Raw genomic sequence first — 50,477 nt, 5'->3', positions numbered from 1 at the left:
ACAGGACTTAAAATCCTGCGGTAGGTGACTACCGTACCGGTTCGATTCCGGTCCTCGGCACCAAGGATTTTTACGAAAGTAAAATATCCAATGCTTTTTGCAAAGCAAAATAGCAGTCCTTACAATTAAATTATGCCGGTGTGGCGGAATTGGCAGACGCGCACGACTCAAAATCGTGTTCCTCTGGAGTGTCGGTTCGACCCCGACCACCGGTATCTAAAAAGATAAAATCCTCACAAATCTTATTTTAATCAAGATTTGTGAGGATTTTTTTGTTTAAAACATTCCGTTTTCATTAGGGGAATCCTCTGGTATAGGTTGACCTATATCCCACATTTCAACGATGCGGCTATTTTGGAAACGAAAGATATGTACAACAGCTCCTCCAAGGTCCTCTGGATTCTGCTTCACATGGGAATGAACGGCTACTGTATCGCCCTCTTGAATAGCAAGTTTGACTTCAAGTATCTTGTTGGGGTTCTGTGCTGCATTCTCTTCCATCGCGAGCTTAAATGAATCCGCATCGCCACGGAAATAGGGATTGTGGTGACGAAAGTCAGATTCTATGTACTTCTCATATGCTTCACGAACTTTCCCAGAGGCTACGAGCTGAAGAAAAGATACTGCCTTTTCCTTAAGAGAGTAGGTCGGTATAGATTGCTGTTCCTCACTCAATTTCAAACATCCTTTCCATTCAAATAATACTTTCAAGAATTAATAGAAGTTTAAGGGATATATAAACTTAAGTCAATTTTGGTAATACATATAAGAAAATTTTGCTTAAGTTTTAAGGATCTTTTTTATTTGCATAATAATTTTACTCTCTATAAAATTTTCATATATATTTTGAAAGGGACTGATAAAGTGAAAATTAAATTTGCTGAAGAATCCGATGTCCAAATTATACTTGATTTAATGCATAAGGCATTTCAAGAATATAGGAATGCTCTGCCACCATCAAGCGCACTAGATGAAACAGAAGAATCTATTTTAATAGATATGAGCTCAGGAGGAAAAAGCTTAATTTGTTATCTTAACGATCAGCCAGTTGGAATGGTACGGTATCAGGTGAAAGAAAATAGCTTATATTTCTATAGACTATCTGTTATCCCGGAAATGAGGGGGACTGGAATTGCAAAGAAATTAATATCATCATTGGAAGACATCGGAACCCAAGAACGATTAACAACTATATTTTGCAAAGTTAGAGCGACAGTTCCAAAAAATATAAGCTTATATCGTTCGATTGGATATACCATTTTCGATGAAGAAATTGTACATAGACCTAATAGTTCTCCTATTTTAACCTATTCCATGTTGAAGAAATTAAATTAGGTTACATAAAAAAGCTCTTACCATCCGGTAGGAGCTCATTTTATGTATTAGAGGTTTCATCGATAGGAAAGGAAAGGGTAATTCTTGTACCTTTCATCGGTTTGCTATCCACATGCACAGTGCCCCTCATGCTTTCGACAATACGAAATACGACCATCATTCCTAAACCAGTCCCCTTGTTACCTTTTAATGAAAAGAACGGCTCACCTAATCTGGCGACTTGTTCTGATGTCATACCAATACCAGTGTCTGTAATACTTAGATGGACACCATTCTCATTCTCTTTCGTGAACAAAAATAATATACCTCCAGATTTCATAGCATCGATACCATTTTTCGAGATATTCAGCAGTATTTGCTGGAATTTATGTGGATCACCAGTTATCGGGTGGTTATGTAAAAAAGCTGTTTCAATCGTTATTCCTTGTTTGTTGGCAAGGGGACGAATGATTTCAACACACTTTTGAATCTCTTGTTCCAAGTCGAGTGGCAATTCCACTTCAGGATGTGGTCTAGCAAAGGTGAGATATTCATTAATAATCTCCGATGCACGATCTGCTTCGGCAATGGCAAGAGAAGTATAGGTTTTACAATCCTCAGGCGTATCCGAATGTTCATGTACTAATTGTAAAAATCCTCTCACAACCGTTAATGGATTTCGTACTTCATGACTAATACTAGCAGCTAAATGGCTGACCGTTTCCATTTTTTCAAACTTAATCGATTCCATTTGCAAAAGATGAAAGGTTCGAAGTACTTCACACAAGTAACAAACAAAAAATGTAGAAGCTGTTAGGACCATTACATAGATGAAATAAGAAAAGGTCTGATCAAAATCAAATAAAATAGATGGAATTAAAAAACCTACCACTGAATATAAAAAAGATAGAAAAGTAAAAAGAAATAGTCGGCTATAAAGAGGCTTTTTTAATAAATTTGGATACATATAAATCATAACAACTGTGTAGATGACTGCAAGAATAATGGTAACCCAAATACCGTTTCCACCAAAGGGGAGTCGGATTAGGATCATGACGCTAGCCAAACCTAATATAATGGGTCTGCCACCGTAGATACATCCAAGTAGAAAAGGGATGAAGCGCAAGTCATAAACAAAGCCTTCATCAACTTTAACAGACAAAAGAATACTAACAATCATTAAGAGGGAAGACAAAAGGAAGAGGTGCAGCTTGCCAAATCGATAGGTATAAATATTGTGTTTGGCTAGGATTAATAAGTTGAGTAGCAAAATGGATAGAAGAATGAATAATAAATTAATCAGTAGACCTTGAAAAAGTTCACTCATCCATGTGCCCCTCCTAGCGCGATATATTCTATTTCTTATTTTATGAGAATGTACATCTTTTAACAAGAACAATAGGGAAAAATACGCTTTGTCCTTACATGAAAAAAAGTTCGACAAAATACTTGATTTTTTTTAGGAATCTTTGTATTATATAAAAGTACCAAATATGAATCACATATTTGCGGGTGTAGTTTAATGGTAAAACCTCAGCCTTCCAAGCTGATGTCGTGAGTTCGATTCTCATCACCCGCTCCATACATATAAGCAACGCAGTATGCCGTTTATAAAAACGTTGTACTGCGTTTTTTTAATCCCCCGTTCTTATAGTAAACGGGGATTTTGATCATCTAAAACTATTTTTGATTTAATATACTTTCCTCTAAAACCTCATTTTTATCTCCGTATACCTTTGTAATATGAGATTCTCCCCATGCACATAGCGAATCCAAAATTGATTGTAGACTTTTTCCATATTCACTGAGTTCATATTCCACTTTAGGAGGAACCTGATTATAACTAATTCGTTTGATGACTCCATCTTCCTCTAACTCACGTAATTGCTGTGTTAACATTTTTTGAGTAATATTTGGCATTAATCGCTTTAGTTCATTTGTTCGCTTTTTTCCATGTGTAAGGTGGCATAGAATGACGCATTTCCATTTCCCCCCAATCACCTCTAATGTGGCTTCGACACCTATGTTGTACTTCTTTTTCTCCACTTTTATTCTCCTTCCTATAGGCACTAAAAAGTACCTACCTTACTAAAAGGTATCTATATCACTTAAAAGTGCGTTCTTTCCTAATTGAACTCTATGAATCATAATAGCATTTGTTGATGAAATACACCAAGGAATCATATCAACGGTAAAAAATAGGAGGGAAATAATGAAGTTAGATAGAAAGAGAAGTACATTTGCTTTATTAGCATTAGCAATTAGTGCTTTTGCGATTGGGACAACCGAATTTATTAGTGTTGGGTTGCTTCCTCTCATTGCAAAGGATTTACAAATATCTGTTACAATGGCTGGCCTAACAGTCTCTTTATATGCACTAGGAGTCACGGTAGGTGCCCCAATTTTAACTTCGATTACTTCGAGTATGTCGAAAAAGAAGCTACTACTTTGGATTATGCTGGTTTTTATAATCGGGAATAGTCTAGCAGCTTCAGCAACATCAATAGGTGTTTTACTTGCAGCAAGAGTATTATCAGCATTTTCCCATGGTGTATTTATGTCAATTGGCTCTACGATTGCAGCGAGCCTAGTTCCAGAAAACCGTCGTGCTAGTGCCATTTCCATTATGTTTACAGGGCTAACGGTTGCAACAATTACCGGAGTTCCTATCGGTACCTTTATCGGTCAACAGGTCGGTTGGCGATCAGCATTTGTTGCTATTGTTATTGTCGGAATAATAGCCTTAATTGCAAATAGCATCCTCGTTCCGGCCGAACTACCCAAAGGGAACAAAACAACATTCCGTGAGCAGTTAAACTTAGTAAGAAATGGACGTTTGTTACTAATGTTCATTATTACGGCATTAGGATATGGAGGGACATTCGTAGTATTTACGTATTTAACTCCATTGCTTCAAAGTATTACAGGTATTAAAGAGGAATTAGTTGCTGTCGTTTTACTCGTATATGGTATTGCCATTGCGCTTGGAAATGTCATAGGTGGTCGACTAGCAAATCATAAACCGCTCAAGTCTTTATTTTATATGTTTCTCATTCAGGCAGTGATTCTCCTCATATTAAGCTTTACTGCACCGTTCAAAGTGGTGGGTATACTAACAATTTTATTCATGGGGCTCTTTGCCTTTATGAACGTTCCCGGCCTTCAAGTATATGTCGTAATGCTTGCAGAACGCTTCGTCCCTGGGGCAGTAGATGTTGCATCAGCTATAAACATTGCTGCTTTTAATGCAGGTATAGCCGTTGGTTCTTATGTTGGCGGAATAATAACCGAACAGATAGGATTGATTCATACCGCATGGATTGGTTCGTTAATGGTATTTGGAGCTGTCATTTTAACTGGTGTAAGCCTAATTCTTGAAAAAAAAGATCTAATGGAGGGCTAATAGATGATTAATAAACATTTACAAGAAACGACTACTTTAAATAATGGGGTAAACATGCCTTGGTTTGGACTTGGTGTTTTTAAAGTAGAAGACGGGCCAGAATTGGTTCATGCAATAAAAACAGCTATACGTCATGGGTATAGAAGTATTGATACAGCTTCGATTTATGGAAATGAAGCTGGTGTTGGAGAGGGCATCCGAGAAGGAATGAAAGAAGCAGGGATCACTAGAGAGGATTTATTTATTACCTCAAAAGTATGGAATGCGGATTTAGGCTATGAATCTACTATTTTGGCGTATGAAGAAAGTTTAAAGAAACTAGGTTTAGAATACTTGGATTTATACTTGATTCATTGGCCGGTGGAAGGAAAATATAAAGAGGCTTGGAGGGCACTTGAAACAATTTATAATGAAGGCAAAGTAAAAGCAATTGGAGTAAGTAATTTTCAAATTCACCATTTAGAAGAGTTATTGAAAGTTGCTAGTGTTATTCCTGTGATTAATCAAATCGAATACCACCCTCGATTAACGCAAGTGGAGCTAAAAGCATTTTGCCAGCAGCATCATATTCAACTTGAAGCCTGGTCTCCATTGATGCAAGGAGAGTTGCTAAACAACCCTGTTCTACAGGAAATAGGACAAGCGTATGGGAAGACTGTTGCACAAGTCATATTGAAGTGGGATCTTCAAAACGGTGTTGTGACGATTCCAAAATCAACAAAAACACATCGAATCATTGAAAATGCGTCACTATTTGATTTTGTTCTTTCAGAAGAAGATATGAAGCGGATCAATGAATTAAATCAAAATAAAAGAGTCGGTCCAGACCCTGATAATTTTGACTTCTAAAAGACAACTCCCCTGTCAATCACAGGGGAGTAAAATTACTGTTTAATTACCAATCACTCGACATTCTCCAACCCCACCATGAATTTGTGTAAACATGTTCATAACGGATTGTGTCAAAAGTTGTCCTTCATCAACTGTTATAGACGGACGTAAATAAATCAGGTGTAGTGCATCTCTAGTTGCTTCCGTGACAGCAGATCTCAGAGAATCAACATAAGGACTGCCAAACCCGCCTTTTTCATCGGAGGAAATGATTAACTGATGAAGGGAATTACTACGCCCATTAAGACCCTCGTATACTTCATCTTCCGTTCCCATTCTAATAATAATGTCCCCACTAAGCTGACTAAGGTCATAGATACCTAAAGGAATCTCATACTTCAATGAGAGGAAGTTATTTAAATCTGTGGCACTGTTAATACTTTGTATGTAATTTTGTTTTTTGACACGTCTGTATAAAGCCTCAGCTGAATGACGATAGCGATTAGGGTCCTTACCAGTTTTCTTGAAAATAGACCTCCATTCACTAATTCCCTTAAGGTCAGATAGTTGCTTCTCTTCTAAGTCGAAAAATAATGATTCTTGAAAAAGCTGTAGTCTACCTTTAAGCATTTGTGGGGAGGATCCAACCTCAATGTCTTTATATGTTATGACGCCCATTTTAAAACCTGGGACAAGTGCCAGCAGCTCAGGAGAAATCGTTATTTCCAAACTTTCCACCTCCAAAAAGTGTTTAAAATAGTTTATCATAGAATGCAGTGATTTCGTATTTGTAAGTATGGAACGAGGTGAATGACGCTTGAATTATCATCAATTAAAAATAGATATTATTGAATATAGCAAAACGATCGGAATTGATAAAATTGGATTTACATCAGCATCGACGTTCTCTGAGTTACGAAACAGACTTGTAAGGCAACAAGAGCTAGAGTATCAGTCGGGTTTTGAAGAGCCAGATATTAATAAAAGAGTCGAGCCATCTCTGCTTTTACCAGAGGCTGCTTCCATTATCTCCATTGCAATTGCCTATCCATCTAAAATGAAGACGAGAGTGGCAAGCAAAAAAGGAGAGAGAAGAGGCATATTCTGTAGAGCTTCTTGGGGAACGGATTATCATACAGTACTTCGTGAGCGCTTAAATAAACTCGAGGACTACATCCAATCGAGAGTTCCAGCAGCCCATGTTAAATCAATGGTGGATACAGGAGAGCTTTCTGATAGAGCCGTAGCAGAACGTGCAGGGATTGGCTGGAGTGGGAAGAATTGTGCTATTATTACTCCAGAGTTTGGCTCCTACGTATACTTAGGGGAAATGATCACGAATCTCCCGCTTGAACCAGATCAACCGATTGAAAATGGGTGTGGAGATTGCAATAAATGTGTAGATGCTTGTCCAACAGGAGCACTTGTCCAAGGCGGGCAACTAAACTCTCACAAATGTATTGCCTTTTTAACACAAACGAAAGGGTTTCTGCCAGACGAATTTCGAGGAAAGATTGGAAATAGATTGTACGGTTGTGACACATGTCAAACGGTCTGTCCTGAAAATAAAGGAAAGGATATTCATTTTCATGAAGAAATGGAAGCTGATCCAGAGATTGCAAAACCCCTTTTACGCCCTTTACTTTTCATGAGTAATCGGGAGTTCAAAGAAAAATTCGGACATGTATCGGGATCTTGGCGTGGGAAAAAGCCGATTCAGAGAAATGCCATTATCGCACTTGCTCATTATAAGGATGAGACAGCTGTTGAGGATTTAATCGAAGTCATGAAAAAGGATCCAAGACCAGTGTTAAGAGGAACGGCTGCTTGGGCACTAGGGAAAATTGGTGGAACTATAGCAATGGATGCACTATTGACTGCAAAGCAAAAAGAAGAGGACCAAGAGGTTCTTGACGAAATAAATAAAGGATTATCATTCATTCAGTGAGAGTACTTTGTTACTCTCATTTTTTTTTCAACTTCTTCATATGTTGTACTTGAAGGGAGTGAAAAAGGTGAGAAAACAGCTTCAAGTGTTACTCGAGAAAAGGGTTAAGCAATGTGTAACAAAAACACGAGATACAAACGAGGAATGCGAGAAAATAAAGATGAAGAAACAAGGGCTAACAGAGAGAGAAGGAGAAATTGTTAAAGCCAAAGCTAGCGGCAAAATACAGAACATAGAGTATATAGCAGACATCGCTCACGTTTATTACCAGGTTCACTTTCAATACTTGATTAACCATAAAGGAACATTATATATAGAGGAAGAAATAGAGGAAAGAAAAGCGGAGTTTTATAAAGGAACATTGGTTGATGATGAGGAACTCTCCCCAGATTTTACTGTAAAAAAAGCAGAAGCAAGTATTAATGAGGTATTTGATGAACGACTGAGCTTTGAATACGACCGTTTAAATGCTGTGAAATATGCGGAAACATGGTGGAACAGTTATAATCCGCGCTTTAGTAAGTTTACGAACGACTGTACGAACTATATATCCCAATGTCTTCGCGCTGGAGGGGCACCGATGACGGGGTATCCTAACCGATCAAAGGGCTGGTGGATGCAAAATAATAGTTGGACGTATAGCTGGACAGTTGCCCACTCTTTCCGGTGGTATTTGCCGAATGCTAGGGTAGGATTGCGGGCAGTTGAAGTGAATCGACCAGAAGAATTGAAGTTAGGTGATATTATTTGTTATGACTTCGAGGGGGATGGGAGATTTAATCATACGACGATTGTAACAGCAAAGGATGCAGACGGAATGCCGCTCGTAAACGCACATACAACGAATAGTAGAAAAAGATATTGGGCGTATAAAGATTCAACGGCATATACACCAAATATCAAATATATCTTTTTGCAAATTAATGACGATGTATGAGCTTTGGCTCTGAGTAAAGAGTAATGGTATAATATCCTCTGACAGTTAACTATAGAGGTGACACCATGCCAAACCATATCGTACTATTTCAACCACAAATCCCTTCTAATACAGGGAACATCGCTCGTACATGTGCTGCAACAGATACAACACTACATTTGATTCGACCGCTTGGTTTTTCAACTGATGATAAACAATTAAAGCGTGCGGGATTAGATTATTGGGATGCGGTAACAATCCATTACTATGATTCATTAGAAGAATTTTATGAAAAGAATGCAGGCGGGGAATTTTTCTACTTAACGAAATTTGGAAAGAAAAACTATACATCCTTTGATTATAGTGATTCAGAAAAAGAATATTATTTCATCTTCGGTCGTGAAACAACTGGATTGCCACAAGAGGTGAGAGAGAAAAACCTTGATCGAGCGTTAAGAATTCCTATGAATGATGAGCATGTACGTTCATTGAATTTATCAAACACGGCAGCTATTTTAGTGTATGAGGCATTAAGACAGCAAAACTATCTACACCTAACATAAAGGGACCGTTCTATTATAGAACGGCCTTTTTAAAAGGAGGAAAACAAGAAAAAAGCTGCCATAGAAATCGGCAGCTTTTTCTTACTTATTTACACCTGGCTTATCATCGTATCCTGCAGTAAAAATTGCAGCTAGAAATGCAACCATAACACCTAAAATAAGAAGCAATCCCATGTATGTAGCCTCCTCTGCAAAAGATTACGTTTACATATAGGCTTATTATAGCCTATTTCAAACATAGTGTGAATAATTGAAGAGATATTTTTTAGCCAAGTTCCTAAAGAGTTTCTAAAAAAGGACAATATTACTCTCCCTCATTAGGCATGTTCATTTGTACGGGTGCATAGATTATATTAATCGTCTCTGATCATTCAAACAGGGGAGGTCCATATGGATATCTTAAAAAAGATCGAAATGTTTAGACAAGAAGAGGAAAAGTTAAAGTGGGAAGGTACATTTGCAGAGTATTTAGAAATTGTGAAGGAAAGTCCATGGGTAGCACAGTCGGCACATTCTCGCGTTTATAATATGATCAAAGATGCTGGAATTGAAAAAGACGGGACGAGTAAAAAATATGAATTTTTCAGTAACCAGTTATTTGGTTTAGAGGAGTCGTTAGAGAGATTAGTCGAGGAATATTTTCACCCGTCTGCCAAACGTTTAGATGTTAGAAAGAGAATTCTTTTGCTTATGGGACCAGTTAGTGGAGGGAAATCCACTTTAGTTACAATGCTAAAGCGTGGATTAGAGGCATATTCGCATTCAGAACGAGGCGCTGTTTTTGCGATTAAAGGCTGTCCGATGCACGAAGATCCATTACATCTCATTCCGCACCATTTAAGAAAAGATTTTTACGATGAATATGGTATTCGAATTGAAGGGAATTTGTCTCCTTTAAATACGATGAGAGTGGAACAGGAGTATGGCGGAAGAATTGAGGATGTCATTGTCGAGCGTATTTTCTTCTCTGAAGATAAGCGTGTGGGGATTGGAACATTCAGTCCATCCGATCCAAAATCACAGGATATTGCAGACTTAACAGGTAGTATCGACTTTTCAACCATTGCTGAATATGGATCAGAATCTGATCCGAGAGCTTATCGATTTGATGGAGAATTAAATAAAGCCAATCGAGGTATGATGGAGTTCCAGGAGATGTTAAAATGTGATGAGAAATTCTTATGGCACTTACTTTCTCTCACACAAGAAGGGAATTTCAAAGCCGGTCGCTTTGCACTCATTTCAGCAGATGAGTTAATTGTGGCTCATACGAATGAAACGGAGTATCGCTCGTTTATTTCAAATAAGAAAAACGAAGCATTACACTCACGTATTATCGTTATGCCTGTTCCTTATAACTTAAAAGTAAGTCAGGAAGAGAAAATTTACGCAAAAATGATTGGTGAAAGTGATGTATCACATGTTCATATAGCCCCACATACTTTAAGAGTTGCTGCCATGTTCACCATCCTAACTCGATTAAAGGAACCGAAAAAAGGTGACATTGATTTAGTGAAGAAAATGCGTCTTTACGATGGAGAGAATGTCGAAGGCTTCTCAAGTGCTGATGTAGATGAGTTGAAGAAGGAATATGCGGATGAGGGAATGAGTGGAATTGACCCTCGTTACGTAATCAATCGTATTTCTTCTACAATTATTAGAAAAGAAATGTCTTCTATTAATGCACTGGATGTTCTTCGTTCTTTAAAAGAGGGCTTAGATCAACATGCATCAATTACTCCAGAGTTAAAAGAGAAGTATTTAAATTATATTTCGCTTGCTCGCAAGGAGTATGATGACATTGCGAAAAAAGAAGTCCAAAAAGCATTTGTATACTCGTATGAAGAGTCTGCAAAAACGCTTATGGACAATTACTTGGATAATGTAGAGGCATACTGTAATAAGGCGAAGCTCCGCGATATACTAACTGGTGAAGAAATCAATCCAGATGAGAAACTTATGCGTTCCATTGAAGAGCAGATTGGTATTTCTGAAAATGCGAAAAAAGCATTCCGAGAAGAAATCTTAATTCGTATCTCAGCCTATGCAAGAAAGGGCAAGCGTTTTGACTACAATTCTCACGATCGTCTACGTGAAGCGATTCAGAAGAAGCTGTTTGCTGACTTAAAGGATGTTGTGAAAATTACAACCTCCACAAAGACACCAGATGAGCAACAGCTGAAAAAGGTTAATGAAGTAGTAGCAAGATTAATTGATGAGCACGGCTATAATTCTACCTCTGCAAACGAACTGCTTCGTTATGTTGGTAGCTTGTTAAACCGATAATAAAAGGAGGGCTGGCTAGAGTGCCAGTCCTTTTTTATATAGATATGGTTGGGCAAGCTCCTAATTGCCCGTTGGAGCAGAGTAACGCTTCGAATGGTCAAATAGAAGGATCCTAATTGCCCGTTGGGGAAGGAAACAAGTTCGAATCGTCAAATAAAAGAGTTCTACTGCCCATTGGTGAAGGAAACAGGCTTGAGCGGTCAAATAGAAGGGTTCTAATTGCCACTTGGAGGAGGAAACAAGCTCGAACAGTCAAATAGAACTACATTTTTCTTTTATGTTTACCGCTTGTCCATCTCGGGTAAAGAGTATCGAGGTGATAATCATGAAAACAAATCAAAAGGCCAAAAACGTTGTTGCTCAGAACAGTTCCATGGCTGAGGATATGAAAGAAATGAAGAACCTTGGAAAAGAAATAGAACAAATGAAAACGAATGAAGAGTTTAAAAAAGAGAATAAAATTCCGGATCCACAGCAGGAAACGAAATTAGATCAAACAAACGAAACAAAAGAAAAGATAGAAAAAGTTAAAAGTAAGCATCGTTTATTAGATGCAAAGTTTTAAAGCATGCGGCTGATTCGCATGCTTTTTTTCACAATTTGTACATTGACTACTTTATTTATATTTTATAAAATTAAATTGTTCAAAATTAAAATTACACCAATAATTTATGAGGTGAAGCATGAATTTTGTATTAGAAAAGCCTTATTCAGAAGATGAAGAATTTCAACAAATCATTCATGGGAAAAAGAGTTTAGTTGTTTTTGTCCGTCATCCTGGCTGACCCGTATGCAGAGAATTCCTCACGCAGTTGCGTGAGCATTATAGTCATTTGACTTCAAATGGTGCACAAGTAATTGTTATTACACCGTCAGGCAGAGCCTTGCTCGAACCGTTTATTGATGCATTCGGTCCATTTCCATTTGATATATATGGTGACCCTGCGAGAGCACTGTATAAAAGCATGGGACATGAGTCCATGCAGAAGTGGAAGCTTCTAATGAAGGCTAGGAAAGCTTTTGTAACAGGTGGATCTAAAGCGTTTATTGCCGATGAAGAAAATCAAAAGAAAGTCGTAAAAGAGGCATTAAAAACGCAGGACATCTATATTCAGGGAGGATCTTGGATTTTTAATGAAAACGGAGAAGTAGTATGGAAGCATATAGATTCCTCGCCAGAGGACCATGCGTCAATTGATAGAATCCTTCAAGAAATATTGAGCTAGTTAAAAGACTAGCTCTTTTTCTTTTCCCATTAAAGACAAACATATTTTCTTTCCCGAAATAATATTTATAGTACTAAGTTTTACATTGGGGAGTTAGGAGAGCTACTCATATAATCCGTCAGATCATCTTACAGTGAATTTTTAGGATGATGAGAGCCTCTAATGTACTTGAATAGCAATAAATAGGCTTGTCCATCAATATGGGCAAATGTCTCATTGTCAAAATTATTTGTAAATTATTACGACCTCCTGCATATGATAGAGTAATCAACGTTTCCCACTCCATTTTACACTCGGGATATTGTATGAGCGTTTTGTGAAAATGGTGACAAAAAAATTAGGAGGGTTAAAACTATGGCAGATGTAAATAATCATCAATTTGTGATTTCGCAAGAAGACTGGTCCCTCCACCGGAAAGGCTATGACGACCAACAGAGGCATCAGGAGAAGGTTCAGGAAGCGATCCGTAACAATTTACCAGACCTAGTAACAGAGGAAAATATTGTTATGTCCAATGGTCGAGAAGTGGTGAAAATCCCGATCCGCTCACTGGATGAATACAAAATTCGTTATAATTATGATAAAAACAAACATGTGGGCCAGGGAGATGGAGAAAGCCAAGTTGGTGATGTTGTAGCTAGAGATGGATCCGCAAATCAAAAGGGACCTGGAAAAGGGCAAGGAGCAGGAGATCAGGCGGGAGAAGACTATTTTGAAGCAGAAGTGTCTTTAATGGACATTGAGGAAGCACTGTTTAAGGAGTTGGAACTGCCTAATTTAAAAAAGAAGGAAAAGTCCGAAAACGTTGTAGAGGATATTGAGTTTAATGATATCCGTAAAACAGGTTTGATGGGGAACATTGATAAGAAAAGAACGATGATGACCGCTTATAAAAGAAATGCAATGACAGGCAAGGCCAGCTTTCATCCTATTTATAGAGAAGATTTGAAATTTAAAACCTGGAATGAGATTATTAAGCCTGATTCCAAGGCAGTTGTGTTAGCAATGATGGATACAAGTGGTTCAATGGGCCTTTGGGAAAAGTATATGGCTCGAAGCTTTTTCTTCTGGATGACAAGATTTTTACGAACAAAGTACGAAACAGTAGAGATCGAGTTTATTGCTCATCATACTGAAGCAAAGGTCGTTTCTGAAGAGGACTTCTTTTCTAAAGGAGAAAGCGGAGGAACGATTTGTTCATCTGCTTACCGCAAATCATTAGAACTTATTGAAACAAAATACGATCCTGCAAAATTTAATATCTACCCATTCCATTTCTCAGATGGAGATAACTTAACCTCTGATAACGCACGTTGTGTGAAGTTGGTAGAGGAATTAATGAAAGTGTCCAATATGTTTGGATACGGAGAAGTAAATCAATACAACCGCCACTCGACCCTAATGTCCGCGTATAAAAACATCAAACACGAAGACTTCAGATACTATATCCTCAAACAGAAATCCGATGTGTTCCATGCGATGAAAAGCTTCTTCAAGAAAGAAGAAAATAAACAATTTGCATAAAACCAGCCATGTGGCTGGTTTTTTATTTAGCAAACAAATGCAAAATATGGGTACTCGTATAAGCTATTTCCATTTGAACAAAATATCAAAGGAGGTTGTGTTCATTAAATTATTTTTTAAATAGAAAGAAGGGATCCTTATTAAGTACGAGCAATTGGCCAAAGACATTATCGAAAATGTTGGCGGGAAAGAAAACGTTAATAGTGTGGTGCATTGTATTACACGATTGCGCTTTAAGCTAAAAGACGAGGGAAAAGCAAATACCGATGCGTTAAAGAATATGGAAGGCGTCATTACCGTGATGAAAAGCGGTGGGCAGTATCAAGTGGTCATTGGAAACCATGTGCCCGATGTATATAAAACGGTTGTTGAGATAGGAGGGTTCCAAAATCAATCTCCTGTGGAAGAAGATGGGGGAGGAGAAAAGGGTGGAGTATTTGCCCGTTTCATTGATATAATCGCGAGCATCTTCACACCAATCCTTGGAGTGTTAGCTGCAACTGGGATGATCAAAGGGTTTAATGCTCTTTTTGTTACTTTCGGATGGATTGACGCTACTTCAGGTACCTATCAAATATTAAATGCAATTGGAGATTCCTTGTTTTATTACTTCCCTATCTTTTTAGGATATACGGCAATTAAGAAGTTTGGTGGTAGCACATTTATTGGAATGGCTATTGGTGCCTCGTTAGTTTATCCTACTCTAACTACCCTTACAGGGGGAGAGCCATTATTTACTTTATTTACAGGATCAATGTTCCAATCACCTGTTTTTATTACCTTCCTAGGTGTTCCTGTTATATTAATGAGTTATGCTTCCTCTGTTATCCCCATTATATTAGCGGCATGGTTTGGAGCAATGGTCGAGAAAGGGTTAAGGAAAGTTATTCCTGATGTTGTAAAAGCATTCTTAGTTCCATTCTTTACATTATTAATTGTTGTGCCAATCACATTTATCGTAATTGGACCAGTCGCTACTTGGGCAGGGAATTTATTAGGACAGGCTACTTTATTTATCTACAATTTAAGTCCAATCCTTGCTGGTATTTTCGTAGGTGGCTTATGGCAAGTATTTGTTATTTTTGGACTTCACTGGGGACTTGTTCCTATCGCCATTAACAATCTGACTACACTCGGTTCAGACCCAATACTAGCAACTACCTTTGCCGCTTCCTTTGCCCAAATTGGAGCAGTTTTAGGTGTATGGTTAAAAACAAAACAGCAAAAGTTAAAATCTTTGAGTATTCCCGCCTTTATTTCAGGTATTTTCGGCGTAACTGAACCAGCTATTTATGGTATCACCTTGCCTTTGAAGAAACCTTTCATTATTAGCTGTATCGCAGCTGCCGTAGGTGGAGGAATCATAGGAGCAACCGGTGTTAAGCTTTATATGATTGGTGGTTTGGGTATCTTTGGAATTCCATCTCACATTAATCCTAAAGGGGGAGCCACTCTTGCTATTTGGGGATTAATTATCTCCATTGTTGTTGCTTTTGCGCTTGGTTTTATCTTGACTTATTTATTTGGCTTAGGAAAAGGACAAGATTCAGCAGTTGAAAAAAATGCATCTAATCAGAAAAAAGATAGTCAAACAAGTACTTCACAAACAGGAGGATCTCAAACTAAACAAGTAACTATTTTCAGTCCGCTTAGTGGAGAAGTTCTACCTCTTTCTAACATTAAAGATGTAGCCTTTGCTTCTGGAGCTCTTGGAGATGGTGTGGCAATTGAACCGTCAGAAGGAAGGTTAGTTGCCCCGGTTTCTGGAAGAGTAACTGCTTTATTCCCTACTAATCATGCTATCGGTATTACTACAGATGATGGAGTAGAAATTTTAATTCATATTGGCATGGATACTGTTGAACTTGGAGGGAAATATTTTACATCTCATGTATCGATGGATTCCCATGTAGAAAAAGGGCAACTATTAATTGAGTTTGATATTCAAAGTATTAAAGCAGAGGGCTTAAGTGTGACTACACCTATAGTAGTAACTAACCATGCTGAGTACACGTTAGTGAAAACCAAACAAACACAAATCAAATCAGGGGATCAATTAATCGAACTAAACCGTAAGTGATATGAAAATTAATTATTTGAGGTGAATGGATTGAATTCAAAGAATACAAAGTTTCCAGATGGATTTTTATGGGGTGGCGCTGTCGCGGCTAATCAACTTGAAGGTGCTTACCAAGAGGATGGAAAGGGTCTATCAACAGCTGATGTGTCTCCAAAAGGGATTATGTTTCCACCTGATTTTTCAATGAAGGATTTTAATCTTTATCATGAGGGAATAGATTTTTATCACAAGTATAAGGAAGATATCGCCTTATTTGCAGAAATGGGCTTTAAAGCGTTCCGTTTTTCGATTGCATGGACGCGCATCTTTCCGAATGGGGACGAAACAGAGCCAAATGAAAAAGGGCTTCAATTTTACGATCAGATGATCGACGAATTGTTAAAGTATAATATTGAACCCGTGATAACGATATCACATTATGAGATGCCTCTTAGCCTTGTGAAAAATTACGGTGGATGGAAAAATAGAAAATTAATTGGTTTTTATGAGAACTTTGCTCGAACCTTATTTACCCGCTTTAAAGGTAGAGTAAGGTATTACATGACTTTTAATGAAATCAATGTTCTTTTTCATGCCCCTTTTACTGGTGGAGGATTATTATTTGAAAATGGTGAGAGGAATGAGCAGGATCTTTATCAAGCTGCACATCATCAATTTGTGGCAAGTGCATTAGCTGTGAAAATTGGTCACGATATTGATCCGACTGCTCAAATTGGCTGTATGATCGCTTCTATGCTTACGTACCCTTATAGTCCAAAGCCGGAGGATATGTTTGCAGCTTTATCTCAGGATAGAAAAACATTGGTTTTCTCTGACGTACAATCAAGAGGGTATTACCCTACCTATATGATGAATGATTTAGAGGAAAAGAGGATTACTATTCAAATGGAGCAAGGTGACCTTGAACTTCTCCAAGAGAATACGGTGGATTATATTGGTTTTAGCTATTACATGTCTTTCGTAGCAAGTACCGCTCCTGAACATCAAAATGAGAAAACTGCAGGTAACTTAATGGCAGGCGTGAAAAATCCATATTTACAATCTTCCGAGTGGGGATGGCAAATTGATCCTGTTGGACTTCGAACCGTTTGTAACCAATTATATGATCGCTATCAAAAGCCTCTGTTTATTGTTGAGAATGGTCTTGGTGCTGTAGACAAGCTTGAGGAGGATGGGAAGGTTAACGATGATTATCGAATTGACTATCTGAAGGCACATATTCAAGAAATGAAAAAAGCAATTGGTGATGGCGTCGAAATTATGGGCTATACCTCTTGGGGGCCAATTGATTTAGTTAGTGCGTCAACAGCAGAGTTGAAAAAACGTTACGGATTTATTTATGTCGACCGAGACAGTGAAGGAAAAGGCTCAAACAAACGATATAAAAAGAAAAGCTTTGATTGGTATAAAAAAGTTATTGCTAGCAATGGAGAAGACTTATAGAAGAAAAAGAAAGGAAAGCTCGTTAGCAGGAGCTTTCCTTTTGACATTTCTTTGAAATCCTAGATGTACAATCACAGCATTGAGCATCTAAACTTAATAATTCATCATTATCGACAAAAATCATCAAAAACCAACAAAATCATCCGATATAAATAGTAAGTCTCGTTTGACTTTTAGGAGGAACAGCTTATGCCTTATCACTTAATTCTCGATGGAGTAATTGTAGTAGCGTATTTTTTTATTTCAGCCCAATTAAGTAAAAACATTCTTACACTAAATTCTCCAATTCCTCATAAAATGATTGCTGGTGGGTTGGCAGGTGTATTTTCTCTACTCCTATGGATGTTTGTACCTGGTGGAGCGCGGGAAGTGGATTTATCTTTCTATCATCTACCTTTTCTTATCATTGGATTATTCGGTGGAGGAGCATCACTAATCGGAGCGATGATCATTGTTTTTGGGGGATTGTCTATAAAATTAGGATGGGCAATTATCGCTGAGCCCTCAGTATATTTTTTAGTAGGAATGTGGTTCTTACTTTCTATTCTTAATAGAAAGATTGATAATATATGGAACAGATGGATTTATTCCATTACATTAGTAACCATTTTAAGCTACTTCTTCGATTATTATAGATATGCAAAGCAGGATTCAACACCCTTTTGGATTTTTGCCATGCTAAGTGCATTAACAGGTACTTTTACCATGTACTTAATCTTACATGTGCATCGATCAAGAGTTGCATATACTGAGCTTGAAAGGAAGAATCAAAAACTTTCCGAACAGCATGATGAAATCCTTCTTAAACAGAGTGAACTTTCACTAACAAAACAAAAATTTCAAACCGTAGTAGAAAGTGTAAGAGAGGTGATTTTCCAAACGAATCGGGAGGGAAAGATTGTTTTCCTAAATGCTGCCTGGGAAGAGATAACCTTATATAAGGTGGAGGATAGTTTAAACAAACACTATCTTTATTATGTTGTTCCCGAAGAAAGAACAAGGAACATCAAAAAAATCAGTAAGTTGATAGATGAAAAACAAGCGCGGACCCGTTTAGAAATTAAATTTTACACCAAAAAGCATGACGTACTTTGGATGGAGTTGAATATTTCATTTTCCTATGACAGTGATGGGAACTTATTAGGTACATTTGGAACAATGACAGATATTACAGAACGCCATAAGTCAGAACAAGTACTGAGCAAAACTCTAAAGGAATTAGAAGATATTAAATTTGCTATGGATGAATCTGTTGTTGTAATGGTTACCGATCCGACGGGAGTTATCTTAAAGGTTAATGATTTATTTTGTAGCATTTCAGGTTATACAAAAGAGGAGCTTATAGGAAAACCACAGCAGCTTCTAAACTCTGGTTATCATCCACAGAGTTTTTATCAAATGATGTGGGAAACGTTAAATAGAAAAGAAGTTTGGCGTGGAGAGTTACGCAATAAATCAAAAAATGGAAATTATTATTGGGTTGATTCCGTGATTGTTCCTCTATTGAGTGAGGAAGGAGAAGTCCATCAATTTGTCACGATACAAAGTAATATAACGAAACGTAAGCTAGCTGAACAGAAACTGGTTGAGGCCAATGACTTATTGCTAAAGCTATCTTCTGTTGATGGATTGACAGGGATAAATAATCGTCGTTCATTTGATGAGCGCCTTGCTTTTGAGTGGGATAAAGGATGTAGGGCACAAACATCATCTCCGTTGTCCGCCATTTTATTAGATGTTGACCACTTTAAGCTTTTTAATGATCATTATGGTCATCAACAAGGGGATGACTGCTTGAAAAAGGTTGCCAGGTTGATGGTTCGTGAATTGCCGCGGACAACGGACTTTGGTGCAAGATATGGCGGAGAAGAATTTGTTATACTACTTCCCGAGACTGGATTATTAGAGGCAACCACTATTGCTAAAGAGATTAGAAAAGGAATTCTCTCTTTACAAATCGAGCATGAAAAATCTAAGGTGTCTCCAATGATTACTGCTAGTCTTGGGGTTGCATCCATCATACCTTCAGAAGAGGCTTCGGCAAAACAACTGTTAGAGTATGCCGATAAAGCACTTTATATTGCCAAGAGAAATGGTAGGAACCGAGTAGAATCTTATAAAGAAGAAGAAACACGCACGGTTGATGTGAGTGAAAAAATAATGGAAGCGGTCATAGTAAAAGACCCAGTCCAGGAATATATCAATTTATTGCATTCAAAGGATACTCACACTTGGGAGCATTCTAATCGTGTGGCTCATTATGCTATTTTACTTGCTAAAGAGCTAGGTGTCAGTGAGAAGGAACGGGAAAAGCTCTATTTAACAGCCTTGCTCCATGATATAGGTAAATTAGATATTCCGCAGAGTATTCTTAGGAAGGCTAGTCGATTAACAGAAGAGGAATATACTATTATTAAACAGCATCCAATCTTAGGTGTAGAAAAATTGCAAAGACATGGAGATTTCCCATTAAAAAAAGAAATATTAGAGGGAGTCCTTTATCATCATGAAAGATGGAATGGCTCTGGTTATCCCCATAGACTAAAAGAAAAGGAAATTCCATTGAACGCTCGTTTATTAGGAATCGTTGACTCTTTCTCGGCTATGACAGAAGAACGAGTGTATAAAAAAGGTATTCCAACTGAAAAAGCACTGTTTGAAATTCATAGCCAAATGAATTCACTGTATGACCCAGAGCTTGTTCATGCGTTTTTAAGAGCAATGAAAACAAGTATCCCAGAACAACAAGTAAGGAAATTGTCCGGTTAAATCAAAGCCCTCGTACCATTACGAGGGCTTTTCTACAGCTTAAAAGTTGATAATAGCTTTCTTTTCCTACGATAATAGAGAGGTACGATAGAAAGGAGCGGTATCATGAAAGCGAAAAAAGCATTAATCGCTGGTGCTACAGGACTTGTTGGGAATGAACTTTTACATATATTGCTTGAGGCGAAGGAATATGAAACGGTGACTGCTATTGTAAGAAGACCTCTTTCCATAAAACATCCAAAACTTAATGAAGTGATTATTGATTTTGACCATCTTGAAGAATATTCCGAACAGATGGTAGTAGATGATGTTTTTTGTTGTTTAGGAACAACAATTAAAAAAGCGAAAACAAAAGAAGTGATGAAAAAGATCGATGCTGATTATCCTCTTGCCCTTGCTAGATTAACACAGAAATTGGGTGCCAAACATTTTCTTTTAATCAGTAGCATGAATGCTAATCCTCACTCGAACATATGGTATTCGCAAATGAAAGGGAAATTAGAGGAAGAGCTGTCAACCGTACTATTTCAAACAATTTCAATTCTTCGACCATCTCTATTGCTTGGTAATAGACAGGAGTTTCGCTTGGGAGAGAAAATCGGTGCAACAATTTTTCAAGCGATGTCATTTTTATTTGTAGGTCCTTTATTAAAGGTAAAAGCAATCGAAGGAAGACAGGTAGCACAATCGATGTATTCTATTGCACAAACTAATCGACAAGGTGTAAATATCTATCCTTCTGATATGCTTCAAAGAAAGATAACTACATGAGAAAGGATTTATAGAATATGCTTTTAATGATTGGTGCCATTGTATTGGCTGTTCTCTTGTATAGTGCCATTTGTTTTTACATTGGATATAATGGTTGGGTTTGGCTAAAAGCAAGAAATCTATTTCAATGGAAGAAAATTTACATTCTCATTGTGATTTGTATATCATTGTCCGTTTTTGCTGGGCAGTTGTTACCTATCTATTTATTTAAGATTGTAAGTGGATTATGGTTAGCCGTTGTTGGATACAGTTTAATTATTCTTCCGCTCACCAATCTTCTTGTCTATTTTTTGGGGAAAAGGTCTATATTATGGGCTGGTAATGTAGTTGGACTATTTTATTTATTTGTATTAATATATGGGTCCTTTCTTGCATGGAACCCAATTATACATACTTTTGATATCGAGGTTGATAAAACCGCTGGGGATCGAAAAGAATTAAAGGTGTTAATGGCCTCAGATATCCATGCGGGTGTTCTTGTTGGAAATGACCATTTAGAAAAGCTAGTTTCAATTGCGAAAAAGGAAAATCCCGATATCATATTAATTCCTGGGGATCTAATCGATGATTATATTGAACCATATTTAAAACAAAATATGGGTGAAGTAATGGCAAAGCTTGATGCACCCCTAGGAGTATACGCTGTCCTTGGCAATCATGATTATTATGGTGAGGACTCAAAAGAAATACTTACTGAGATGGAAAAGGTAGGTATAACGGTTTTAATGGATGAATGGGTGCAGGTGGAAAACCTATATTTAATTGGTAGAAAGGATCCTACTGACGAAAGTAGACAACAGCTAAAGGAATACCTAATCGGGCTCGATAAAAGTAAGCCTCTCATCATGCTTGATCATCAACCAATTGACTTTTCAGAAGCTAGTAAACAAGGAATTGATGTTATGCTGTCAGGACATACACATAAAGGGCAACTCTTTCCTGCAAGTATTGTGACAAATCTTCTTTACGAAAATGATTATGGGTATGAAAAAATGGAACAATTACATACCTTTGTCTCATCTGGATTTGGTGTATGGGGTCCGCCACTCAGACTGGGGAGTCAATCAGAAGTGTTTGTAATTAATCTTACTTTTACACGGTAAAATGAAAAGGATAGCTAATCGCTATCCTTTTATTGTTTAATGATCGGTTTCTTTGGTGTTCGTGCTCGATTTTGAATCATGGTATGAAGAAGTTCATGGTATCCAGTTGGATTACATAAGATAATTTGGTTTCCAATTTCTTTAGGAAAGGCTTCATGCAGTTGTCTCTCGATTTTGTCCGTGAATCCACCTTTTGATAGAAAGTGTGGGACAATATAAACCTTTTGATACTCCTTTAATAAAGTCATTTCAAGCTTCTTCAAATAATGCGGATCTCTACTTAAATATCCCCATTCAACAGGTTTCTCTAATTCTTCTCTAACCACCTTTGTTAATTGTGAAAGTTCTTGAGCAGTTTCTTCATGACCACTTCCATGGGCAACGAGTAAAACAAGTTCATCCTGTGTTTGTTGATAGCCTTTTTCTTGAAGCTTATCCATGATTGCTGGTAGAAACAAACGATCGCTTCCTAGAACATTCGCATACATAATGGGTATTGTAGGGAATTGTGCTTGAGAGTCAGCAATTTCGGTTGGTATATCTATTAACGCATGATTCCCAGATAATAATAATACAGGTACGACAGTCACGGTCGTTGCTCCCTTTTGTATGCAGGATTCTATGGCTTCCCCAATAGATGGTGTAGCAAGTTCAAAAAAACCATACGCTTGTATAGGAGCAATATTTTCTTTCATCGTTTCTGTTATAAATGAAATAAATTGTTCATTCCAATCATTCGAGCGACTACCATGACTTATATAAACGATTGCTTCCATTTTTCACCTCACACCCCTAAGCTGATAATTATTTCGAAGTATATCAGTTGCTGGAGTAGTGAGCAAGCAACAGTATGTTACTTAGAATAATAGTCTGCTAAGCAAATAATTGCGCTTCCCATACGTTCTGTTTCTGGGAAAATGACACGGTTAACACCGTATTCTTTAAGTGCTTGAGCGGTGACTTTTCCAACAGCTAGAGCCACAACGTTATTTTCAAATTGATTAAGAAGTATAGTTGTCTGTCCCTTTTTTTCCGCATGAGCAAATAAGAATCGTACTTGTGGTGTGCTTGTGAAGCTTACTGCATCAATGCTCCCTTCAATAATTTCTGATAGTAATAAATCAATGACCTCTTCACTTGGCGGTGTATGAATATATGGAAGAATTTCATGGAATGTGGCTTCGCTTTCCTCAAGAAATTTTATAAGAAGTGGGGCAGGGTCGCCATGGAGTTGAAGTGCCACACTTGTACCCTTAACAAATTTCTCACATGTAGAAAGGGAACGTACCAGTCCAGCCGTACTTCCATCGTCATCTCTCACAATAGGAGTAATACCAAGCGTTTTTAATACATTTACCGTCTTATATCCTCTAGCAGCAATCTTACTTTCTTTAAGCTTAGAAATAAATTCATCCTTTTTTTGCATTTTATCAGCTGTTTCTAAAAGAATGGTTAGCCCGATACCTGTAGTGAAAATAAGCCAATCATAGCTTCCAGCAAGTAATTTCGAGATTTCACCCTCTATGTTTGAATCATCCAATCTAGTCGTACCTTGTGATGGTCGAAGAAGGGGAATTCCCCCTTGATTGATAATAATCTTACTTATTTCATCCGTTTTCCTAGTACCTGCAATAACAATTCGCTTGTTCTCTAGTTTTTTCATGTATATCCCTTCTTTCTGTTAGAATAGTTAGAATCATTTTAGCATCAATCACGAAAGTAAGCCTCCTTAAAACAAAATTTTTTGTAGATATTTGCAATAAGCACGCTTATTTCTTGTTCGAAAAAAGTTCGTTATAATATAGAAATGATTTTGACTTGGAGGTGAAGGGTGATGGAGCTTGAGAAAATTATATTAAAGTTGTCGGAAAGAAGTCCTTTTGTTTTAGGAAGTGAGAACTTCTCTACCTATTCCGTTTTGCTTCCTCTTGTATATATAAATAATGAAATACATCTTGTATTTGAGGTCCGAGCCTTTTCATTGAGAAGACAACCGGGTGAGGTTTGTTTTCCTGGGGGCAAAAATGATGAAACAGATAAGGACCATATGGAAACTGCCATGAGGGAGACATATGAGGAATTAGGCTTAAAGGAAGGAAGTATATCTCAGGTTGTACCGCTAGATTTTATCGTATCTCCGTACGGCAATATTATTTATCCATTTGTTGGAGTCATAGATACAATAAATGATATGCAAGTAAATCATAAAGAGGTAGACCATATCTTCACTGTTCCACTTACATTTTTTAAACAGACGAAACCTGATATCCATTATGTAAATGCTCGGTTAGAACCAGAACCAGGTTTTCCTTATGATTCCATTGTTGGTGGGAAAGACTATAATTGGCAAATAAAAAGAATGGAAGAGTGTTTTTACTATTTTAAAGATAAAGTGATATGGGGTTTGACTGCAAGAGTCGTAAGACATTTTATTCAAGTAATTGAAGAATAATGGTACCCCACCAGTAGTCACGTCATAAATAAAAAAACATCTCAGGAGGTGACGAAGAATTGAAAACAAGAGAGCTATTATCACATGTACAAGAAGCGTATGTCTCTCTGTCGAAGATGGGTTTGGTTATTGTAAGTGCGAAAGGAGAGTATCTTACATCCGTATCCGGGATTGATCCGGTTACAGAATACCTGTTTATCAATGAGGATATTGCTTTTCGCCAACAAATTAATCAAGTTGTTACTTCTTCTACTATTACTAAACCAATCACCTACTTACTCCTTCATAATGGGGAGGCAACAGGTCTAAAAATAGCAATTCTACCAGTCAAAGTAGACGGAACGATTTATGGTTATATATTAACCTCAGTATTTGTAGAGGGGAATATTAGTAAGGAACATCTCATGTCTATCTTTAAAGATAGAAAATGGGAAGAAGCAGTAAAGGTAATTAAAGTTCTTACTATAGATGAAACAGATGTGTTACTAGATACATTACAAAAGATGGCTACCGTTTGCAGTGCTTTTTTTGTAAAAGAACTCGAAACACAACGTTTTCATTCACTGCAACAATTACTTTTACATATGAATCGAGAAAATCTTCAAATCGCAAGTCTTTTTGAGGAGCTTTATGAAAATATAGAGGATATTGATTTGCTTTGTTATGTTACACAAAATCGGAACGAGCAATGGATACTGGAACATTCAAAAGGTAAGAATGAAGCGAGGCTTGGTAATCTAAAGCTAGATATGATAACAGATTTATTGCAAAGCGCTCTAGACAAAGGCGACTACCAAAGTATTGAAAATATACAGTTCGATCCTCGACTTTCGTTTCTATATGCTTATGAAATCAAGCCTAAGTCTGTATATTTTTTTCCTGTTAAAAACGAACTCGATTCACAAGGAGCCATTATTTTAATTAGTGAACAGAAAGACAAAATTTCTCGTAAAAATCTTCAAACAATAGATGTTATAAGAGGGATGTTTGCTGTTTATCAGGCGAAACGTCAATTAAAGATAGTAGGTTTTCACCATTTAACAAAGCTCTCTAGAGTAATTGATATGAGTAAGTTAATGAGTAGTTTGAAGAGTGTCAGAGAGTTGCTGTTCTTAATCTTAGATATGACAGATCATTTAGTAAAGGATTCATTTGCGATTGTAGTACTGAGGGACGGGACGTATGAAAGTCTTAATGGTGATCAGTTAACAAAGAATCAACTAGAAGTATATAAAAAAGATGTATCGGAAAGTTTGTTTCAGGGACAGGGTGAAACACATAACCGCATAAGAAACTTCTCATTTGGTTCAATGATTGAATGTCCCATTCTTGTTAATCAGCAAGTAGAAGCGGTTTTATGTGTGAAAGTGGAGAATGTTACAAATGAGTTAGAGGTCTATTTAGAGATACTTTCCAATTTATTAAGCATGGGAATGGCTAAATTTCATGAACCTAATAAGGAACAAACTGAAAATGGCCAATCATTGCATGTCCCAGAATCCATTAAGAACCTGCTAACTAATAGAGAAAATGAAATTCTACAATGGATGTTAAAAGGTTATAACAATCAAGAAATCGCTGATGTACTTTTTATTAGTGCACACACCGTGAAAAACCATATCTCAAATATATTCCAAAAATTAAATATCACGGATCGAAGGCAATTATTTTCAACTATTTATCAGCTTCAGTTTTACACCTAAGCTCCCGGATGGGAGTTTTTGTTAATTATAAGAAGAAGAGACTATGAAAAAATTTCTTTATAGCATTTGTTTCCTATCTAAGCAAAAAATGAGCTATTTTATTAATAGGAAATTTAGGAGAGTTCCTCTAGGAGAAGAGTTGGGTTTGAAGAAAGATAGGAGAGATAGGGAATGGAGGATTCGAGTTATTGATTTATAATAGAGGTTGAAAGCTTGAATGAAAAAGTTTTTTCAAAGGAGTTTTGACAATGGCTAGAGAAATCATCACCTATGATTGGAACCAGGATGTAACATTAAAAACAGCCGACTTCTTTCGGGAGGAGTTACAATCGTTTATTCAGACTGATAATAATAAACTAATATTAAGTTTAAAGGGTGTTGGGTATATAAACAGTTCAGGTCTTGGAGTGATTGCTGATGCAGTCATGCAAGCAAGAAAGCAGGGGAAAGAACTGGTTGTAGCAAACATACAAGAACCTATTTCTGAGATCTTTGAAATTGTTAAGTTTGGATCTTTTATCCATCTCTTTGTTACGGAAGAAGAGGCGACTCAATTTTTAAATCAATAAGTAATTTTATCAATCGCCATTTTTTTGTCAAAAACATTTGAAAAAATAGTGAATGAATGGAAATAATTCACCCTATTACCACTACATTTTCTATAATAATAGTGGACCTATAGGAGGGATTATTTATGAATATCACAACGATAATCGAACTGAATAACCAAGAAGTTGAACAGATGGCAGGAGCTAAGATGGTGTTTGTGCAAGAGGAAATAACTGAACAGATCATTCATACTTGTGTGGATTGCTTTACTGTAGAAGGGTCAGAGGAAAAGATTGAGCCAGAACTAGCAATGGAGAAGGTTTTTGAGCAATTAAAAGGGAATGGTGTCATACCTCCAGGTGTAACAGAATTCTCCTTTGAAATGCCAGCTTGTGGTACTATTAAAAAAAATAATCAAGTTATAGCAGAAATCCCGCAAAATGTTGTTCTATCATTTACTATTTAATAATAGAAGAAACCACCATCCTGACTATAATGTCAGGATGGTTTTTTGTTTCAAAACAACAGAAAAATCGACATTATTTTTAGTGGTCAAAGTGAAAGTAACGTATAATAGCAAGAGGAATCATAGATAAAAAGGTGTGAATATAGTGGGTAATAAAATTGGATTTATTGGCTGTGGAAAAATGGGACAAGCAATATTAACAGGACTACTTAGTAAAAGTAATATAGAAAAAAATCTCATTAGGGTAAGTGCGAAGACAGAAACTACATTAACTAAGGTAAAAGAGTTGTTTGGCGTTCAAACAACTACTAACAATAAAGATATTGGAAAATGGGCCGATATTATAGTAATAGCTGTGAAACCACATTTACATAAAGAGGTTATTGAGGAAATTAGAACAGTGATATCCTCTAATACGATAGTGGTTACCATTGCTGCAGGTATTACTTTACAGTTCTTAGAACAATTATTTGGAAGACCAGTAAAGGGAGTTAGAGCTATGCCCAATACTCCTTCCCTTGTTAGAGAAGGAATGTCAGCGCTGTGTTTTCATGATCTTGTATTAAACGATGAAAGAGAGCAGGTTTCCCATATATTTGAGTCTTTAGGGCAGGTTGAAGTATTTCCGGAGTCGTTAATGAACAGTGTTCCAGCGATTAGTGGTTCTTCACCTGCTTATGTGTACATGATGATTGAAGCGTTAGCAGATGGGGCTGTTAAGCAAGGGATTGCACGTGACAAGGCCTATAGGATGGCTGCTCAAGCAGTTCTTGGTGCTGCCAAGATGGTTTTAGAGACAGGATTACACCCAGGCGTATTGAAGGATCAGGTTTGTACCCCGGGTGGTGCTACCATCGAGGCAGTAGCAACACTAGAAGAAACAGGCTTTCGTGCCTCCATTCTTTCAGCCATGGAAAGTTGTACAGAAAAAGTAATCAAACTAACAGAAAACCAATAAAGAGGAGTTTGGGAATGCGTAATAGGATCGAAAATGGGGAATATAAGCATAATCTGGCTGATTATCCTTTAGGGAGGTGTTTGTAATGAATATGGACAAATATAAACTCCTTCTTTTCAAAAAAATTAAGGATCAGCTTTCCATATGGTTTGAGAAGGAATCCAATAAACCTGCCACGAAAGATGAGCTGTTTCTTTTTCTACATTCCATCAAAGGTACAGCTGGTACGATTGAGTTAGGTGGATTATTTACTCTTGTTACAAATTTAATGAACGAGATTGAACGTAATGATACAAAGCATGAATGGGAGAAACAAGAGCTACGTGATTTCCTTTACGAGTTAATGGATTTAAGTTATCAGTATGAACATTTTGAGACGGTAGATGTTTCTCAGCCGATTACTAGAGATGAGGGGACACCTCTTATTCAAGTGATTGATGATGATATCTCCATGCTCATCTTATTAAAGGATACACTTGAAGAAATGGGATGGATCGTAGTTGCGCATACAGATGCGGAAGTAGGAAAAGAATTGTTTTATGAACTGCAACCTGATTGCTTAATCATAGATGTTAATCTTCCGGGGAAAAATGGTTTTCAGCTTTTGGAAGACCTTAATCATCATCTTGAAAAAATGTTTATACCGACTGTCATGATTAGTATTGAAAACGACCGGGAGACAAGAATAAAGGCTATTGAATCTGGTGCAGATGATTTTATAGAGAAGCCGTTAGATCTTGAGGAATTTGTATTGCGTGTAAAGCGTCAACTAAATAGAAAAAAGTTATTTGACCAATCCGTCATGATTGACGAACTCACACAGGTGTATAATCGCAGATTTTTAAACGATTCTTTACGGAGAAGTCTCGTTGACATTGAGAGATCTAGCACTTATTTTACAGTAGCTGTACTTGATCTGGATTACTTTAAAAAGGTAAATGATACATTTGGACATATCGTTGGAGATAAAGTGTTACTTACGTTTGCCCAATTTTTAAAGGAACATATAAGGGGGACCGATTCTGTCTTTCGATACGGAGGAGAAGAATTTGTCATCTTATTTCCTAGAACAAACGATACGGACGTAAAGAATGTTCTTACTAGATTGTTAGAGAAATTCTTTAACACCCCTTTTATCGAAAACGGAAAAACTTTTTATATTTCGTTCTCAGCTGGGGTTTTTATGGTTTTAGATGAAAAAATGGACAGTAAAACCGTGATTCAAACAGCTGATCAAGCGTTGTATTTAGCAAAAGAAAATGGGAGAGCAAGAGTCGAAAGTGCCAACCAATTAAATCTTGGAGCAGCCAAGAAAACTCTACATGTATCCCTCATTGATGATGATGTTATTATTCGGACGATGATAACGAAAATTCTTCAAAGTATGGAATTTGAATTTGTTGATCTAGATATTTGTTCTTTTGAAAATGGGGTGGAATTTTTTGACTCGGGGAGACATGAAATTTCCGGTCAGCATTTTCTTGTTCTCGATGGAGTAATGCCTGTGATGGATGGAACTGAAGTACTTCAACGGGTGAAGTCAGGGAGGAAAAGAAAACAGTTCCATGTTCTTATGCTTACGGGACGGAAAAATGAACAGGATATTGCTCGTTCACTTAAACTCGGAGCAGATGACTATGTGACAAAACCTTTTAGTATTCAGGATCTTCAAGCGAGAATCTATAGCTTTATTCAAAGGATAACTAAATGATGATTTCAAATGAAGTAATCGTTCTCTTTTATGCAACCATTTTTATACTAATGTTACTTCTACTTATCTTGCTTTATTTAATTATTCGGAAAACGGTAGAAAACCAGGAAAACCTCAAGGTTAAAACGATAAAAAAGGAGCTAGAAATTTCTCTGTTTGAAAGCATCTCTGAAGGAAAAGTCTATGAGATGACTAATCGAGACCGTTTTTCTTTGAAAGCAATGGAGGAGTTATTAAAAAGCTACTCAGATACAGTCGTTGGAGCAATGGAGCTCAAATCTCTCACAGCTATGGCAGATAAATACTTATTGGAAGGGTATAGAAAAGTATTAAAAGGTAGAAGTTGGAGCAAAAGAATCAATGCCCTATATCATATTGAAGATTTTCATATGTATAAGCTCTCAGATGATGTGAGACAGCTTTTACAAAATCGTTCTATAACGAAAGAAGAAGTGATTGTCAGTATTCGTTTTTTAGCAGTAATGGGTCGGTTCGACGAAGTTTTTGAGTTTGTGAATAAAAGATACACTGATTTAACAGATTTTGACTATAGAAGTATTTTGTTCAAACTAGATGAAAATTCCTTCCGTTTGCTCGTTGAGAAGTTTTCTGAATGCCATTCTACCCTTCAATGGTCCATACTTGAAATCATTTCAATTAGAAAAGAGCTCTCGTATCTCTCTTTTGTGGAAACGATATTCCATACATATAAGGGAGAGACGAGAATTCGTGCACTTAAAGCCATTGCATCTATTGGATTTACCACCGATATTGAACAGTTTTACCGATTAAGGGAGAGTTCGGAGTGGCAGGAGAGAATGCTACTTGCTAAGTTAATTCATTTTTTTCCTTCGGAGTTCTCGTACGACATTTTAGAAACCTTAATTCATGATCGCAATTGGTGGGTTCGTTCCCAAGCGGCTCAATCATTTACAAAGCTACCAAAAGGAAGAGAACGATTAATTAAGATAATGGAAAGCTCGCACGATCCTTACGCTAGAGATATTGCAGCAGAGTGGCTTCAAAAAGGGGAAATTTAATATGCTACAACTGATTGGGGAGTATATCGGCATTATTTTCGGTGGTTTTATCACTATATACATGGTGTTGGTGATTAGTTTTTACTCAGTGATATTACTGCTATCACTTCTTCAGCTTAGAAGAGAATATAAACTTGATAAAGAGCAAGCGTACGATGAATATCTAAATGACTTATATACAAAGCCAATTTCTATTATCGTTCCTGCCTTTAATGAGGAGGCAGGATTGATTCAAAGTGTCCGTTCCTTGCTAGGGATCAATTATCCCACTTATGAAATTATTGTTGTTAATGACGGATCTACAGACAACAGTCTTAATAAAATGATTCGTCATTATGAGATGAAGGAAATTAAAAAAGTGATTCGAAAGCATGTTGAAACAAAAAATATTAAAGGAATATATCAGTCCAGTACTTTACCAAACCTTTATCTGATTGATAAAGAAAATGGTGGGAAAGCAGATGCATTGAATGTAGGATTGAATTTCTCTCATTATCCTTATATTTGTTCACTAGATGGCGATTCCGTTCTAGAACGAGATGCTTTCTTAAAGGTCATGAAACCAATTATGCTTTCAAATGAAGATGTCATTGCTTCTGGAGGAAGTGTAAGAATTGCCAATGGTTGTAAAATATCAAATGGTAATTTACTTGAAGTGGGGCTATCAAAACATCCCCTTGTGATTATGCAGATCATTGAGTATCTTCGTGCCTTTTTAATGGGGAGAATTGGTTTAAGTCGTCATAATCTTCTTTTGATTGTATCAGGAGCATTTGGTGTTTTTTCAAAAAGCTGGGTGGCAGAAGCGGGTGGTTATAAGACCACTACCGTAGGTGAAGATATGGAGTTAGTGGTTCGTTTGCACCGACTTATTAAAGAGAAAGGTGTAAAGAAAAAGATCGTATATGTGCCAGACCCTGTATGTTGGACCGAAGTACCGGAAGAAACCAAGTTTCTTCGTAGACAGAGAAGAAGATGGCACCGAGGTTTATTTGAAAGTCTTTGGGCACATAGGAAGTTAGCATTTAATCCAAAATACGGTTCGATCGGCATGATTTCCTTTCCTTATTTTTGGATTGTTGAGTTTTTTGGCCCTATCATTGAGCTCTCTGGATATATTTATGTCTTATGCTCCTTGTTTTTTGGCGGGATTTATTTAGAGTTTGCTATTATCATTTTTCTTCTCTCTTGTTTGTATGGTTCATTGTTCTCTATGGCCTCTGTTTTATTGGAAGAGTGGAGTCTACGCAAATATCCAAAAGTATCACATATCGTAAAGTTATTTCTTTACTCTATGACAGAGACATTATGGTATCGTCCATTAACTGTCTTTTGGCGTTGTGAGGGGATTTGGCAGATTATTGTTGGTGAAAAGGGCTGGGGAGAAATGAAAAGAAAAGGTGTATCGGAATGAAGAGTTGGTTCTCGAAACAACAAATGCTTGTTTTTGCATTTATTGCAATCATATTAGTAGGAATAACAAGTCCTTTCTGGCTATGGGCAGTCAAATCAAATAAAGAGTTAAATGTATTAATTCTCGATAAGACTGTTCCTGACCAAACGTACCGAGAACATAGCGGACTAACCTGGCTCTTGAATAATGAGAAATATGTCACTAGCGATCGTGAAAGGTACAGTATTGAAAATAGCTATAGTGGTTTTGTTCCTAAAGAGGGGGAAGAGTATGAAATTCGCACTCTCCCAAAAGAATTAGAACAGTATGATGTCTTTTACTTGGCGGATTCATATGGGGTCTATGAAAAGGAATTCTATGGAGAAAACCAACAGGGAGAACGGTCTAAGCATTTGTACGGTGGATTACAAGAGGAAGAAGTAGAGGCCATTCATCAGGAATTACTTTCAAATAAAGGTAAAACCCTTATAGCTGAGTTTAATACATTTGCTAGTCCTACTTCAGCTTTAGCTCGTGAAAAAGTTTCTAACCTGTTAAATGTCGATTGGACAGGCTGGATTGGCAGGTATTTTCCTAAGCTTGAGGGGGAAGAGGTTCCAACTTGGCTGAAAGAAAATTATGAGAAATTGAACGGAGCATGGAATTTTTCAGGTGAAGGGCTCGTATTTGTGGATAGCAATGATTATATTGTGGTCATTGATAAAAATGAGTTTAAGGGTGAGGGCCCAAGTTTCCAATATACTGAATTAGGTGAGAAGCTCTTTAATAATAAGAAAAATGATGCCGATTATTCTTATTGGTTTGATATTATTTCCGCAAGAGATACGGATGAAATCTTAGCAACATACCATTTATCTGTAACAAAGGAAGCCGAATCGAAGCTTGCAGAAAATGGGATTCCAGTTACCTTTCCTGCAGTCATCAGCCATAAAAATGCTAGTTACTCTGCCTATTATTTTGCTGGTGATTATGCCGATGAGGGGGATATCCCGTCGATTTATCAGACAAGGGGAATATCTAATTGGAGAGAAATCGCTCAGTCAGATTCTTTTTACTGGCGTGTGTATGTTCCAATGATGAAGCAAATTCTGCGTCACGGCTTAGAACCATCCGATGAGCAGGAAGTGGTGGAGCTTGTTACGGAGAATGGAACCTCCATTAATAGCAAGACAGATGAAGAGTCTATTCAAATCCAAAAGGATGGTAAGTGGGAAGATCTTCTTATTAAAGGGGTTAACATGGGGATAGCTAAACCTGGTTACTTCCCCGGTGAGACGGCCATCTCTAAAGATGAATACTTTAGATGGTTTAAAATGATTGGTGCAATGAATGCGAATGCCATTCGTATTTATACCATTCACCCTCCACAATTTTATGAAGCATTCTACGAATATAATAAACAAGCCAAGAAGCCTTTATATTTATTCCACGGTGCTTGGGTGACAGAAGAAACTTTGCTAGAGACAAAGGATGCCTATGATCCGTCTGTTGTGGAAGAGTTTCAAAGAGAAATGAGAGACATCGTTGATATCGTTCATGGCAATGCTGACATAGCAGAAAATCTAGGGCATGCATCAGGTTCTTATACTCACGATATTTCCCCTTATGTACTAGGGTATATTATCGGAATTGAGTGGGATCCAGGTATGGTATTAAATACTGACACTGTCCATAGTGGAATGGAGCAGTATAAAGGAGACTACTTCTTTACGGAGAATGCAACTCCATTTGAAGCGTGGTTAGCGGTCCGAATGAATGAGATGGCAAGTTATGAGGCAGAAACGTATAATTGGCAACATTCCATGAGCTTTACCAACTGGGTAACAACCGATCTATTATCTCATCCGGCTGAGCCAGCTGAGGAAGAGGATATGGTTAGTGTTGATCCCAATCATATTAAAAAAACAAATCAATTTCATGCTGGTTTATTTGCCTCTTATCACGTCTATCCATATTTTCCAGACTTCTTAAACTTTGAGGAAGATTATGTGAATTATGTAGATAGCAGTGGAGAGAAGAATAACTATGCAGGTTATCTTCATGATTTGAAAAATGCCCACGAAATGCCAGTCGTCATTGCTGAGTACGGAGTGCCTTCCTCAAGGGGATTAACTCATGAAAATGTCCATGGAATGGATCAAGGTAATCATAGTGAACAGGATCAAGGAGAAATTGATCAGAAGCTATTTCAAACCATAGTATCAGAAAATTTTGCTGGGGGAATCGTATTTTCCTGGCAGGATGAGTGGTTTAAACGAACATGGAATACAATGGACTTCGATAATCCAGACCGTCGACCGTATTGGTCTAATATACAGACGAATGAACAAATGTTTGGAATGCTAGGGTTTTCCCCTTCTTTATTCGGAAAAGAAATGACCTTAGACGGAAAAGACAATGACTGGAGAAAGTCGTTGGTTGAACCTTTAGCACAATCGAAGGATGAAGATAATTTATTAACAGGTATGTATGTAACTTCTGATGCAGCAAATATATATGTGCGTCTCGATTACCAACAATCTATAAATTTAGAAGAAACTCCGACATATATCACATTTGATACGATAGGAGATCAAGGGCAAAAAAAGATTCCGCTCCGTACTGGTCAATCGGTGTCAACAACATCTGGTGTTGATTTCTTAGTCACACTGGCAGGCAAAGAGGAATCGAGGATTTCAGTCGATAGCTACTATGATTCTTTTTACTATCAATATGGTGAGCGGTTAAAGCTGATACCAAAAGAAACGTATCCTTCAGAAAAGGAAAATGGTGTGTTCCATCCGATTCGCTTGGCGCTAAATAAACAATTAACGATTCCTTCGACAGGGAAAACCTATCCTTTTGAAGCATATGAAACGGGAAAACTTCTTTATGGCTCTGGGAACCCTAATGAAGAAAATTATAACTCTTTGACAGATGTAAGCATTAGTGAGGATGGAAAGATGGTCGAGCTGCGTATTCCATGGTTAATGTTAAATATTAAGGATCCGAGTGAAAAAGAAATCATTGGGGATATGTGGAAGAGTGGATTAGAGGGTACAAAAAATATTGAAGGTATCTATCTTTCAGCTTTTGTATCAACAGAAAAGGGTCTGTCAGCTTTACCTGAAATGGAAGGGAAAACTGATGCCATATCTAAAACTGTAGTTTATAAATGGAATAAATGGGAGCAGCCAGTATACAGTGAACGACTAAAGGATTCTTATTATATTCTGAAGGAAACATACGGGGGGACAAAAGAGTGAAAAGGATATTATTAGCTGAGGATGAAGAAGTATTAAGAATGCTTGTTGTAGACACTCTTGAAGAAGAAGAATATGAAGTGGAAGAAGCGGCTGATGGAACGGAGGCGGTCCAGCTATTTGAAGAAAATAGCTATGATTTACTCGTTCTAGACTATATGATGCCTGGGTTAACAGGGTTAGAAGTGATTGAACATGTAAGACAAAAAGATAAGAAAGTAAAAATCTTAATGCTCTCAGCTAAGAGTCAACAATATGAACAGGAAAAAGTGATTGAGGCAGGAGCTAACTACTTTATGGCTAAACCTTTTAGCCCGTTGGAGCTAAAAGATAAAATTGAGGATATCTTAAATGAAAGATAGCCCGAAAAAAAAGCAAAGCATATTAAAACAATTTATTCAGTTAATGATTGTTTTTCTCTCTTTAATCCTTATCGGTACGTCTTTAAATCTCTATTTTCAGTATAAGCGAAGCAATGACTATGTTGAAAATAGAGCCCTTATTGTGGAGAAAGAGAAAATTACAAGAGATTTGTATTACTCACTGAATACGGCTTTATTTGATGTTAGGGGATATTTTGCTTACGGTAATGAAGAACTGAAAAAAAGAGCACACTCGCAACAGCCTGAGATTAGAAAACTAGCGAAAAAGTTGGAGGCAAGTGCAACTAATGAGGACGATACGGAGTATGTTAGAGAGCTGAACAGCTTTGTGGATTATTATTTTGTTGAAACACTTCCTCAAGCAGTCGAGTATTATGAGGCTGGGCGACAGGATGATTTAATCAATTTGGCTCAGCTTGGTGCTACAACAAGAACCAATGAATTTTTAGATTTGACTCACGAATACATGGATGTAATTGATAAAGAATTAAATACAGCCATCAATGATATGAGGCGAACTCAAACCATTTATCAAAATGTGTTTCTTGCCTTTATCATATTTCTCCTAGTGTTCCTTTTTAGAATTATCAGGGGAATGCTAACAAATATTGGTGCACCACTTTCCCAACTAGCGAAGACAGCAACAGATATAACAGAGGGAAAGGATTCAGAGATTTTTATTGATCCACATCGTAAAGATGAAATTGGTATTCTTTCTTTCGCTTTAAAGAAGATGCTCCATTCTATACAAGAAAAAGAACAGAATCTATTAGCACAAAATGAGGAGTTATTAGCACAGCAAGATGAGCTTTATACGCAACAATCTGAGCTGGAAAATGCCCTTTACGTGGTAAATGAAAGTAAGAACAAAATTGAAAATCGTAATGAATTAACGAACAAATTAACAAATGCTCTTGAAAAGCAAACGCTTCTTGATAGCATCGTGTTACACATGACACGAATTATTAAGGCTGATCGAGGGTTAATCGTATTGCTTGAGGACCAAGCGTATAGTTCATATGGAATTTCCTCATCTGGTGTAGAACAGTTTAAAAAGAACATATACAATGGCTTGAATAGCATTTTAATTGTACATCAGCAACCTTATACGATTAAGAGGGAGATAGTGGAATCAGAGAAGGGATACCATGAGGGGAAATTGTACTCTTATGATTTATATTTGCCAGTCATCTCCTCGAATGATGTTGTAACAGCAATAATGGTTTTTAGCAGGTTTGGAAATGCGTTTCGTGAGTCTGAGATTGAAGAATTACAATCGATCACAAAGCAAATGAGCAATTCCTTAGAGAAGGTATATATTTATGAATTGTCTGAAACGGAACGATTAAGGAATCAGTCTATTTTAAATACAACTCATGAGGGGATTCAGCTTATTAATCAGGACGGAGTTGTTCTGCTAGTAAATAAGGCTCTTTGCGAGATGTTCGAATGTGTTGTGGATGGAAGAGATTTAGTAGGACTTGTCCTTCAGGATTGGACATCCTTTATGCAAAAAGATATGGAAGAGAAGGATGAATTTTTACAATTTGTCCAATCTGCAATAGAAACGAACCATATAAATAACTCTAACTCATTTATATATAAACGACTAGATAAGCATCAAGTGATAAAGGTATATAGTGAGGCACTATTTCAGGATGATATTCGAGTTGGTACGATTATTGTTCATCGAGACATTACAAAAGAATTTGAAGTCGATCAAATGAAGTCTGAGTTTGTCAGTACAGTTAGTCATGAGTTGCGAACTCCTTTAGCTAGTATTTTAGGATTTACAGAGCTTATGCTACATCGTGAGCTAAAGCCAGACCGAAGACTAAAGTATTTAACCACTGTATACAATGAAGCGAAGAGACTTACCGCATTAATAAACGATTTCCTTGATGTCCAACGCATGGAGGCGGGGAAACATACGTATGAGAAAAAATATTTTGAACTATTGCCAGTTATTGAGTCAGTGACAAATACGTTAAGAGGTACAACATCGATACATGAAATAACGGTTACCTCCCATGCTGAAAACGATTGGATTTTAGGAGACCGCGAAAAGATTGAGCAAGTACTTACCAATCTAGTGGGAAATTCGATTAAATACTCTCCGAATGGAGGGAATATTTCACTTAATCTATATGAAGCAAAGGGAATATTAAGGTTGGATATTACAGATGAAGGCTTGGGTATTCCTGAAAATGTAGGGGACTCCATCTTTACAAAGTTTTATCGTGTTGACAATTCAGACCGACGAAAAATTGGTGGGACTGGACTAGGTCTTGCCATTGTAAAGGAAATAATGAACGCACATGAAGGTGATGTAACTTTTACATCTAAGTATGGAAAGGGAAGTACCTTCACAATTTTTTTCCCAATTGTCAAAAAAGAGGCAACCAGCATCACTGATATGAGAGATGTAGAAGCTTCCAGTTACAAAGTGTTTGTGATTGAGGATGACGAGAGCTTGCTAGATCTAATATCACAAGAGTTACTTGATAACGGATTTACAGTTACTCAATTTACAAATGGTGACCATGCAATGGATGCCTTAAAGGAAGAGGTCCCAGATGCAGTAATTCTAGATATCATGTTAGATAAAGGAAACGTTGATGGCTGGGATATTATGCGGTTTATGAAAGAGAAAAAGGAATTAAAGCAAATCCCAGTCATAATCTCCAGCGCACTTGATGAGAGAGACAAAGGTTTAGCGAATGGTGCCGAGGAGTACTTTGTTAAACCATACAAAACAAGCCACTTATCTAAAATTGTGATGCAATTATTACTAAGGATTGGAAAAGAAGGACAAGTGATTGTCCCTTTTGTAGAAGAACATGATCTTGAAAAACCAAAAGAATAATCTTTATCGTGCAGGAAAGGACTAGGGCTTCGCTCTAGTCCTTTTCTACATTTTTCATTTCTAAAAATAGGCTTGCTCATTTGTTTTGGACAAAAACGTTTCGGGAAAGGAAAGATTACAAGGAAAATATCGGCGATGGAGCCGTTTATATAAAGGGAGCGTCTACCAAATGGGTAGGCGCTTCTATGATTATTTCAATCAAACATCCATATCAGGAAATATGGATGGATTATCAACAAACGGTGCCTTACATACAATGTTCTCTTCGGTAAAAGGGTGAGTAAACTCTACCTTTAAAGCATGCAGTGCTTGTCTTTTCTGCTTGATACGACTTCCATAAAGGGAATCACCAATAAGAGGGTGACCAATAGAACTTAAATGTACTCGAATTTGATGTGTTCTTCCTGTATCAAGTTGGCAGCTTATTAGAGTAGTATTATTTTTTGCATTGTAAGTATGTACTTTATAGTGTGTAACAGCGGATTGACCAGTGGAAGAAACTCTTCTCCTCGTTGGATGATGACGATCTCTTCCAATGGGTTTTGAAATTGATCCTGAGCTTGTTTTCATTTTCCCTTCTACTAAAGCGACGTATGTTCTTTTAATCTTTCTTTCCTCAAGGAGTCTATCTAAGATTGCCCCGCACATTCGATGTTTGGCAAAAATAACAGCACCCGTTGTATCTCGATCAAGACGATGGATATGCTTGATGTAATAAAGTTCTCCTTTTGATTGAAGATGAAATGCTACGCCATTTAAGAGACTGAAATGGTCTTTCTCTGAATTTGGATGAGTATCCATTCCAGCAGGTTTATTTGCAATAAGAAGGTGGTCATCTTCAAAAAGGATGTCAATCTCCATATAAGTAGGTTGGACTATTGGGGGCTCGGGTAGAAAAAATGGAATAGATAAGTTATCACCCATTTGGAAATGAGTAGTCCAGTTTGCTTCTTGCCCATTTATTAACACGTTTTTTTCCATTCTCAATTCATGGACTAGTTTTTTGGGGGCCTTCCAATAATCTTTAAATAAGCTTTCTATTGTGTATTTCTCCCAATCTTTTGGAATACAAATATTGAACTGTTTTCCAACTGTTTTTGTTTGTAACATTGTACTCTCCGTTCTTAGCTATCATTTTAATCGTGGTGATAATTACCACCATAGAGACAGGTTTTTTTATGGTATTCTTAATTTATATTTTACATTAGAACTAAAGGATATTTAAAGGTGGGTTATAAGTGAAGATTGTTTTTGCGTCGACACCAGACCAAGAAGAGAAAATAAATGAGCTTGTAAAAAGGTTTTATCGAGATATTTTTCCTTTGTATTTCTCTGATAAAGACATAAAGAAATTTGAGGATCAAAATGTACTGAATAATGAAACTGCACAGCTTGATGGGACGTTAAAGGAAGCATATCATGTGATTGCTTCACTTCAAACTTTGCTATCAATTCTAGAATCAAGCATCTTATCATACGATCACCAAGCTCTGTATGAAAAAAATGTTGAAACATTACATGAGTATGGATTTATTTTCCCATTTTCTTATGATGAATTTATCTATGCAAGAGAAAACAAGACTAGCTTTTTCAGCACATACACCCAAGCAGCTAATCAATTATTAGTATAAAAGCCGACTACAAAAATAGTCGGCTTTTTCAAAACTTATTTTGTATTTTCGTTAAACCAGCTCTCGAAATCAGGCTCTTCGTGGTATCCTACGATTCTTGCTACTTCTTTCCCATCTTTATATTGAACAATTGTAGGGGTTTCTTGAATACCGTAATCATCCCATCCCTGCTCAAATTCAAGAAGATTGTATTGAACAAGATTGATATCCATCTCTTCAGATAGAGGGGCAACTATTGGAGTTGTTCGCTGACAGTGTGGACAAGTCGGACTGTAAAAATAAACGGTTGTATCCTCACCATTATCTAACTGAGTTTGAAGATCTTCTGGAAGAATTAGGTTTTGATAGTTTGGATCCTCTAATTGAGCAACTGTCTCAGGGTGAAGAGTATCTTTGTTGTAAATATTATCTTCACTTACCTTTTCTTCATTTTGCATTTTTGTAACAATAGCTAATGCACCAAATAATACGACGATAATACCAATAAAAATTAGAACTTTTTTCATAGAATTATTTTTCCTCCTTCGTTTGCTTCCATACTAGAAAGCTACAAACAAACACAATGATAAATGCGGTGAGGGCCAGAAAAGGGATAGTAATGAATCCAAGCCAATTAATGTATTGCCCTGTACAAGGAATTCGCCCACAGGCTGGTGCTGTATCAGCTAAAAAGGAGAGCTTCTGTAATCCGAAATGATAAAGGGAAATCATCCCACCAATTACAGACAGAATCATCGTATAAAATGCGATCCCATAATCCTTTTTTACAGTTGCAATCCCTAATAACACGACAAATGGGTACATAACGATTCGTTGATACCAGCAAAGTTCACAAGGCTCGTACTGGCGTATCTCCGAAAAATATAAACTGCCAAACATTGCTATCAGTGCCGCAGCGAAAGCAAGGAAAAGCAAGTTTTCGCGCTTGTCATTTTTTTTCATACAGTATTCTCCTTAAGCGTATTGACCGTGAATTTATTATAATTACAAAGGACAAAAATGTATATTAATCTACTCACAAGTCTTCCTTTTTTCCGACAATTCCATAGAAGAAGAAATGAATGAATTCATTTATGAATTGATCCTTGTTTGAGTTAGATTGGAAGATTTCTGAATGCTTTTGAATAGCGTCTGTCATTGCTTGGAGGATAAAAAAAATCGTATTCATTGATAGACTGCTTGATATATCACCGCTTTTTCGTCCTTCTTCAATAAATGTAACAATGAGAGGCATAGATTTTTCGTTTGCAAATTCTTGAAATAACTTCGCAATTTGACTATTCTCCGAGATAATCGCTTCAATAAATTCCGGACTAAGTTCATTTGTGGATGAAAGCTTTAATTCAATTAATTTGATTAGCTTGTCTTGAAAAGAAAGCTCACTATTAATTAATTGTTGAAAAGAGTCAATTTGCCTTTCAAGATAATCCTTTAGCACATCATAGACGAGCTCGTCCTTACTTCCAAAATAATTATATATCGTTACTTGAGAAACATTCGCTTTTTTTGCTATTTCGTGAATGTTTACCTTTTGAATTCCGTACTTTGTGAATAAAGAAAAAGCTGCCTGGCGAATCTGTTCCATTTTTTGAAGCCTTCTTCGTTCAAACCCGTTCATATCTTCACCTCTTTCCAATTTTAAAAAAAATTATGAAATAATACAAATGTAACATTTTAAAATTTGGAGAGATGTGTATTTTTTACAAAAAACATATATAATGAAAATGGTTTCTTAAGTTGTCACAAAAACTAACGACTAAAAAGAGGGAAACGCACAGTCTGGCTTGAATAATAAAGTTAGAAAACACTTTCAGGAGGAGACGAAATGAGCTGGAAAGAAAAAGTACATACATGGAATCAATTTGATAAGCTCCCAGAAGAGTTAAAGGGGCAACTACAAAAGCTATCCGATTTGGAATTAGAGGATGCTTTTTATAAAAATTTAGAGTTTGGTACAGGTGGGATGCGTGGAGAAATAGGTGTTGGTACAAATCGTATGAACATCTTCACGGTTAGGAAGGCATCCGCTGGCCTTGCAACATATATAGAAGAATTTGGTCAGGAAGCAAAGGATAGAGGTGTGGTCATTGCATATGATTCTCGCCATAAATCAAGTGAATTTGCAATGGAGGCAGCCAAAACATTAGCTACGAAGGGAATTCAAGCGTATGTTTTTGATGAGCTTCGTCCAACTCCAGAGTTATCTTTTGCAGTTAGACACCTAAATGCTTTCTCTGGAATTGTGATTACAGCAAGCCATAATCCGCCTGAATATAATGGTTATAAGGTGTATGGTCCAGACGGTGGGCAGCTTCCCTTAGAAGGAGCAGATAAGGTTATTGAAAAAGTAGATGCTATTTCAAATGAGTTAACTATAGAGGTTCGTGATGAACAAGAGTTAAAAGAGCTAGGGCTAATTAAGATGATTGGTGCAGATGTCGATCAAGCTTATTTAGAGAAGCTTGTAACGATTTCTGAGAATCCTGCATTAGCTAAAGAAACGGATTTACAGGTAGTTTTTACACCGCTGCATGGGACAGCTAATAAACCGGTGCGTTCTGGACTTAAGGCGTTTGGTTACGAAAATGTGACGGTTGTAAAGGAGCAGGAATTGCCTGATCCACAGTTCTCTACTGTGAAAAGTCCAAACCCAGAAGAACATGCTGCGTTTGAATTGGCAATAGAAGCTGGAAAAAAGGTAAACGCTGATTTATTAATTGCGACGGACCCTGATGCAGACCGGCTTGGAATTGCTGTTAAAAATGAAACAGGAGAGTATGAAATCCTTACAGGAAATCAAACCGGTGCTTTACTACTCCATTACTTACTAGAAAATAAAAAGGCAAAGGGAACATTACAAGAAAATGCAGTTGTTTTAAAGACAATTGTTACATCTGAATTGGGTGCAACTATTGCTGCTTCTTATGGTGTTCCAACAATTGATGTTTTAACTGGATTTAAGTTTATTGCAGAAAAGATTAACGAGTATGATTCCACGAATGAACATAGCTTCTTGTTTGGCTATGAAGAGAGCTACGGTTATTTAATTGGAGATTTTGCCAGAGACAAGGATGCTATTCAAGCTTCTCTTTTAGCAACTGAAGTGTGTGCGTACTACAAAAAGCAAGGCAAGTCTCTATATGAGGCATTGTTAATGATTTTTGATAAGTATGGATATTACCAAGAAGGCTTACGTTCATTAACGTTAAAAGGGAAATCAGGTGCAGAAACCATTAATAAAACACTTGAATCTTTCCGTGCCGAGCCACTCGAAGAACTGATTGGTTTAAAAGTAACAAAAACGGAGGATTATCTAACAAGTACAAGATATGAGGGAGGATCGGAAGAACCAATCGATCTTCCTGCTTCTAACGTGTTAAAGTACTTCTTTGAAGATGGATCATGGGTCTGCCTTCGACCATCAGGAACGGAGCCGAAAATTAAGTTTTATTTTGGCGTAAAGGGCTCTAGTTTAACTGAAAGCAAAGAAAAATTAAAATCAATTGAAGATGCATTTATGCAAGCGGTAGAAAATAAAATGAATGCACTTTCTAAATAAATCATAAAAAACACGGTCAATTTGACCGTGTTTTTTTGGTGGAATTCTGGTAGTTACCCCATGGTTATCACTGTATCAAGCAAGCCGTCATTTGCTTCAACAAGTTCGTTTGCATGGTCGATGTAACGAAGTAAAGAATATAAATGTTTCTCAATCACTTGGTAATCTTTTTCAAAATTGTACGCGTGAAGGAAATGCTCAATTTTTTTGGCTAAAAATTGGTCCTTCGTTCGTACCATCAGTATTAATAAGTTATCCCATTCAGAGCGATGCGTATAGTACAAGGCTCGATCATAATCAACATGATTCATTTTCTCTCTCCTCCTCTTAAGGAGTTGAGTATAGTGTATGATTTTCTGTTAAAAACAATCTCAGAAAAACTTGTCACTGTTGATATATCAATGTTCTCATCTTTTTCCTGAATAGGTTTATGCCATTCAAGACACATTAAAGATGGAAATTTTAATTTTAGGAATGGATGAAATGAAAACATCGATATTTCTTATTTGCTTTTTACTGTATTGCCCATCTGCTTTTGCAAATATTGTTAATTCAGACCAAACCTACACATACGAACAAATGCAATTTGATATTCAAAAATTAAAGGAAACATACGATGGAGAACTAGAAGTAAAAGTAATTGGTCAATCTTATTATGGAAATGATATTCCAGCAATTAAAGTTGGAAAAGGAAAGAAAAACGTCGTACTCATTGGTGCTCATCATGGCAGAGAGTGGCTAACAAGCTCTCTTCTAATGGTTATGCTTGAAAATTATGTGAGAGCTTTAACTACCGGTGCTAAAATTGGATCATTTGATTCTAACATGCTAAATGATGTGTCCATCTGGTTTGTTCCGATGCTTAATCCGGATGGAGTCAAAATTCAGCAGCGGGACATCCCTTTATTCTTTGTTGATCAGCTGTTTTTAATGAATGAAGGTGAGATTAATTTTTCGCGTTGGAAGGCAAATGGGATTGGGATTGATTTAAATCGCCAATATCCAGCAGGTTGGAAAGTGTTAAGGGGGCCCGGTACACCTACTTACCAATTTTATAAAGGGAAAAGACCATTGGAGGCATGGGAGACTCAAGCTCTTGCTACTTTTATTGATAATATCCAACCCTCTATTGCCGTAGCCTATCACTCAACTGGTCAGGAGATTTATTGGAAGTATAAAAATGGGAATTATGAACAAAGGGATTATTCAATCGCTGAAGAAATTGCTCAATTAACCGGATATAAATTAGGAAAGCCCCCTAAAAAGGCAACAGGTGGAGGATTTACTGATTGGTTTATTACCAAGTACCATCGTCCAGCATTAACCATAGAAATATGTCCACCAATGGTCAATCGTGCCCCGCCTTTGTCTAGCTTCCCAGAGGTATGGAAAAGGAATCAATATGTTGGGATGAAATTAGTGAATGAGGTCATGGAATTACATAAAAGTGAGGGGCAAATGGAAAAATAAAAACCACAAACAAGGAGGGAAAAGTTTGAAAAAGATACTTGTTCCAATAATAACTCTTTTATGCATTTTTGGTTCACTTTCTTCTACTTATGCTGAGCAGCCGGGTCTAGATTATAAAAAATTTGGGAGAATTGCAACAGCAGTTGTTACTGAAGACTATCCTGGACAGCAGGTAGTGGAATATAAGTATGTGGGAAGAGAGAAATTAGCTGAAAATAAGGTAGTGGATTCCTTTCGGTTTGAAGTAATGGTGAATGGCAAGGAACAGTTTGTGACAGTCAAGATTACGCATGACAATAGTGCAGGAAAAGAATTAACGATTACATTAGAAGAAGAGAAATAAGGAAAAGCAGAGCTCTAAAAACAATAGGGTTCTGCTTTTTTCTATTCTATAGTACATCATTCTCTCTCTCGTTTCATACATTGTGATAAGAGCAAAAAGGGGGAGAAAGCTAATGCGTGAACAAGAACAGAAGGAATTACAGTATGCCATTGAAGAGATAACGGAGATAGCGGTTGGCTTTGGACTCGATTTTTATCCAATGCGTTATGAAATTTGTCCGTCTGAAATTATTTATACCTTTGGTGCATATGGCATGCCAACAAGATTTTCTCATTGGAGCTTCGGGAAACAGTTTCATAAAATGAAGCTTCACTATGATCTTGGGTTGTCTAAAATTTATGAACTTGTTATTAACTCTAACCCTTGTTATGCGTTTTTACTGGATTCCAATTCTCTTATACAAAACAAGCTAATTGTTGCCCACGTTTTAGCTCACTGTGACTTTTTTAAAAATAATGTTCGATTCCAAAATACAAAAAGAGACATGGTAGAAAGCATGGCCGCAACAGCTGAGAGAATCCGAAAGTATGAAATACAATACGGGAAACATGAGGTTGAAACGTTTCTTGATGCCGTCCTTGCTATTGAAGAACATATTGACCCCTCATTAATGAGGCCCAAACTTGCTTGGAGCATGGAGGATGTGGAATACGAAGAGGATGTTGTTGCGGTCAGTCCTTATGATGATTTGTGGAATTTGGATGAAAAGGATAAAAAGAAACTAGAACCCGTAAGAAGAAAAAAGAAATTCCCTCCACAGCCTGAGAAAGATCTTTTATTATTTATTGAGAGTTATAGTCGCGAATTATCAGACTGGCAACGTGATATTTTAACGATGATGCGCGAGGAAATGCTATATTTCTGGCCACAGTTAGAAACAAAGATTATGAACGAAGGATGGGCGTCGTTTTGGCATCAAAGAATTCTCCGTGAGATGGATTTAACGAGTGGCGAAGCATTGGAGTTTGCTAAACTAAATGCTGGTGTTGTTCAACCTTCTCGAACAGGAATAAACCCATATTACCTTGGGTTGAAGATATTTGAGGATATTGAAGAACGATACAATAATCCGACCGAGGAAATGAAGCGTCGAGGAGTCCAACCTGGATCAGGTCGAGAGAAGATGTTTGAGGTACGTGAAATAGAATCAGATATTTCCTTCCTCCGCAACTATTTAACGAAAGATCTTGTTATGCGAGAGGATATGTATTTATTCCAAAAGCAAGGGAAGGATTATAAGATTGTTGATAAAGCATGGGAAAATGTTCGAGATCAGTTAGTAAGTATGAGGGTAAACGGTGGCTTCCCATACTTAACGGTAACGGATGGCGATTATATGAAAAACGGTGAGCTTTATATCCAGCATGGATACGAAGGAATTGAACTTGATATTAAGTATTTGGAAAAAGTTATGCCGTATATTCATCAGTTATGGGGAAGAAGCATTCATATGGAAACCGTTATTGAAGGGAAAAATATGCTTTATACGTATGACGGTAAAAGTATACACAGAAAGTATTTATAGTGAAAAGTAACCCCATTCAGAAATTGAATGGGGTTTTTAAATATGAATTTATTTTCTTTTTTACAAGTTCAACTGCTATTTTGAGGTTATAAGACGACGATCGCTTGACTTCCCATTTGCTCCCAAGCTTGAATAAATGACTCTCGGTCAAGTTGCTGATTTTTCTCTCCGTAAGGATTGTTTATATAAATAGATTCATTATCATAGCCTGTTATAACAACACTATGCATTTTATAAGTAATAGTAACTTCTCCTTGTGGTGTTTCCCACGTCTCGAATTCGTCAATAGGAGAAAAGGTGGAGGTGGTAATAATCCAAACAGGATGACCTTGAGCTACTTGTTTTAATAGTTCATCAAATGATTGATTTGTTAAGTCAATAACATGATCCGAATAAATTGTTGCCAGATCATAAATGGGACCATGATATACTCCAAGTCCAGGCCCGTCTTCCATATTACCAACAAACCCAATATTAGGATTCCCATATTCACCACTATTATATTGAAGCGGTGTTCGAACTACTTCTTCTGCTAATTGATTTTTTGTTACATCAAGACCATTGTATTGTAAAATCATTGCTAAGCTTGTTACTTCGCAACCATTGTATAATCTAGGACTGTCCATCTGGTTCAATAAAGGAACATCAAGTAAAATCTCAGTAACTTCTTGCTCTTCTTCTACAACATCCTCTTCAACCATATTTGCTGCGGAGGCAGTCTCTTCAGTAAAAGAAGTGCTAGATGTAGTCTGAACAGCTGCCGTTGTTAATTCCTTGTTCGTGGTAGATTGAGCCTGTTCATCGTTAGTTAGGAACAATGCTGCTGCAAATAAAGTGGTAGATAATATGAGTGCAGGGATTTTAAAGCTCATGGAAACCTTCCTTCTTCATAAAGTAATAGATTCCATAATGATAGAATTAAATTATGAACAAACTATTAAGAGGTTAGGAAGAATTGAGGAATGTTTAAGGAACAATTATAATGTGGTAAGAGGTGAGTTATGAAGAAAACAAAGGGTTCAATCGAGGCAGAAATTAGTAAAGCCATTACTCAATGGGAAAAGGACTACTTAGGTAGAGGTTCAATATCTGTAAAGGCAGATATTCTAAGAGATATGATCATTGTATCTCTAAAAGGAATTCTAACTCCTGCTGAGTATTCGGTGTGTGAAACAAAAGACGGGATGTTATCCATAAAACGTACACGTGCTGATTTAGTTGAGTCTGGTACAGGTGAATTAAAACAGCTAATTTCTAATATAACAGGTCAAAATGTCCTTAATTTTCATACAGATATTAGTACTCGGACTGGAGAAAGAATGATGATCTTCCGGCTACAGGGTGATCTTGAAAAGGAGTTTATTTGAACAACAAGAATTTTCTCATTGACGATTATTCAAGAACATCATATGATAATAATAAGAATTTAATAAGATATTCCTTTAAAGGGGAGTAGCTTTTACAACAAAGTCGTCATTTCAGAGACACGCGCTCTCGGCTTTGTTGGCAACGTACTAGTTGTTAGCAAGACCTTTACCTATCAATGGTAAAGGTCTTTTTTGCGTCTCTAACCTTTACCAAAATATAGTATTTGGGAAGGGGGAGAGTGTATGAACAAATAAATGATTACACCCGATTTAATCGTTATAGATATATATGGAATGTCAAAAGAGTACATGGTGGAGAGTTCTCAATTGAAAGGGGAAACGAAAATTGGATCTTAGTTTATTATTAGAATATGGTTGGGTATTATTAGTTCTTATTGCATTAGAGGGATTACTTGCAGCAGATAATGCCCTTGTATTAGCTATTATGGTAAAGCATTTGCCTGAAGAAGAAAGAAAAAGGGCATTATTTTATGGTTTAGCAGGTGCTTTTATTTTTAGATTTGCTTCCTTATTTGTTATTTCGTTCTTAGTGGATGTATGGCAAGTACAGGCAATAGGTGCGATCTACTTATTATTTATCGCCATTAATCATATTGCGAGGAAACTATTTAAGAAGAAACTTGAAGAGAAGTCAAGTGAAAAAGAAAAGCAAGAAAAGAATTCGGGTTTCTGGACAACCGTTATCAAAGTTGAGTTAGCAGACATAGCTTTTGCAGTAGATTCAATTTTAGCAGCAGTTGCTTTAGCCGTAGCTTTACCAGATACTCCACTTCCTCCTATCGGTGGTTTGGATGGAGGTAAGTTCTTGGTTATCTTTGCTGGTGGTTTAATTGGGTTAATTATCATGCGTTTTGCAGCAAACTTCTTTGTAACACTTCTTGGCAAACGCCCTGGTTTAGAAATCGCTGCCTTTGCTATTGTAGGTTGGGTAGGGGTGAAACTTGCAGTATACACATTATCACACCCTTCATTATCCGTACTTCCTAGTACATTTGCAAAATCACCTGAGTGGAAAATTACTTTCTATATAGTATTAGTTCTAATTGCATTAGCTGGTTGGTTTTTCTCAAAAGAAGCGAAGGAAGTAGAAAATGCAGCTTAATTAAAAGAGCGTTCATTAGAATTTTCTAATGAACGTTTTTTTTCGACAAAAAATGATAAAAATCTATTGACGATAAAAAAGACGGATGGTATTATAAAAATCTGCTTACGAAACAACATAATTTAAAAGTTGATACACAAACTTTTTGAAAAAAATGTTGACGAGTTAAGTGGAAAATGTTATTCTAATATAGTTGCTTCTGAGCGACAAAGTGAGAAACGAACTGATTTTGTTCTTTGAAAACTAAACAAATCATACGTCAACAAAAATGATTAGTGTTGAAAATACACTAGCCAACGTTTTAACTTTAAGAGCTAATCTTACTCTTTATTGGAGAGTTTGATCCTGGCTCAGGACGAACGCTGGCGGCGTGCCTAATACATGCAAGTCGAGCGGATCTTTGGGAGCTTGCTCCCGAAGATTAGCGGCGGACGGGTGAGTAACACGTGGGCAACCTGCCTATGAGACTGGGATAACTCCGGGAAACCGGGGCTAATA

The 50,477-nt window shown here is 36.9% G+C and carries 45 protein-coding genes, 2 tRNA genes and 1 rRNA gene; 36 read left to right on the top strand and 12 right to left on the bottom strand.

The annotated features are described in order from the left end of the window. Nucleotides 1-134 precede the first annotated feature (134 nt). A tRNA-Leu gene (locus ACRX5O_RS23220) sits at nt 135-215 on the top strand. A 61-nt stretch (nt 216-276) separates the two neighbouring features. Here ACRX5O_RS23220 and ACRX5O_RS23215 read toward each other — a convergent pair. Beyond that, nucleotides 277-675, bottom strand: coding sequence for a nuclear transport factor 2 family protein (locus ACRX5O_RS23215; protein ID WP_433908115.1), 399 nt, complete (start codon nt 673-675; stop codon nt 277-279). 189 nt (nt 676-864) lie between these two features. Here ACRX5O_RS23215 and ACRX5O_RS23210 point away from each other — a divergent pair, with 189 nt between their 5' ends. After that, on the top strand, nt 865-1,335 hold the full coding sequence (locus ACRX5O_RS23210) for a GNAT family N-acetyltransferase (RefSeq protein WP_433908114.1): 471 nt from the start codon (nt 865-867) through the stop codon (nt 1,333-1,335). Nucleotides 1,336-1,375: 40 nt separating this feature from the next. On the opposite strand, the gene ACRX5O_RS23205 is transcribed toward ACRX5O_RS23210, so the two are convergent. Continuing rightward, nucleotides 1,376-2,641 (bottom strand): ATP-binding protein, encoded by a 1,266-nt coding sequence (locus ACRX5O_RS23205; RefSeq protein ID WP_433908113.1) that lies wholly within the window; start codon nt 2,639-2,641, stop codon nt 1,376-1,378. 181 nt (nt 2,642-2,822) lie between these two features. Here ACRX5O_RS23205 and ACRX5O_RS23200 point away from each other — a divergent pair. Beyond that, a tRNA-Gly gene (locus tag ACRX5O_RS23200) sits at nt 2,823-2,896 on the top strand. Between the two features lie 98 nt (nt 2,897-2,994). On the opposite strand, the gene ACRX5O_RS23195 is transcribed toward ACRX5O_RS23200, so the two are convergent. Beyond that, complete coding sequence (locus tag ACRX5O_RS23195; RefSeq protein ID WP_433908112.1) at nt 2,995-3,360, bottom strand: winged helix-turn-helix transcriptional regulator; 366 nt, start codon at nt 3,358-3,360, stop codon at nt 2,995-2,997. A gap of 166 nt (nt 3,361-3,526) precedes the next feature. Between ACRX5O_RS23195 and ACRX5O_RS23190 the strand changes: the two genes are divergently transcribed. Both ACRX5O_RS23190 and ACRX5O_RS23185 read left to right on the top strand, forming a co-directional pair. Further along, complete coding sequence (locus ACRX5O_RS23190) at nt 3,527-4,717, top strand: MFS transporter (RefSeq protein ID WP_433908111.1); 1,191 nt, start codon at nt 3,527-3,529, stop codon at nt 4,715-4,717. A 6-nt stretch (nt 4,718-4,723) separates the two neighbouring features. Beyond that, on the top strand, nt 4,724-5,566 hold the full coding sequence (locus ACRX5O_RS23185; protein ID WP_433908117.1) for an aldo/keto reductase: 843 nt from the start codon (nt 4,724-4,726) through the stop codon (nt 5,564-5,566). Between the two features lie 42 nt (nt 5,567-5,608). Here ACRX5O_RS23185 and ACRX5O_RS23180 read toward each other — a convergent pair whose 3' ends face one another. Next, nucleotides 5,609-6,277, bottom strand: a complete 669-nt coding sequence (locus tag ACRX5O_RS23180) for a B3/B4 domain-containing protein (protein WP_433908110.1) — start codon at nt 6,275-6,277, stop codon at nt 5,609-5,611. An 88-nt stretch (nt 6,278-6,365) separates the two neighbouring features. On the opposite strand from ACRX5O_RS23180, the gene queG reads away from it, so the two are divergent. From queG to ACRX5O_RS23120, 12 genes are all read left to right on the top strand, one after another. Further along, on the top strand, nt 6,366-7,496 hold the full coding sequence (gene queG / locus ACRX5O_RS23175) for a tRNA epoxyqueuosine(34) reductase QueG (protein WP_433908109.1): 1,131 nt from the start codon (nt 6,366-6,368) through the stop codon (nt 7,494-7,496). A gap of 67 nt (nt 7,497-7,563) precedes the next feature. Then, the gene (locus tag ACRX5O_RS23170) at nt 7,564-8,433 is read left to right on the top strand and encodes an amidase domain-containing protein (protein WP_433908108.1); all 870 of its coding nucleotides are present in this window, start codon (nt 7,564-7,566) and stop codon (nt 8,431-8,433) included. Between the two features lie 65 nt (nt 8,434-8,498). Then, nucleotides 8,499-8,975, top strand: coding sequence for a tRNA (uridine(34)/cytosine(34)/5-carboxymethylaminomethyluridine(34)-2'-O)-methyltransferase TrmL (gene trmL / locus ACRX5O_RS23165; protein WP_119707053.1), 477 nt, complete (start codon nt 8,499-8,501; stop codon nt 8,973-8,975). 390 nt (nt 8,976-9,365) lie between these two features. After that, nucleotides 9,366-11,261: a PrkA family serine protein kinase gene (locus ACRX5O_RS23160; protein WP_119707055.1), complete on the top strand. Its 1,896-nt coding sequence runs from the start codon at nt 9,366-9,368 to the stop codon at nt 11,259-11,261. Nucleotides 11,262-11,586: 325 nt separating this feature from the next. After that, a complete protein-coding gene (locus tag ACRX5O_RS23155; protein ID WP_433908107.1) occupies nt 11,587-11,826 on the top strand; it encodes a hypothetical protein in 240 nt (79 codons plus the stop codon). Nucleotides 11,827-12,073: 247 nt separating this feature from the next. After that, nucleotides 12,074-12,487: a peroxiredoxin-like family protein gene (locus ACRX5O_RS23150; protein WP_433908106.1), complete on the top strand. Its 414-nt coding sequence runs from the start codon at nt 12,074-12,076 to the stop codon at nt 12,485-12,487. A gap of 354 nt (nt 12,488-12,841) precedes the next feature. Next, nucleotides 12,842-14,011 carry a sporulation protein YhbH gene (gene yhbH / locus ACRX5O_RS23145; RefSeq protein WP_430776910.1) on the top strand — a complete coding sequence of 390 codons (1,170 nt, stop codon included), beginning with the start codon at nt 12,842-12,844 and terminating at the stop codon, nt 14,009-14,011. Nucleotides 14,012-14,150: 139 nt separating this feature from the next. Further along, a complete protein-coding gene (locus tag ACRX5O_RS23140; protein ID WP_433908116.1) occupies nt 14,151-16,091 on the top strand; it encodes a beta-glucoside-specific PTS transporter subunit IIABC in 1,941 nt (646 codons plus the stop codon). A gap of 30 nt (nt 16,092-16,121) precedes the next feature. Next, a complete protein-coding gene (gene bglH, locus ACRX5O_RS23135) occupies nt 16,122-17,534 on the top strand; it encodes an aryl-phospho-beta-d-glucosidase (RefSeq protein WP_433908105.1) in 1,413 nt (470 codons plus the stop codon). Between the two features lie 189 nt (nt 17,535-17,723). Further along, nucleotides 17,724-20,303, top strand: a complete 2,580-nt coding sequence (locus tag ACRX5O_RS23130; RefSeq protein WP_433908104.1) for a diguanylate cyclase — start codon at nt 17,724-17,726, stop codon at nt 20,301-20,303. Nucleotides 20,304-20,408: 105 nt separating this feature from the next. Next, a complete protein-coding gene (locus ACRX5O_RS23125; protein WP_433908103.1) occupies nt 20,409-21,074 on the top strand; it encodes an NAD(P)H-binding protein in 666 nt (221 codons plus the stop codon). Nucleotides 21,075-21,091: 17 nt separating this feature from the next. Continuing rightward, complete coding sequence (locus tag ACRX5O_RS23120; protein WP_433908102.1) at nt 21,092-22,177, top strand: metallophosphoesterase; 1,086 nt, start codon at nt 21,092-21,094, stop codon at nt 22,175-22,177. Nucleotides 22,178-22,206: 29 nt separating this feature from the next. On the opposite strand, the gene ACRX5O_RS23115 is transcribed toward ACRX5O_RS23120, so the two are convergent. Together ACRX5O_RS23115 and ACRX5O_RS23110 are read right to left on the bottom strand one after the other, a co-directional pair. Next, nucleotides 22,207-22,953, bottom strand: a complete 747-nt coding sequence (locus ACRX5O_RS23115; RefSeq protein WP_433908101.1) for a sirohydrochlorin chelatase — start codon at nt 22,951-22,953, stop codon at nt 22,207-22,209. A 77-nt stretch (nt 22,954-23,030) separates the two neighbouring features. Beyond that, the gene (locus tag ACRX5O_RS23110) at nt 23,031-23,840 is read right to left on the bottom strand and encodes a uroporphyrinogen-III synthase (RefSeq protein ID WP_433908100.1); all 810 of its coding nucleotides are present in this window, start codon (nt 23,838-23,840) and stop codon (nt 23,031-23,033) included. Nucleotides 23,841-24,011: 171 nt separating this feature from the next. Here ACRX5O_RS23110 and ACRX5O_RS23105 point away from each other — a divergent pair, with 171 nt between their 5' ends. The 11 genes from ACRX5O_RS23105 (at nt 24,012) to ACRX5O_RS23055 (ending at nt 38,961) form a co-directional block, all read left to right on the top strand. Further along, nucleotides 24,012-24,629: an NUDIX hydrolase gene (locus ACRX5O_RS23105; protein ID WP_433908099.1), complete on the top strand. Its 618-nt coding sequence runs from the start codon at nt 24,012-24,014 to the stop codon at nt 24,627-24,629. Nucleotides 24,630-24,688: 59 nt separating this feature from the next. Next, complete coding sequence (locus ACRX5O_RS23100; RefSeq protein WP_433908098.1) at nt 24,689-26,332, top strand: response regulator transcription factor; 1,644 nt, start codon at nt 24,689-24,691, stop codon at nt 26,330-26,332. Nucleotides 26,333-26,580: 248 nt separating this feature from the next. Next, the gene (locus tag ACRX5O_RS23095) at nt 26,581-26,901 is read left to right on the top strand and encodes an STAS domain-containing protein (protein WP_433908097.1); all 321 of its coding nucleotides are present in this window, start codon (nt 26,581-26,583) and stop codon (nt 26,899-26,901) included. Nucleotides 26,902-27,026: 125 nt separating this feature from the next. Continuing rightward, a complete protein-coding gene (locus ACRX5O_RS23090) occupies nt 27,027-27,347 on the top strand; it encodes a hypothetical protein (protein WP_433908096.1) in 321 nt (106 codons plus the stop codon). A 145-nt stretch (nt 27,348-27,492) separates the two neighbouring features. Beyond that, on the top strand, nt 27,493-28,305 hold the full coding sequence (gene proC, locus ACRX5O_RS23085; protein ID WP_433908095.1) for a pyrroline-5-carboxylate reductase: 813 nt from the start codon (nt 27,493-27,495) through the stop codon (nt 28,303-28,305). An 85-nt stretch (nt 28,306-28,390) separates the two neighbouring features. After that, nucleotides 28,391-30,016: a diguanylate cyclase gene (locus tag ACRX5O_RS23080; protein ID WP_433908094.1), complete on the top strand. Its 1,626-nt coding sequence runs from the start codon at nt 28,391-28,393 to the stop codon at nt 30,014-30,016. Further along, nucleotides 30,013-31,056, top strand: coding sequence for a HEAT repeat domain-containing protein (locus tag ACRX5O_RS23075; protein WP_433908093.1), 1,044 nt, complete (start codon nt 30,013-30,015; stop codon nt 31,054-31,056). The genes ACRX5O_RS23080 and ACRX5O_RS23075 overlap by 4 nt, the downstream gene beginning before the upstream one ends. Nucleotide 31,057: 1 nt before the next feature. Beyond that, nucleotides 31,058-32,470 (top strand): glycosyltransferase family 2 protein, encoded by a 1,413-nt coding sequence (locus tag ACRX5O_RS23070; RefSeq protein WP_433908092.1) that lies wholly within the window; start codon nt 31,058-31,060, stop codon nt 32,468-32,470. Next, a complete protein-coding gene (locus ACRX5O_RS23065) occupies nt 32,467-35,715 on the top strand; it encodes a hypothetical protein (protein WP_433908091.1) in 3,249 nt (1,082 codons plus the stop codon). The genes ACRX5O_RS23070 and ACRX5O_RS23065 overlap by 4 nt, the downstream gene beginning before the upstream one ends. Further along, nucleotides 35,712-36,074, top strand: coding sequence for a response regulator transcription factor (locus ACRX5O_RS23060; protein WP_433908090.1), 363 nt, complete (start codon nt 35,712-35,714; stop codon nt 36,072-36,074). Before ACRX5O_RS23065 ends, ACRX5O_RS23060 begins: the two co-directional genes overlap by 4 nt. Beyond that, a complete protein-coding gene (locus ACRX5O_RS23055; protein WP_433908089.1) occupies nt 36,064-38,961 on the top strand; it encodes an ATP-binding protein in 2,898 nt (965 codons plus the stop codon). Before ACRX5O_RS23060 ends, ACRX5O_RS23055 begins: the two co-directional genes overlap by 11 nt. 198 nt (nt 38,962-39,159) lie before the next feature. Here ACRX5O_RS23055 and ACRX5O_RS23050 read toward each other — a convergent pair whose 3' ends face one another. Then, nucleotides 39,160-40,071 (bottom strand): RluA family pseudouridine synthase, encoded by a 912-nt coding sequence (locus ACRX5O_RS23050; protein WP_433908088.1) that lies wholly within the window; start codon nt 40,069-40,071, stop codon nt 39,160-39,162. Between the two features lie 128 nt (nt 40,072-40,199). Between ACRX5O_RS23050 and ACRX5O_RS23045 the strand changes: the two genes are divergently transcribed. After that, nucleotides 40,200-40,592, top strand: coding sequence for a DUF5365 family protein (locus ACRX5O_RS23045; protein WP_433908087.1), 393 nt, complete (start codon nt 40,200-40,202; stop codon nt 40,590-40,592). A gap of 35 nt (nt 40,593-40,627) precedes the next feature. On the opposite strand, the gene ACRX5O_RS23040 is transcribed toward ACRX5O_RS23045, so the two are convergent. The 3 genes from ACRX5O_RS23040 to ACRX5O_RS23030 all read right to left on the bottom strand — a co-directional run bounded on the left by ACRX5O_RS23040 (nt 40,628) and on the right by ACRX5O_RS23030 (nt 42,210). After that, nucleotides 40,628-41,098, bottom strand: coding sequence for a thioredoxin family protein (locus ACRX5O_RS23040; protein ID WP_433908086.1), 471 nt, complete (start codon nt 41,096-41,098; stop codon nt 40,628-40,630). A 4-nt stretch (nt 41,099-41,102) separates the two neighbouring features. After that, complete coding sequence (locus tag ACRX5O_RS23035) at nt 41,103-41,534, bottom strand: disulfide oxidoreductase (protein ID WP_433908085.1); 432 nt, start codon at nt 41,532-41,534, stop codon at nt 41,103-41,105. Between the two features lie 73 nt (nt 41,535-41,607). Beyond that, nucleotides 41,608-42,210: a TetR/AcrR family transcriptional regulator gene (locus ACRX5O_RS23030; RefSeq protein ID WP_433908084.1), complete on the bottom strand. Its 603-nt coding sequence runs from the start codon at nt 42,208-42,210 to the stop codon at nt 41,608-41,610. A 207-nt stretch (nt 42,211-42,417) separates the two neighbouring features. Here ACRX5O_RS23030 and ACRX5O_RS23025 point away from each other — a divergent pair, with 207 nt between their 5' ends. Next, nucleotides 42,418-44,151 carry a phospho-sugar mutase gene (locus ACRX5O_RS23025; protein WP_433908083.1) on the top strand — a complete coding sequence of 578 codons (1,734 nt, stop codon included), beginning with the start codon at nt 42,418-42,420 and terminating at the stop codon, nt 44,149-44,151. Between the two features lie 53 nt (nt 44,152-44,204). Here ACRX5O_RS23025 and ACRX5O_RS23020 read toward each other — a convergent pair whose 3' ends face one another. After that, the gene (locus ACRX5O_RS23020) at nt 44,205-44,462 is read right to left on the bottom strand and encodes a YhdB family protein (RefSeq protein ID WP_433908082.1); all 258 of its coding nucleotides are present in this window, start codon (nt 44,460-44,462) and stop codon (nt 44,205-44,207) included. A 172-nt stretch (nt 44,463-44,634) separates the two neighbouring features. Between ACRX5O_RS23020 and ACRX5O_RS23015 the strand changes: the two genes are divergently transcribed. The 3 genes from ACRX5O_RS23015 to ACRX5O_RS23005 all read left to right on the top strand — a co-directional run bounded on the left by ACRX5O_RS23015 (nt 44,635) and on the right by ACRX5O_RS23005 (nt 47,489). Continuing rightward, a complete protein-coding gene (locus ACRX5O_RS23015; protein ID WP_433908081.1) occupies nt 44,635-45,621 on the top strand; it encodes a M14 family zinc carboxypeptidase in 987 nt (328 codons plus the stop codon). A 25-nt stretch (nt 45,622-45,646) separates the two neighbouring features. Further along, entirely contained in the window at nt 45,647-45,964 is a 318-nt protein-coding gene (locus tag ACRX5O_RS23010; protein ID WP_433908080.1) for a DUF3889 domain-containing protein, read from the top strand. A 112-nt stretch (nt 45,965-46,076) separates the two neighbouring features. Continuing rightward, nucleotides 46,077-47,489, top strand: a complete 1,413-nt coding sequence (locus tag ACRX5O_RS23005) for a SpoVR family protein (RefSeq protein ID WP_433908079.1) — start codon at nt 46,077-46,079, stop codon at nt 47,487-47,489. An 86-nt stretch (nt 47,490-47,575) separates the two neighbouring features. On the opposite strand, the gene ACRX5O_RS23000 is transcribed toward ACRX5O_RS23005, so the two are convergent. Then, nucleotides 47,576-48,361, bottom strand: a complete 786-nt coding sequence (locus ACRX5O_RS23000) for a C39 family peptidase (RefSeq protein WP_433908078.1) — start codon at nt 48,359-48,361, stop codon at nt 47,576-47,578. A 129-nt stretch (nt 48,362-48,490) separates the two neighbouring features. Here ACRX5O_RS23000 and ACRX5O_RS22995 point away from each other — a divergent pair, with 129 nt between their 5' ends. The 3 genes from ACRX5O_RS22995 to ACRX5O_RS22985 all read left to right on the top strand — a co-directional run. Beyond that, a complete protein-coding gene (locus ACRX5O_RS22995) occupies nt 48,491-48,856 on the top strand; it encodes a Na-translocating system protein MpsC family protein (RefSeq protein ID WP_433908077.1) in 366 nt (121 codons plus the stop codon). A 346-nt stretch (nt 48,857-49,202) separates the two neighbouring features. Further along, the gene (locus ACRX5O_RS22990) at nt 49,203-49,979 is read left to right on the top strand and encodes a TerC family protein (RefSeq protein WP_433908076.1); all 777 of its coding nucleotides are present in this window, start codon (nt 49,203-49,205) and stop codon (nt 49,977-49,979) included. A gap of 327 nt (nt 49,980-50,306) precedes the next feature. Continuing rightward, a 16S ribosomal RNA gene (locus ACRX5O_RS22985) occupies nt 50,307-50,477 on the top strand; the annotation flags it as partial.

This window comes from Robertmurraya mesotrionivorans (assembly GCF_050971805.1).
GTDB lineage: Bacteria > Bacillota > Bacilli > Bacillales > Cytobacillaceae > Robertmurraya_A.
Note: the sequence above shows the minus strand (reverse complement) of the source record. Positions and strands in the feature narration are given on the sequence as shown.

Bases quoted from the DNA above. Each gene is read 5' to 3' on its own strand.
- ACRX5O_RS23000 (WP_433908078.1), bottom strand. From the start codon at position 48,361: ATGAGCTTTAAAATCCCTGCACTCATATTATCTACCACTTTATTTGCA.
- ACRX5O_RS23110 (WP_433908100.1), bottom strand. From the start codon at position 23,840: ATGAAAAAACTAGAGAACAAGCGAATTGTTATTGCAGGTACTAGGAAA.
- ACRX5O_RS23205 (WP_433908113.1), bottom strand. From the start codon at position 2,641: ATGAGTGAACTTTTTCAAGGTCTACTGATTAATTTATTATTCATTCTT.
- ACRX5O_RS23115 (WP_433908101.1), bottom strand. From the start codon at position 22,953: ATGGAAGCAATCGTTTATATAAGTCATGGTAGTCGCTCGAATGATTGG.
- ACRX5O_RS23190 (WP_433908111.1), top strand. From the start codon at position 3,527: ATGAAGTTAGATAGAAAGAGAAGTACATTTGCTTTATTAGCATTAGCA.
- ACRX5O_RS23080 (WP_433908094.1), top strand. From the start codon at position 28,391: ATGAATATGGACAAATATAAACTCCTTCTTTTCAAAAAAATTAAGGAT.
- ACRX5O_RS23120 (WP_433908102.1), top strand. From the start codon at position 21,092: ATGCTTTTAATGATTGGTGCCATTGTATTGGCTGTTCTCTTGTATAGT.
- ACRX5O_RS23055 (WP_433908089.1), top strand. From the start codon at position 36,064: ATGAAAGATAGCCCGAAAAAAAAGCAAAGCATATTAAAACAATTTATT.
- ACRX5O_RS23155 (WP_433908107.1), top strand. From the start codon at position 11,587: ATGAAAACAAATCAAAAGGCCAAAAACGTTGTTGCTCAGAACAGTTCC.
- ACRX5O_RS23095 (WP_433908097.1), top strand. From the start codon at position 26,581: ATGGCTAGAGAAATCATCACCTATGATTGGAACCAGGATGTAACATTA.
- ACRX5O_RS23020 (WP_433908082.1), bottom strand. From the start codon at position 44,462: ATGAATCATGTTGATTATGATCGAGCCTTGTACTATACGCATCGCTCT.
- ACRX5O_RS23030 (WP_433908084.1), bottom strand. From the start codon at position 42,210: ATGAACGGGTTTGAACGAAGAAGGCTTCAAAAAATGGAACAGATTCGC.
- ACRX5O_RS23075 (WP_433908093.1), top strand. From the start codon at position 30,013: ATGATGATTTCAAATGAAGTAATCGTTCTCTTTTATGCAACCATTTTT.
- ACRX5O_RS23025 (WP_433908083.1), top strand. From the start codon at position 42,418: ATGAGCTGGAAAGAAAAAGTACATACATGGAATCAATTTGATAAGCTC.
- yhbH (WP_430776910.1), top strand. From the start codon at position 12,842: ATGGCAGATGTAAATAATCATCAATTTGTGATTTCGCAAGAAGACTGG.
- ACRX5O_RS23090 (WP_433908096.1), top strand. From the start codon at position 27,027: ATGAATATCACAACGATAATCGAACTGAATAACCAAGAAGTTGAACAG.
- ACRX5O_RS23160 (WP_119707055.1), top strand. From the start codon at position 9,366: ATGGATATCTTAAAAAAGATCGAAATGTTTAGACAAGAAGAGGAAAAG.
- ACRX5O_RS23035 (WP_433908085.1), bottom strand. From the start codon at position 41,534: ATGAAAAAAAATGACAAGCGCGAAAACTTGCTTTTCCTTGCTTTCGCT.
- ACRX5O_RS22995 (WP_433908077.1), top strand. From the start codon at position 48,491: ATGAAGAAAACAAAGGGTTCAATCGAGGCAGAAATTAGTAAAGCCATT.
- ACRX5O_RS23005 (WP_433908079.1), top strand. From the start codon at position 46,077: ATGCGTGAACAAGAACAGAAGGAATTACAGTATGCCATTGAAGAGATA.
- ACRX5O_RS23015 (WP_433908081.1), top strand. From the start codon at position 44,635: ATGAAAACATCGATATTTCTTATTTGCTTTTTACTGTATTGCCCATCT.
- ACRX5O_RS23070 (WP_433908092.1), top strand. From the start codon at position 31,058: ATGCTACAACTGATTGGGGAGTATATCGGCATTATTTTCGGTGGTTTT.
- ACRX5O_RS23125 (WP_433908103.1), top strand. From the start codon at position 20,409: ATGAAAGCGAAAAAAGCATTAATCGCTGGTGCTACAGGACTTGTTGGG.
- trmL (WP_119707053.1), top strand. From the start codon at position 8,499: ATGCCAAACCATATCGTACTATTTCAACCACAAATCCCTTCTAATACA.
- ACRX5O_RS23105 (WP_433908099.1), top strand. From the start codon at position 24,012: ATGGAGCTTGAGAAAATTATATTAAAGTTGTCGGAAAGAAGTCCTTTT.
- ACRX5O_RS23065 (WP_433908091.1), top strand. From the start codon at position 32,467: ATGAAGAGTTGGTTCTCGAAACAACAAATGCTTGTTTTTGCATTTATT.
- ACRX5O_RS23050 (WP_433908088.1), bottom strand. From the start codon at position 40,071: ATGTTACAAACAAAAACAGTTGGAAAACAGTTCAATATTTGTATTCCA.
- ACRX5O_RS23130 (WP_433908104.1), top strand. From the start codon at position 17,724: ATGCCTTATCACTTAATTCTCGATGGAGTAATTGTAGTAGCGTATTTT.
- ACRX5O_RS23040 (WP_433908086.1), bottom strand. From the start codon at position 41,098: ATGAAAAAAGTTCTAATTTTTATTGGTATTATCGTCGTATTATTTGGT.